A 56,747-nucleotide genomic window follows, 5' to 3' on the forward strand; every position below is an offset into this window, starting at 1 on the left:
TGAACTTCAGAAGTCCATGCCGCCGCCCGAGCACACCGGTGTTCCGGTGTGCGTTTCGCGAAGGTTCGCCGGGCGGCGTCACAGGCCGTGGCTGAACTTCAGAAGTCCATGCCGCCGCCCGAGCACACCGGTGTTCCGGTGTGCGTTTCGCGAAGGTTCGCCGGGCGGCGTCACAGGCCGTGGCTGAACTTTAGAAGTCCATGCCGCCGCCCGAGCACACCGGTATTCTGGTGTGCGTTTCGCGAAGGTTCGCCGGGCGGCGTCACAGGCCGTGGCTGAACTTTAGAAGTCCATGCCGCCGCCCGGCATGGCCGGGGCCGCGGGGGCATTCTTCTTCGGCAGCTCGGCGATGAGCGCCTCGGTGGTGATGAGCAGCGCGGCGATGGAGGCCGCATCCTGGAGCGCGGTGCGCACCACCTTGGTGGGGTCGATGATGCCGTCCTTCACCATGTCCACATAGGCGCCGGTCTGGGCGTTGTAGCCGAAGGCGTAGTCGGACGACTCGAGGATCTTGCCGACGACCACGGAGCCATCGTCACCCGCATTCTGGACGATCTGGCGCGCGGGAGCCTGGATGGCGCGGCGGACGATCTCGATGCCGGTCTTCTGGTCGGGATTGTCAACCGTCAGGCCCTCGAGGGCCTTGATGGAGCGCAGCAGGGCGACGCCACCACCGGGAACGATGCCTTCTTCCACCGCGGCGCGGGTGGCGTGCAGGGCGTCGTCCACGCGATCCTTCTTCTCCTTGACTTCCACCTCGGTGGAGCCGCCCACGCGGATCACCGCCACGCCACCGGCGAGCTTGGCCAGGCGCTCCTGAGCCTTCTCGCGGTCGTAGTCGGAGGTCGTGCTCTCGATCTGGGCGCGGATCTGGGAGATGCGGGCCTCGATGTCGGCCTTCTCGCCGGAGCCGTCGACGATGGTGGTGTTCTCCTTCTCGATCACCACCTTCTTGGCGCGGCCGAGCATGGAGAGGTTCACGCTCTCAAGCTTGATGCCGAGATCGTCGGAAATCACGGTGCCGCCGGTGAGAATGGCGATATCCTGGAGCATGGCCTTGCGGCGATCGCCGAAGCCGGGTGCCTTCACCGCCGCGACCTTGAGGCCACCGCGCAGCTTGTTCACCACCAGGGTGGCGAGCGCTTCGCCCTCGACGTCCTCGGCGATGATGAGCAGCGGACGGGACGACTGCACCACGGCTTCGAGCACGGGCAGCAGTTCCTGCAGGCCGGTCAGCTTCTTCTCGTTGATGAGGATGTAGGGCTCCTCGAACTCAACGCGCATCTTTTCGGCATTGGTGACGAAATAGGGCGAGAGGTAGCCGCGGTCGAACTGCATGCCCTCCACCACGTCGAGCTCGGTCTCGAAGGACTTGGCTTCCTCGATGGTGATGACGCCCTCGTTGCCGACCTTCTTCATGGCTTCCGCCAGGAACTTGCCGACTTCGGAATCGCCATTGGCGGAGATGGTGCCGACCTGGGCAATCTCGTCGTTGGAGGTCACCGGCTTGGAGTTGGCGGCCAGATCCTTGATGATGGCGTCCACGGCGAGGTCGATGCCGCGCTTGAGGTCCATCGGGTTCATGCCGGCGGCCACCGCCTTGGCGCCTTCCTTCACGATCGCCTGGGCGAGCACGGTGGCGGTGGTGGTGCCATCGCCGGCCAGGTCGTTGGTCTTGGAGGCAACTTCACGCACCAGCTGGGCGCCGAGGTTCTCGAACCGATCCTCGAGCTCGATCTCCTTGGCGACAGAGACGCCGTCCTTGGTGATGCGCGGAGCGCCGAACGACTTCTCGATCACCACGTTGCGGCCCTTCGGGCCCAGCGTCACCTTCACCGCATTGGCGAGGATATCGACGCCGCGCAGCAGCTTCTCGCGCGCGTCGGCGGAGAATTTCACGTCCTTGGCAGCCATGTGCCGTGCTCCTTCAGCTTGGGACGAATGTTCCGGAAATCTTCAAAGGGGCAGGGCCCGCGAAAGCGGGCCGCCGCAGGGCGATTTAAGGCGGTTCAGGCGGCCTTCTGGGCGCCAGCGGCGCCTTCGAGCACGCCGAGAATGTCGCTCTCCTTCATGATGAGGAGATCCTGGCCGTCGATCTTGACCTCGGTGCCGGACCACTTGCCGAACAGCACCACGTCACCGGCCTTGACGTCGAGGGCGACCAGCTCGCCCTTCTCGTTGCGGGCGCCGGGGCCGACAGCGATCACTTCACCTTGCTGGGGCTTTTCCTTCGCGGTGTCGGGAATGATGATCCCGCCAGCAGACTTCTGCTCGGCGTCGATGCGCTTCACAACAACGCGGTCGTGCAGAGGACGGAAACCCATAGGGGAAACCTCCAGTTGGTTGCTTCTTTTGCAGACACCGGGCGCTCATGAGCCCGGCCCACGGCCCATCTAGGGGGGGGGCAAGGAGCCCGCAAGGGGGGCGGGTCACTTTTTTGGCACTCGGACCCCAGGAGTGCCAGTGTCGAGCAAAATGCTGCGCTGCAAGGGCAATCGATCGAGGGGCCGCCCGCAGCGGTTGAATCCGCGCCGGTCGCGCAGTTTGTCAGCAGTCTTGCCGTGTCGCTGCTAGTCTATTGTTTTTGCAGCACGAAATGAATTTTTGGACTTGGCGGCGGCGCGGTCTTGAGCCGACAATCAGAGCTGTGGTTCCCGGCGGGTCGAGCCGGTTGGCTCGACGATCCGCCGCCGGTCACCGGTTCTCGATGTGGCATGAGGAGGTCTTGCTAATGGCGTCCCGGGATGCATCCGAAGTGTCGGTCAGCGGTGTTTCAAACGATTTCAAGCTGCAGCTGGAGGGCTACGGCCTCGCCACCGCGGAGATTCTCTACCGTATGCCCGATCACCCGTCATTGCTCCAGAGCTACCTGTGGCAGGAGTATGATCTTTGTCCGAATTTCCCGGAGCTGAACCGTTTCCTGGAGTTCTGGCAGCGCGAGATCGAAGGGCGGCTGCACTCGGTCCGGGTGGCCCATTGCAGCCTCATCAAGCCTGCGGAACTGCGCACGGTGGACGGGCTGTTCGTGCTGCACTGATGGCGCGTGCACCGCGCTGGCGGGATGCCACAGCGGGCTAACACCCACGGCGCCCGCCACGCGCCTAGCATCCCTCGCGGCTCCATGGCGGGCCGCGAGGGAGGACGCAATGGGTGCGAAAAAGATTCTGATGATCGTCGGCGACTTCGGCGAGGATTACGAGATCATGGTGCCGTTCCAAGCGCTGTTGGCGGTGGGGCACCAGGTGCATGCGGTGTGTCCGGGCAAGGTGGCGGGCGATCAGGTCGCCACCGCCATTCACGACTTCATCGGCTTTCAGACCTATGCCGAGCTGAAGGGTCATAATTTCACCCTCAACGCCACCTTCGCCGACATCGCGGTGGAGAGTTACGACGCCTTGGTGGTCCCAGGTGGCCGGGCGCCGGAATATCTGCGTCTCGATCCGGCGGTCATCGCGGCGGTGCGCCACTTCTTCGAGGCCGGCAAGCCGGTGGCCGCCATCTGCCACGGCGCGCAAATGCTCGCCGCCGCCCAGGTGCTGGAGGGGCGAACCTGCTCGGCCTATCCGGCCTGCCAGCCGGAGGTGGAGCTGGCCGGCGGCACCTATCCGCGGATCGCGGTGGACGAGGCCATCACCGAGGGCAATCTGGTTTCGGCTCCAGCTTGGCCGGCCCATCCCGCCTTCATCGCGCAATTCCTCGCGCTGCTCGGCACGCGGATTTCCCTTTGAGCGTGGACGTGGGATAAACTCGCCGAAGCGGCGAGAGGCGTGCATGCTCGGCGGGGGTTGAGCATGCACGCCGATCGGCCGCACCCGCCGCGGGCGCATGCCGGGGCGTGGGATACGGACAACAACGGGCCCGCCATTCGGACACCGAAGACCATGTGCAGCTTGTTCACCACCGCCGATCCTGACCTGTGGCAGATGCAGACCCGCTCCCTGCGGCTTGGTGGCATGAGCACCAGCGTGCGGCTGGAGGCCTTTTTCTGGACCGTCCTGGAAGAGATCGGCGCGCGCGACGGGCTCACCGTGTCGCAGCTCCTGGTGCGGTTGCAGGATGAATTGACCGCCGCCGATCGGGCCATCGACAATTTCGCCTCGTTCCTGCGCGTGTGCTGCGGGCGCTATCTGGCGCTCCGGGCGGAAGGCGCCATCGCCGGCGAGGGATCGCTGCGCGCCTATGCTTCCTCCGCCTTCGAGCCGCGGCGCCACGCCCGCCCGGCGCTGCGCCACGCCGCGCGCTAGAGCAATTTCAGCAAAAGTGTGCAGCGGTTTTTTGCGTCTGAAATTGCGATAAAATAAGGAACTAGAGCGTTTTGCGCTGGCTTGGGCGCGCGTCGTTCACACCCCGTTTTGGGTTTTCGCATTTTCGTTAGGTGAGCCGCTGGCCCTTTCGCTTGAAAATGCCCTGACAGTGCCGCTTTCTGGATGTTATTAGGGGCGCTTCCGCGGCAGCCACCGCCGTCGGGGAGACGTCGTGGAAGAGGCCGCATTGGACCACCGTACGCCGAGAACGTCCGAATTGCTCGCCGCCGTCCTCTCCGCCCAGGAGGGGGAGAAGGTGGCCATTGGCGATCTCGTCAATGCGCTGCGCAACCGCGCGTTCGGCATCTTGTTCCTGATCTTCGGGATTCCCAACTGCATCCCCATGCCGCCCGGCATTCCGGTCATCTGCGGCATCATCCTCGGCCTGATCGGCCTGCAGATGGCCATGGGCCGACAGGAATTGTGGCTGCCCGAGACTATCGCCAAGCGCACCTTCTCCCGCTCCCTGCTCGACACCATCGTGACGAAGTCGCGGCCCTTTATCGTGAAGTTCGAGAGCATTTCTCGGCCCCGCTACGAGCAGTTCGCCGGCCCGGTGGCGCGTCGGGTGGTGGGTGCCACGGTGGTGCTTCTGGGGCTTGTACTGCTCCTGCCCATTCCGCTCTTCGGCAATCTGCCGCCGGGATTTGCGGTGTGCGTGTTTGGGTTGGGGCTGGTGGAACGGGATGGGCTCGTCATCCTCGCCGGTTTCGGCGCAACGGCGCTGGGCCTGCTGGTCGTGGCGCTGATGAGCTGGGCGATCTGGCAAGGGGCCATCGCCATCTTCTGAGGGCTGGAGCTTTCCCTCTGGCCTCTCCCTATGGTCTTTTCCTTCCCCCTTGCGTTCCCGCGTCGCCGCTGTAGGAACGCCGCTTCCCTTTTGGTTCAAGCCTCCACATGCGTGTCGACGCCTTTGATTTTGAGCTTCCGCCCGAACGGATCGCCCTGCGGCCCGCCGAACCGCGCGAATCCGCGCGGCTGCTGGTGGTGCGCCCCGGCCGCACGCCGGAGCTGACGGACGCCCGCGTGGGTGATCTACCAAGTTACCTCAACCCCGGCGACGCCCTGGTGGTGAACGACACCCGTGTCATCCCCGCCGCCCTCGAAGGCACGCGCACCCGCGAGGGGGCGGGCACGGTGCATGTGGAGGCGACGCTGGTGAAGCGGCTGGACGGCCACCGCTGGACCGCTTTCGCCAAGCCGGCCAAGCGGCTCAGGGACGGCGATGTCATCCGCTTCGGCCGGGAGGGCGACACCTGCCTTCTGGGCACCCTTGATGCGCGGGTGGAGGCCCGGCGCGAGGGCGAGGTGGATCTCGCCTTCGATCTGTCGGGGCCGGTGCTGGACGAGGCGTTGGCGCAGGTGGGCCACATGCCTATTCCCCCCTACATCGCCGCCCGCCGGGCCGAGGACGCGCGCGACCGGACCGATTATCAGACCGTGTTCGCCCGCGTGGATGGGTCGGTCGCCGCTCCCACCGCCAGCCTGCATTTCACCCCGAACCTGATGGCGGCGGTGCGGGCGCGGGGGGTCGAGGTCGCGACCGTGACCCTGCATGTGGGTCCCGGCACCTTCCTGCCGGTGAAGGCCGACGACACCGCCGCCCACCGCATGCATGCCGAATGGGGCGAGGTGTCGCCGGAGACCGCCGCGCGGCTCAACGCCGTGAAGGCGCGGGGCGGGCGCATCGTGACCGTGGGCTCCACGCCGACCCGCCTCATCGAAAGCGCGGCGGGCGCGGATGGCCTCATTCGCCCCTTCATGGGCGAGACCGACATTTTCATCACCCCCGGCTACCGCTTCAGGGCGGTGGACGCGATGATGACGAACTTTCATCTGCCCCGCTCCACCCTGGTGATGCTGGTGGCGGCGTTCGTGGGGCATGATGTGCAGAAGCGCGCCTATGCCCACGCCATCGCGGATGGCTATCGCTTTTATTCCTATGGCGATGCCTGCCTGCTTCTGCCGCAAGCAACCCCAGACCAAGATCAGCCATGACCTTCGCCCCCACCGACTCCTTTTCCTTCGTGCTGTCCGCCACCAGCGGAGCGGCGCGCACCGGGTTCATCCTGACCCCGCGCGGAACCATTCGCACGCCGGCCTTCATGCCGGTGGGTACGGTGGCGACGGTCAAAGGTCTGTATTTCGACCAGGTGCGGGCGGCGGGCGCCGACATCGTGCTCGCCAACACCTACCATCTGATGCTGCGCCCCGGTGCCGAGCGGGTGGCGAAGCTGGGCGGGCTGCACCGCTTCATGGGCTGGGGCGGACCCATCCTCACCGATTCCGGCGGCTTCCAGGTGATGTCCCTGTCGTCGCTGCGGAAGATGAGCGAGAACGGCGTCACCTTCCGCTCCCATGTGGACGGCACCCATTATGAATTGACCCCGGAGCGGGCCGTGGAAATCCAGGGGCTGCTCGGCTCCGACATCCAGATGCAGCTTGACGAGTGCGTGCGCCTGCCGTGCACGGACGAGGAGGCGGCGCGGGCCATGCGCCTTTCCGTGCGCTGGGCGGAGCGCTCCAAGCGTGCGTTCGAGGCGCAGCCGAAGGGCCGGGCGCTGTTCGGCATCGTGCAGGGCGGGGCGGTGCCGGCGCTGCGGGTGGAATCGGCCTGCGCCCTCGCCGACATGGACTTCCCCGGCTACTCCATCGGCGGCCTCGCGGTGGGCGAGCCGCAGGAGGTCATGCTGGCCATGATCGAGACGGTAGAGCCCCACCTGCCCATCACCAAGCCGCGCTATCTCATGGGCGTGGGCACGCCGGATGATCTGCTGGAAGCCGTGGCGCGGGGCATCGACATGTTCGACTGCGTCATGCCCACCCGGTCCGGCCGCCACGCGCTCGCCTTCACCCGCCTCGGCCGAATCAATCTGAAGAATGCCCGCCACGCCGAGGACCCGCGCCCGCTGGATGAGGAGAGCGATTGCCCGGCCCTGCGCGACTATTCGCGCGCCTATCTCCACCATCTGGTGCGGTGCGAGGAGATGCTGGGGGCGATGCTGATCTCCTGGGCCAACATCCATTATTATCAGCAGCTCATGGCCGGCGCCCGCGATGCCATCGCCGCCGGCCGCTATGCCGATTATGTGGGCGAGGTGAAGGACGGCTGGGCGCGCGGCGACATCCCGGTGTGGGAAGGGTAGGGCGCCGTCAGAAGAAGCTTTGCGGGTCCACGTCGATCACCACCTTCACATTGCCGGTGGGCTTGGGCGCCACCTCCCGCCAGTGCCGCAGGTAGGCCGAGAGGTCCAGTTGCCGTGGTGAACGCGCGAGCAGCCGCCAGCGGTGCCGTCCGCGCAGCACCGCGAGGGGGGCTTCGGCCGGACCCAGGATGCGCACGTCCGGGACGATGGGCGCGCAGGCGGCCAGCCGCCGGGCATAGGCTTCCGCCGCATGGGCCTCGCTGGCCGAGACGATGAGCCCCGCCATGTGGCCGAACGGGGGCAGCAGGGTTTCCTCGCGGGCGGCGATCTCGGTGTCGTAGAAGGCATCCCGGTCGCCAGTGACGAGGGCGCGCATGACCGGATGCTCGGGGCTCCGGGTCTGGATGAAGCCGCGCCCCTCGGTCTTGCCGCGCCCGGCCCGCCCGGCCACCTGATGCACGAGCTGGAAGGTGCGCTCGGCCGCGCGCGGGTCGCCCTGGCCGAGGCCGACATCCGCATCCACCACGCCAACCAAAGCGAGGCCGGGGAAGTTGTGGCCCTTGGCGACGAGCTGAGTGCCCACGATCACGTCCACCTCGCCCTTCGCCACCGCATCCAGCTCCGCCCGCATGCGCTCCAGGCCGCCGAGCAGATCGGAGGAGAGCACCAGGGTGCGGGCGGCGGGGAACAGGGTCTGCACCTCCTCTTGCAGGCGCTCGACGCCGGGGCCGACGGCCACAAGGCTGTCCTTGGCGCCGCAGCGCGGGCATTCCTCCGGCACCGGCGCCTGATAGCCGCAGTGATGGCAGGTGAGGCGGCGGCGGAAGCGGTGCTCCACCAGCCACGACGTGCAGGAGGGACACTGCATGCGGTGGCCGCAGGCGTTGCACAAGGTCAACGGGGCGTAGCCGCGCCGGTTGAGGAACAAGAGCGCCTGTCCGCCGGCGGCGAGGGTGTCGTTGATCTCGGCTTCCAGGCGTGGCGCGATCCAGCGTCCGCGTGGCGGGCCTTCGCGCCTCAGGTCGATGGGGGTGAGGCCGGGCACCTTGGCGCCGCCGAAGCGCACCGGCAGCGCGAGGCGCTTGTAGCGGCCCCGCCGGGTGTTCACTTCGGTTTCGAGGGAGGGCGTGGCGGAGGCGAGCACGATGGGGGTGGAGCAGAAGCGTGCCCGCACCACCGCCATGTCGCGGGCGTGGTAGCACACGCCATCCTCCTGCTTGTAGGCGGGGTCGTGCTCCTCATCCACCACCATCAGGCCCAGATTTTGGAACGGCAGGAACAAAGCCGATCGCGCGCCGGCCACCACCTTGACCTCACCGGAGGCCACGCCGTTGAGGATGCGGGCGCGGCGACGGGCGGAGACACCCGAATGCCATTCCGCCGGCTTCACTCCGAAACGCTGGGTGAATCGATCGAGGAAGGCTTGGGTGAGCGCGATTTCCGGCAGCAGGATCAGCGCCTGCCGACCATCGCGGATGGCCTGCGCCACCGCCTCGAAATACACTTCCGTCTTGCCGGAGCCGGTGACGCCATCCAGCAGGAAGACCGCGAAGGCATGGGCCGCCACGGCGGCCTTCAACACCTCGGCTGCCGCGCCTTGCACGTCCGAAAGCGGCAGGGCGGAATGGTCCGGGTCGGGCGGATAGGCCCCCGGCTCGGGCGGCAGCACCACCGCTTCGAGGGCGCCGTCGTCTACCAGCCCATCCACCACCGAGGGCGAAACGCCGGCCTCCCGCGCCGCCTCCGATTTGCCGCGCGTGAAGCCATCGGCGAGGAATTCCAACAGTCGGGCGCGGGCGGCGGTCATGCGCTCGGGGGGGCGGCCGGTGGCGCGCACGCCCACCCGCTCGCGCGCCTCGCCGGGCGCCTCCCCATGGCGCAACGCCATGCGCAGCACCATGCCGCGGGGGGCGAGGGTGTAGTCGGCCATCCAGTCGATGAGCTTCAGGAGATCGCCCGGCAGAGGCGGATAGGCCAGCTTGGTTTTCACCGCCTTCAGCTTCTTGGCGTCCACCACGGCGCCAGCGCCGGCCGCGCGGGGCCACACGCAGCCCATCATGAGCCGCGATCCCAGCGGCACCTGCACGAGGTCCCCCGGCGACAGGCGCATGCCCTCGGGCAGGAGGTAGGAATATGGCGTGTCGAGGCCGAGCGGCAGGAGGATATCGACCGTGGGCGTGCTCATGGGGCTGTAATGGTCGCGCTCGATCCAAAGGTCAAAGGGAAGCCATCGGACGGGGCTTGCGGTCGCAGCGGCACCGCGGCATCTGCAAAAGAGGGTCGCGCAGGTCTAACCTTGAGGAAAGGAGTGCTGTCATGCGCAATGCTGATGCCCGTCTTCTCGCCTCCCGCCGTATCGATCCGGCCGACCCGCGACCGCCCTTGGCCCAGGCGCTGAGGATCGGCCTTTACGACGAATGGCACGCGCTGGCCGTTTATGAGGCCGTGATCCATAGATTCGGTCCGGTGCGCCCATTCTCGAACATCGTGCATTCGGAGGCCGCCCATGCGGGCGCGCTGTCGCGGCTGTGCCGCCGCTACGGCGTGCCAGAACCGGTGAACGACTGGCCCGGAAAGGTGCGCCTGCCCACAACCCTCGCCGAATGCTGTGCCGCCGGCGTCGCCGACGAGATCGAGAATGTGGCAATGTATGACAACTTCTTGTCATACCCCATGCCCGCCGATGCGGTGGCGGTCTTCCGGGAGCTGAAGACCGCCTCCGGCGAACGGCACCTGCCCGCGTTTCAGCGCTGTCTCGCACGGCAGGGGAGCAGACAAGGCGGCGCGGGCGGGCGGTCCGGACGCGCGGGCGGTTTGGCCGGAGGCGGATCGCATGTGCCGGTGATGCTTGCGCTTGCCGGTGCGGTGGTGCTCGGGCTCGGGGCGCTCAGGGCTCTGACGGGTCAGCGCCGCCGGGCGTGACCTCGGCCGCTGGTTGCCGGCGTCATCGGGCGCCAGCGGGACAATCGCACCCTCCTGCGCGCAGAAGGAGGAACGCGGCCGACGCCCTCGATACGCTGTCATCCCCGACCGGCCGATGCTCGGAAGGTCGAGGGCAGCCGTTCAGGGAGCCGCAAAATGCCGTTGATTGCCAGGTCGCTTCTGATTGTCGCCGCGGTGACGTTGGCCGGCACTGCCGCCCGCGCCCAGCAGACCGCCGACGATATCAAGTGGATCACCCAGTGCGTGGACGACAACAAGGACGAGGGGCAGGCGGCGCCGGTCGTCTTGGCCTATTGCACCTGCATGAACAACAAGATGTCCTCCGACGAGACGCGGTCCATCACCCAATGGGAGAAGGCCAACCCGCGCGCCATGGAAGCGTGCAGCACCAAAGCCGGCTGGAAGGGAAAATAGGTTCGCCCTGTTTCGTCGCCCCGGCAATCCCCGCTGTCGGGTCGCGAAAAAGGGGGCCGCTGCCCTCCCAGCGGCCCCCTATTCACCTCAAGGAAAGTCTTGTATTCGTGGCAGGCCCATTTTCGGCTGCTGCGACCATGCTCCGATTCAGCACCGACGACCTGAGACCCGAGGACCGGTTCGACCATTGGTGCGAAGTCCGGGGCAAGGGGCTGTTCGGCGTCACCATCGAGCTGGAGCGGGAACGCCGTCGGGATTTCGCCGGCCGCTTCGCCGCGCGGCAGGTGGGCGGGGCGGTGATGTCGCAGATGCAGGCTTCGTCCTACCGCATCAGCCGGACCGCCCCGGATATCGCCCGCATGTCCGGCGATAGTCTGTGCCTTTCTCTTCAGGTGCGCGGGGCGGGCTGGCTCGATGCAGGGCAGCAGCCGCGCCAGCACATTGGCGACGGCGACATCGTCATCAGCCATTCGGATCTGCCATACCGCGGAACCCCGCAAGGCCAAGGTGGCTTCGACTACCGCATGCTGAAGATCCCGCTGAACGCCGAGCTTCTGCTGGGCGCGCGGGCGGAGGATCTGTGCGCCGCGCGGCTTCCGCGCAGCGCGTCCGTGGCGCGGCCCCTGGCGGCCCTGTTCGACGCCTTCGCGCGCGCCTCGGACCTCCTGAACCCCGTCACCGACGTGATCCATGCGGCCCGGCTCGCCCTTATTGCCCGCGGACGCTTGCCGGCGGGCGCGCCCGAGGCGCGGGCGGCATTGCGGGCCGGCTTCTTTCACGCCGCGCGGGAGATCATGGCGCGCGACCTGTGCCGGCCGGCCCTGTCACCGGAGGTGGTGGCGCGGCGGCTGGGCATCTCGGTGCGCCAGGTGCATGTCTTGTTCGAGCCGACGGGCCTGTCTTTCATGCGCACGTTGACGGTGATGCGGGTGCGGGCGGCGGCCGAGCTGTTGCGGGCCAAGCAGCGCATGCCGGTGGCGGATGTGGCCTTTGCGTGTGGATTTGAAAGCCTGTCCGTCTTCTACCGCGCGTTCCAGAACGTCCACGGCATGCCGCCGCGCGAACTGCGCCGCGGCGATCGGGAAACCACCGGCGTGCGCGTTTAGAGCGGGTTCTCGGCGATCCGCTTCCTTCCGCCAGCGCAGGCGCGCGCGGCAACGCCTGATGTCGTGATGGCATGATGTCGCGGTGCCCCTTGCGTTCCCCTTGCGGCCCGTCTACCTCCAAGCCATGAAATTTCTCGATCAAGCCAAGATCTATGTGCGCTCGGGCGACGGCGGTGCCGGCTGCGTCTCGTTTCGCCGCGAAAAGTTCATTGAGTTCGGCGGCCCCGATGGCGGGGACGGCGGGCGCGGCGGCGACGTGTGGATCGAATGCGTGGATGGCCTGAACACGCTCATCGACTACCGCTACCAGCAGCACTTTAAGGCGAAGAAGGGTGACCACGGCAAGGGCGCCAACCGCACCGGCGCCAAGGGCGACGACGTGGTGCTCAAGGTGCCGGCCGGCACACAGATCCTCGACGAGGACGAAGAGATCGTGTTGGCCGACCTCACCGAGGTGGGCCAGCGCATCAAGTTCCTGGAAGGCGGCAACGGCGGCTTCGGCAACACCCAGTTCAAGACCTCCACCAACCAGGCTCCGCGCCGTGCCAATGCCGGACTGGAAGGGCAGGAACGGTGGATCTGGCTGCGCCTGAAGCTCATCGCCGATGCCGGCCTCGTGGGATTGCCGAACTCTGGCAAGTCCACCTTCCTCGCGGCCACCACGGCGGCGAAGCCCAAGATCGCCGATTATCCCTTCACCACGCTCCATCCCGGCCTCGGGGTGGTGCGGGTGGATGGCCGCGAGTTCGTGCTCGCGGACATTCCCGGCCTGATCGAGGGCGCGCACGAGGGCGTGGGCATCGGTGACCGCTTCCTCGGCCATGTGGAGCGCTGCGGCGCCCTTCTGCATCTGGTGGATGGCACCAGCGAGCACGCCGGCAAGGCCTACAAGACCGTGCGCGCGGAGCTGGCGGCCTATGGCAACGGGCTCGACGAGAAGCCGGAGATCGTCGCCCTGTCCAAGATCGACGCGCTCTCCCCCGAACTGCTCAAGCAGCAGAAGGAGCGCCTGAAGCGCGCCGCCAAGAAGACTCCGCTCCTGCTCTCCGCCCAGTCGGGCCACGGGGTGCAGGAGGCGCTGCGGTTGCTGCTGTCCATCGTGGAAGAGGCCCGCGGCGAGGAAAAGGAAGCCGAGCCCCGCGAGGCGTGGCAGCCCTGACCCTCCAGGCGGCGGCCGTGCGGAAACGCGCCCGCCTGCGCTTCCCCCATTGAATAAACGGACAACCGTTTTATTCTGTCGGCGGCTCCCCGGTCGCGCCGGTTCGGCGCGTGAGAAACAAGGGGGGCGTGGGAGGAAGACCATGCTGCCGAACAGTGCCGCCGGATTCGATTTCGACCTCGGCGAAACCGCCGACATGCTGCGCAACACCGTGCGCCAGTTCTCGGATGTCGAGATCGCGCCCCGCGCCGCCGAGATCGACCGGACCAATCAGTTCCCGCGCGACCTGTGGCCCAAGCTCGGCGCGCTCGGCCTGCATGGCATCACGGTGGAAGAGGAATATGGCGGCTCCGGCCTGGGCTACCTGGAGCATGTGATCGCGGTGGAGGAGATTTCCCGCGCCTCCGCCTCGGTGGGCCTGTCCTATGGCGCCCATTCCAACCTCTGCATCAACCAGATCCGCCGCAACGGCACCGATGCGCAAAAGCGCTCCTACCTGCCCAAGCTCATGTCCGGGGAGCATGTGGGCGCGCTCGCCATGTCGGAGCCGGGGGCCGGCTCGGACGTGGTCTCCATGCGCACCCGCGCCGAGAAGAAGGGCGACCGCTACATTCTCAACGGCACCAAGATGTGGATCACCAACGGCCCCATCGCCGAAACGCTGGTGGTCTACGCCAAGACCGACCCCGCCGCCGGCCCGCGCGGCATGACCGCCTTCCTGGTGGAAAAGGGGTTCAAGGGCTTCTCCACGGCGCAGAAGCTGGACAAGCTGGGCATGCGCGGTTCCGACACCGGCGAGCTGGTGTTCGAGGATTGCGAGGTGCCGGAAGAAAATGTGCTGGGCCAGGTGGGCAAGGGCGTAAACGTGCTCATGTCGGGCCTCGACTACGAACGCGCGGTGCTGGCCGCCGGCCCGGTGGGCATCATGCAGGCCTGCATGGACGTGGTGCTGCCCTATGTGCATGAGCGCAAGCAGTTCGGCCAGCCCATCGGCGGCTTCCAGCTCATGCAGGGCAAGCTTGCCGACATGTATGTGACCATGAATGCCACCCGCGCCTATGTCTATGCGGTGGCGAAGGCCTGCGACCGCGGCGCCACCACCCGCGAGGATGCGGCCGGCGCCATCCTCTATGCGGCGGAAAAGGCCACCTGGATGGCGCTGGAGGCGATCCAGACCCTCGGCGGCAACGGCTATATCAACGACTATCCCACCGGCCGCCTGCTGCGCGACGCCAAGCTCTATGAGATCGGCGCCGGAACCAGCGAAATCCGCCGCATGCTCATCGGCCGCCAATTGTTCGACAAGACGGCCTGAGCCGCGTCCGCCGGGCCTTGGTGGGCCTTGCGGTGAGCGCACCGCAGGGCCGCCGAAGCCCGGTCGGGGGCGTCCGCGCCTGCGCGATGGCCGCCTTTGCCCTTCGCAAGGTCGGGAGCGTCGGCTATGCCTGAGGCGATCGGGGGCATGGGAGCGCCGCGCATGGATTCGTTCTTCACGGTCTCGAAGGTGGCGTGGTTCGTGGCGGCGCCCTCGAACGCCCTGGTGATCGTGCTGGTGCTGGCGGCCCTTCTCCTGCTGGTGGGGGCGCGTCGCATCGGCGGGCTGTTGCTGGGGCTGAGCGTCCTGGGGGTGCTGGTGCTCGGTTTCTCTCCGGCCGCCAACTACATCATGTCGCCCCTTGAAGAGCGCTTCCCCCAGTTCCACGACGACGGCAAGCCAGTGACCGGAATTTTGCTGCTGGGCGGCGCCGAGCTGCCGGATATCGGCCTTGCCCGCGGACAGCCGGCGTTTTCCGAGGCCGGGGAGCGGGTACTGGCCTTCGCGGACCTCTCCCGCCGCTATCCGCAGGCGCGGCTCGCCTTCATCGGCGGCAGCGGGGCGCTGCTGCCGGCAGGCCATGGCCGGGAAGCGGAGATGATGCGCCAGAGCCTCGGCCCGCTGGGCATCGATCCCGCCCGGATGGAATTCGAGGACAAGTCCCGCAACACGGCGGAAAATGCAGAATTCGCCAAGGCGCTGCTGAAGCCCCAGCCGGGTGAGCGTTGGCTGCTGGTGACCAGCGCATTCCATATGCCGCGCGCCATGGGCTGTTTCCGGGCCGTGGATTTTCCGGTGGTGGCCTATCCCGTGGATTTCCGGACCGTCGGACCCAAAGGTCTGGACGGTACCTTCTCACGCGCGGCCAGCGGGCTCGACTTCACCGACGTCGGCGTGAAGGAGTGGGTGGGCCTGGTCGCCTATTATCTGGGCGGCAAGACCCTCACGCTGTTCCCCGGCCCCTGATCCTCAATCGTCGCGCGGCAGGCCGACACGATAGACGCCGCGCAGCTCCGCCGGGTCGATCACCTTGCCCTTGCGGTAGATGAGGAGCCGCCCGGCTTCCGCCAGCGCCACCGCGCTGCGGCGCACCTGGGGCAAGGCGCGCTGCCAGCTCTCCGGTGGAGCCACCGCCTGCGCCACATCGGCGGGCGCGAGGGTCCGGTCGGCACCGCAGGCGGCGGCCAGTTGAAGAATGGTTCGCTCCACCACCTCCGGGTCAAAGCCGCGTGGGGCAGGGGAGTCTTCGGCAGGCGCAGGGAGCGAGTCGCGGATCATGTCCCCTTCGTAGGGGAAAAATGAAAAAAATGAAGGGGCGCCTCGGGGATGGGCGCGGTGCCGCGCTGCAACTAAATTGTCATATGAAACAAAATGTTACCTTCGCGGATGGGGCAATATGGCGATTTTGGGGCAAATGCGGAAGCAATAGGGCGACGATCAACATGTCTTGTCACCCCTTGTTTCAAGGTTGAGAAAATCCTAAAGGCAGGCTTGTCGCAGCGCAACGCCCTGGCGGAAGCGCGCGGAAACAGGGATGCCATCAGTCTCATCATGCACCTGACCGGAACTCGCTCCTGCTGGGGCACGGCGCGCTACGCGCTCACCGCGTTTTTCCTGGGTGTTGCCATCATCTACCTCTTCGGCGGGTTCGAGCCTGCCGTGACGCTCGTGAACTGAGCGCCCACGCGCGGCCGGCGATCGGCGGCGCAGCGTTTTACCACTTGGCTTCCGGCGCGTCGGCGCCCGGTTTCTCATTGCCCTGCAATTAGTTGCGGAGCATGATGACGACACGTGCTCCGGTGCGGAGCGCGTGGAGACCCAAGCCGGAGGTCGACGCGATGAACTCCTTCGCCCTTGCGATGGGCGGCGCCGAACCGGTGCCGGGCTGGCTGGTGGTGGCCGTGGCGGCCACATTCGCGGTGGCGGTGTTCGTGCTGTTGCAGCGTGCGCAGAGCTACCGCTTGCCGGCGCTGCTGCTGGTGGTCATCGGCGTCCTGGTGCTCGGCTATGCGATCGTGGTGCTGTCGCGGCGTGCCGCCGAGGAGCAGGCGTTGAAGGCCGAGGCGCAAGCCCTGTCCATCCGGGCCACGGCTCTTGACGGGTCGTTGGCGGCGAGCGGCCTTGCCTGTGTGGACGCCCTCGACGACATGGCGGCCCATTGCGAAGACATTGTGTTTGCGCGCCCGCAGACGGTGGCGGCCACGCGCGCGTTGGTGCGCGCGCGGCTGATGCTGCTTCGCGATGCGGACACCTTGTTGCGCCGCGCCCCGGCGGCCGATGTGGCGGCGCTGGTGGAGGTGTGGCGCCAGCCGCTGGCGCGGGATCCGTTTGGCCTGGTGGCCGTGGTGTTGCGGGAGGATTTTTCCTGCGCCGATGGCACCTGTACCGCCGCCCGGCTGCTGGGCGAGGGCTCTCGCGCGGCCGAAAACGAGAGCAAGCGGACCTTCGAGACGCTTTATGCCGCGCATGCGGCGCGTTGGAGCCCGCCCGCGACCGGCGCGCCGTCCACAATCAGCGGCCGGGACGCGACACCCGCCACGCCTGAGGCGCCAGCGCCGAGGCCACCGGAATCATCGGCACCGCCCGAACCCGAGATCGGCGCGGCCCCGGCGGTCGGCGAAACGGCGCCCGCAATTCCTTCAGCCGCTCCCGCGGAGGCTCCGGCCGGCGGTTCGCTCCCGCCCTTTGCCCCATCCCTTGCCCCGCCCCTTCCCGCACCGCGTCCGACGATTCCAAGCGATGTCCGCCCCCAGGGGGGAACTGCCCCCGCGGCCCGGCGGCCGGCGCCGGTCGATGTGCCGGCGGGCGCGCTGCAATAGCTGCAATCTGCTCCGGGGAGCCTTGCGCGCGCGGGGCACCCTTCGGCCTCCGCTTGGGCTATAGAAGGCCCATGTCTCTCCATCTCATCAAACTGTGCGTGGGCGCCACCTCCATCGAGGACCTGCGGAACTGGATCGCGGACCGGCGGGACGACGCGCGCCGCGCCGGTGTCCCGTTCGAGCAGACCCATGTCACGCGCATGGTGCCCACCCGCATGGATGAATTGCGCGACGGGGGCTCGCTCTATTGGGTCATTCGCGGTGACGTGGCGGCGCGTCAGCGGCTCCTGGATGTGCGACCGTTCGTGGATGTGGACGGCGTGCGCCGTTGCGCGCTGGTGCTCGACCCCGAGGTCATCGGCGTTCGCCCGCGCCCGGCGCGGCCGTTTCAGGGCTGGCGCTATCTGAAGCCCGCCGAGGCGCCCGCGGACCTGGCGGCGGTCGATGGCGACGCGGCGGCGGCGATGCCGGAGGAGATGCGCCGGGAGCTGGAAATGCTCGGGTTGTTGTAAGCGCCGCCTTCGGCCTCAGTCCAGCACGGCCGCCTTCAGCAGGCACACCATGAAGGCATGGACCGGCACAGAGCCGCGATTGCGGATGATGTGGCGGCGGTCGCAGCGATAACGCACGGTCTCGCCTTCCTTCACTGTCTCTACGGTGCCGGCCACATCCACCTCCAGCGCACCCGAAATCACGGTGAGGCACTCCACCGAGCCGCGCTGATGCCCATCGGAATCGAGCTCGCCCCCCGGCTCGGCGTGGAAGTCGTAATATTGCAGCCACTCCACCGTCTTGATCCAACCGATGATGGACAGGCGGCACAGGCCGTCCTCCGACACCAGCATGGGGGTGTCGGCGCGGGTGAGCTTCTCCACGAAAGGGGCGTCGTCGCTGGAAGCGAGCACCCGCTCCACTGTCATGTCGAGGGCCTGGGACAGGCGCCACACGGTGGCCAAAGTCGGATTGGTCTCGTTGCGCTCGATCTGGCTGATGATGGATTTGGCCACGCCCGACTGTTCCGCCAGATCGGACAGGGAGAGGTTGTAGGCCTTGCGCAGCCGCTGGATCGTCTTGCCCAACTGACCGGTAATGGCCTGCGCGCCCGATTCGAGGGGACTGCCCCCGCGGTCCTTCACTGCCATGGGTGGTATCCTTTCATCCGAACGGGCGTTCGCTGTTCCGGACGATAGCGCGGATTTCGCGGGGCACAAGGCGCCAGGGTGCGACGGGCAGTTTTCCGCCGGCTGTTTCGGTGGACTTGTTCGGTGGACTTGGGGTCAAGCCGGCCAGAGGGCAAAAAAATGGTGCACAGGCCCGTGCCCGGAGCCGACATCAAGCGCGTCGGCGGCGGCGATGGCGCCGGTGATGTAGGCCTTCGCGGCGCCGACCGCCGACACCAGGTCGTCGCCCAGGGCGAGCCGCGCGGCGATGGCCGACGACAGCGTGCAGCCGGTGCCGTGGGTGTTGCGCGTGGGGTGGCGGGGCGCCGCGAAGCTGGTCACGGCCTGCGGCGTGACCAGCAGGTCCACGCTCTGCGCGCCACTGCCGTGCCCGCCCTTCATCAGCACCGCTTTCGCGCCGCACGCCATCAGGCGCTCTGCCTGGGCGCGCATCTCCCCTTCATCGGCGGCGGGCGTGGTGCCGAGGAGCGCGGCGGCTTCGGGCAGATTGGGGGTGATGATTTCCGCTCGGGGCAGCAGCCGCGCGATCAACGTGGACACCGCATCGTCGGTGAGCAGCTTGGCACCCGATGCCGCCACCATCACCGGATCAAGCACCACCGGATGGGCCTGATGCCGGTCGAGGCCAGCCGCGACGGTGTCAATGGCGCCGGGCCGCGACAGCATGCCGATCTTCACCGCCTTCACCGCAAGATCGGAAAAGACGGCATCCATCTGCGCCGCGATGAACGCGTCGGGAACGTCGTGGATGGCGGTGACGCCGCGCGTGTTCTGCGCGGTCAGGGCGGTGATGACGCTGGCGCCGTAGACGCCGAGCGCCGAGAACGTCTTCAGGTCGGCCTGGATGCCGGCGCCGCCACTGGAATCGGAGCCGGCGATGGTGAGGGCGATGGGCGGCGCGCGATGGGACACGGGACGAACCTCGTCTGGAGAGCGGAAGGGCGACCGGTGCGGGAGGCTTAGACCATTTTCGCGCCACGCTGAATCGGGAAAATGAAGACCCCTCCCCATGGGGCGCTCGGCTCCACCGGCCTTGCGTCGCGCGGCGGTTTTGGTCACCCTGGCGGCGCCGGAAGGGCGGCGCTGCCGCCGCCCTGCGGCCAACAGGAGAGGGCCGGGGCCATGCGGTCCGGTTCTCCAGCGGAGTGCGCCGTGATCCCGTTTTTTGTTCAGATCAAGTGTCAGCTCGGCAAGTCCTACGAGGTGGCCGACGCCATCGCGGATGCCGAGATCGCGTCCGAGATTTATTCCACCGCGGGCGACTTCGACCTGCTGGTAAAATTCTACGTGGAGCCGGGCACGGATATCGGCCAGTTCGTCAACCAGAAGGTGCAGAGCATCCCCGGCATCCAGGACACGCGCACCATCATCACCTACAAGGCGTTCTAAGCGGCCAGCTTTTCCGTGTGGCGGGCGGGGTTTGCGGTTGCCGCGCGCACGGGCTATTGCTTCTTCGGCGAGAGTGCGCGCCCGCAAGGGGGCGCATCATCAGGGGAAGAGGAATGAGTCTGGCCTACCGGCCCGACATCGATGGGCTGCGTGCCGTCGCTGTCGGCAGCGTTGTATTGTTCCACGGCGGATTTTCGCTGTTCGGTGGCGGGTTCGTCGGCGTGGACGTGTTCTTCGTCATTTCCGGCTTCCTCATCACCTCCATCATCGCCGACGACCTGGAGCGGGGGCGCTTCTCCCTGGTGGATTTCTACGACCGCCGTATCCGCCGCATCCTGCCCGCTTTGTTCCTGGTGCTGTTCACCACCGTTGCCATCGGCGCCTTCATCCTGCTGCCGACGCAGATGGAGAACCTCGCCGGCTCCCTCATCCCCGCGACCCTGTTCTACGCCAACATCCATTTCATGGGGCTCGAATCCTATTTCGCCCCGGCGGCGGAAGAGCTGCCCCTGCTGCATTTGTGGTCGCTGGCGGTGGAGGAACAATTCTACATCGTGTTTCCGCTGCTGCTGTTCGTGCTGATGCGCGTGGGCGGGCGGCGGCTGGCGGTGATCGGGCTCTTTGCCGTGGCCCTTGTTTCCCTGGTGATCGCTCAGGTCGAGCTTCAGGAGGCGCCGCGCCGGGCCTTCTTCCTGCTGTCGTCGCGGGCCTGGGAATTGCTGGTGGGTGCCCTCATCGCCCTCGCGCCGCTGCCGAAGGTGCCCCCCAAGGTGGCGGCCGGCCTCGGTGCGCTCGGTCTCGGCGCGCTGCTGATCCCGGTGTTCCTCTACAACCGCAACACCAGCTTCCCCGGCGTGGCGGCGCTGCCGCCGGTGCTGGGCGCGGCGCTCCTCATCTATTCCGGCCGGCATGCGGCGCGCGGGCCGGCGGCGCGCCTGCTTGCCCTGCCGGGACTGGTCTATGTGGGGCGCATCTCCTATTCGCTTTATCTGTGGCATTGGCCGTTGCTGGCCTTTGCCTTCATCTATCGCGGCCGGGCGCTGACACCGTTGCTCGCGGCGGGGATCATCCTGCTGGCGGTGGCGCTTTCGGCGCTCTCGCTGCGTTACGTGGAGGCGCCGCTGCGGCGCGCCGCAGCGGGCGGCGGGCGGCGGGCGGTGCGGTTTGCCGCGGCCGCGGCGGTGATGCTGGTGGCCGTATTCGGCGCCCGCGGGATCGACGCGCGCGACGGGCGGATCTGGCCCCTGTCGGCCCGAGGCCTCAAGGCAGAGGCGGCCATGCGTGAGGGCCATGGCCTTGCCATCTGCAAGACCGGCACCGACTTCATGCGCGGCACCGCAAGCTGCACGGTCACGCCGCCCGGGGCTCAGGGCAAGGGCTATGATGTGCTGGTGTGGGGGGATTCCCATGCCCATGCCAGCTTCCAGGGCCTGGCCGAGCTGTTCGCTGAACAGGGGATTGGCAGCCGTCTGCTGACCCTTTCGGGCTGTCCGCCGCTGGCGGGCGTCGTCACGCCGCGCTTTGGCGACGAGGCAGCGGAGTGCACGGCCTTCAACACGGCCGTGATGGAAGAAATCGCGAAGGCCCGCCCCAAGCTCGTGGTGCTGGTGGGCCGCTGGGCCCTTTGGACCACCCATGCCCGGCAGAACGTGGCCCTCACCATGCCCGATCTTCCCGCCGCGCGCGCGCCGAGTGCCGAAGGCAGCCGCGCCGCCTTTCCGGTGGCGCTGCGGCGGACGGTGGACGAGATCCGCACCATGGGAGCGAACGTCCTGGTGATGGGGCAGGCGCCGGAATATCTCCATCCGCCGGCCGCCTGCGTTGTGCGGGCGGACTATTTCGGGGGCGATGCCAGCGGCTGCATGACACAGAGCCTTGCGGAGATGGAGCGCGTGGTGGGCCCCACCAACGCGGTCATCGAGCAGGTGGCCCGCGCCGTACCCGGCACCGGAGCCGTGCTGCTTTCAAACCTCTTCTGCGATGGAAACGTGTGCCACGCGGGCGATGACGCGGCATTCTTCTACAGCGACGGCAATCATTTGAGCCCCGCCGGGGCACGCCGGCTGCGGGACGATCCCTCGGTCAGGTCCGCCATCGCGAGCCTGCTGAGCGCCGCGCCGGAGCATGTGCAAGCACGCGCGGCGGAGAGCGCCGTGGACAAGGTCGAGCCCACGCGCGGCATCAGCCCCGGCAACTGAAGAAGCCTCCCGAGACGATCTCGCCCGCCGCAGGTGAAAGTCGGCCCATTTCAGCGATCGTGAACGCGGGTATTTCGATCCACGGTTGCATGCTCCAGCGCGAGGCTTGTGGCAGCTGAGGGCTGCTCAGGAGCATTGACGCAAACAGCAACGGTGGAACGGCGAACGATCGCTTCGTCTATGTCGGTTCCGCGATTTTTTCGGGTGGGGCCAGGGAGCTTCGTTTCAACAACGGCATGTTGCAGGGTGATGTGAACGGCGACAAGGTGGCCGACCTCGTCGTGAAGCTGGACGGCGTAACCGCGCTCGCGTCCGGCTCGCTCCTTCTTTAAGGCGCACTCACGCAATGGGGCTTCCGGCTCGCGTGAAAAAATGGCGCAAACGCAATTCAAGACAGCCGTCCTTCGCTCAGGCCGGCTGTCTTGCGCGGCGATATCTTGCGCGTCGATGTCCGGGCGCCTGAAGATGGACTATTCGTCGCCCAAAAGGCTTGCCAGCTTCAGCGCCACGCCCCGCGACCCCTCGACCTTCAGGCGACCGGTGGAAAACGCCAGCATGGCGCCGAGGCGACCGGAAACGAGCTTGTCCAGGGTGTCGGAGGAGAGTTTCAGCACGGCATCGGCATCACCGGTGCTCTGCTCCAGGCAGACCTTGCCATCGGCGGCGTCGAGCAGCAGCGAAATGTTCTGGTCGGTCAGGTCGAACCGAACCTTGTAGCCGAGCGCCGACAGGGTGTCGGAGCGTTCGCGCATGGCCTCGATCAGAGCGGAAACATCGGCCATCTGGGCCACCTCTCAAAAAATGGGCCGCCCCGGCGGGGGCGGGGCGGGAAGGTTTCGAACCGCGGCCGCCCGGCGTGCGGGTCGGCCGCGCAGATCAGAACAGGGTTTCGTCCAGGCCCATGGTGGCCGCCTTGCCGGCCTTGATGGCGCCCCACAGGGCCGCCACCTCCGGCAGCAGCTTGTCCATGTAGAAGCGTGCGGTGGCGATCTTAGCCTCATAGAAAGCCGCGTCGTCGCCCGCGCCGGCCCGCTTTTCATAGGCCACGTCCGCCATGCGCACCCACATGTAGCCCAGGGCCACCAGGCCGAACAGGCGCAGATATTCGGTGGCGGCGGCGCCGGCCTCGTCCGGGTCCCTCAGCCCCTTTTCCGCGATGTGGGCGGTGGCAAGCTGCAACGCGCCGAACGCCTTGCCGAGCGGCGCGATCAGTGGCGACAGGTTCTCGTCATCCATCTTGGCGTCGATATAGGCGAGCACCGGATGGAAGAAGGACCGCAAATAGCGCCCCATGTGCGCGGGCAGCTTGCGGCCCACGAGGTCGAGCGCCTGCACCCCGTTGGTGCCCTCGTAGATCATGGCGATGCGGGCATCGCGCACATATTGCTCCATGCCGTGGTCGCGGATGTAGCCATGGCCGCCATAGACCTGCATGCCCATGGAGGCGGAGGCAAAGCCCAGGTCGGTGAACAGCGCCTTCACGATCGGCGTCATGAGGGAGGTGAAATCCTCCGCCTGCCGGCGCGTCTGCGGGTCGCTCGCATGCTCCATCAGGTCGAGGGCGCGGGCCACCCAGCCGCCGAGCGCGCGGCAGCCCTCATTGTAGGCCCGCATGGTCATCAGCATGCGTCGCACGTCCGGATGCACGATGATCGGATCCGCCGGCTTGTCGGGATGCTTGGCGCCGGTGAGCGCGCGGCCCTGCAGGCGCTCCCTGGCATAGGCCACCGCCGCCTGATAGGCGGCTTCTCCCAGGCCCAGGCCCTGGGTGCCCACGGACAGGCGCTCCGAGTTCATCATGGCGAACATGGCGCGCATGCCCCGGTTCGGCTCTCCCACCAGCCAGCCGGTGGCCTCCTCGAACGACATCTGGCAGGTGGACGAGCCATGGATGCCCATCTTGTGCTCGATGCCGGTGCACAGCACGCCATTGCGCGGGCCGAGCGCGCCATCGTCCTTCGGCAGGAACTTGGGTACCAGGAACAGGGAGATGCCCTTGATGCCGCTGGGTGCGTCCGGCAGGCGGGCCAACACGAGATGGATGATGTTCTCGGTCAGGTCCTGCTCGCCGGCGGAAATGAAGATCTTGTTGCCGGTGATCTTGTAGGAGCCGTCCGCTTGCGGCACGGCGCGGGTGCGCACCAGCCCGAGGTCGGTGCCGCACTGGGGCTCGGTGAGGCACATGGCGCCCGACCACACGCCTTCGACCATCTTCGGCAGGAAGCGGTTCTTGAGGTCGTCGGAGGCATAGGCCTTGAGCGCCTCATAGGCGCCGTGGGTGAGGCCGGGGCAGATGCCGAAGGCGAGATTGCCCGAGCACAGCATCTCCTCCACCAGCTTGTTCACTGAGGCCGGCAGGCCCTGGCCGCCATATTGCGGATCGCAGGCGATGCCATTCCAGCCGCCTTCGATGAAGGTCTTGTAGGCCTCCTTGAAGCCCTTGGGCGTGCGCACCACGCCGTTTTCATAGGTGCAGCCTTCCTGGTCGGCACTCTGGTTGAGCGGCGCCAGCACCTCGGTGACGAGCTTCCCGGCCTCATCCAGCACGGCGTCGATGAGGTCGGGGGTGACCTCCTCCAGTCCTTCAAGGGTGCGCAGCACGTCGCTGCCGTGCAATTCGTGCAGCACGAAGCGCATGTCGCGCAGCGGCGGGGAATAGACCTGCATGGCGTTTGGCTCCCGTATTGGTTCCGTCATGCCGGGCTGACCCTCGGCACCCGCGCCGGACGCGGGGGCCGGCGCAGCCGGCCATGACGTTGTATTGGTGGTTCGTCCCCCGCCGGGGCTGGCGGGGGCAAGATCCTTAGTTCCGCAGCGGCTTGCCGGTTTCGAGAATGTGCTCGATGCGGTCGAGGGTGGCATTGGTCCGGATCAACGTCATGAAGCCCTCGCGCTCCAGCTCCAGCAGCCGCGCCTGGCTCACCGGCTCGGTGTGGTCGGCGTCCCCCCCGGTGAGCACCAGCGCCAGCGCGCCGGACACTACGCGGTCGTGTGGGGTGGCCAGCCCGCGCTTGGCGAAGCCATCCACCGCCATGTCCATGGCCACCTTGCCGGTGGGGCCGGGCAGGGTGAGGTCGATGGGCTTGGGCGGCGCATAGCCTTCCACCAAGGCGAGGGCGCGGGCCTTGGCGTCGGCCAGCAGCCGGTCGCGGTTCATGGTGATGCCGTCGCCCTCGCGCAGGAACTTCAGCTCCTTGGCCTCGGCGGCGGACTTGGCGACGGTGGCGGTGGACACCGTCTCGAACACCTTGGAGGGGGCCGGCATGGGACCCTTGGGGAACTTCGGGTCGGTCTGCCAGCGCTCCAGCATGGCTGTGCAGCCGCCCCAGGCCGGCAGCACGCCGACGCCGCATTCCACGAGGCCGATATAGCTTTCCGCATGGGCCTGCACCGCATCCGCGTGCAGCAGGATCTCGCAGCCGCCGCCCAGCGCCAGGCCGGACGGCGCGGCCACCACCGGGAAGGGGGCATATTTCATGTCCTGGTAGGCCTTCTGGCCGCTGGCCACCAGCTTCTCCACCTCGCCGAAGGCGCCGATGTTGCAGGCGAACAGGGCCAGGCCCAGATTGGCGCCCACGGAGAAGTTCGAACCCTCGTTATAGATCACGAGCGCCTTGTATTTTTCCTTGGTGAGCTTCAGCGCCTTGGCGAGCAGGCTGATGATGCCCTCATCGAGCGCATTGCTCTTGGACGTGAACTCCAGGCACACCACGCCCTCGCCGATGTCCCACAGGGCAGCCGAGCCGTTCTTGAGCAGCGGCTGCGACTTCAGCTTGATGTCGGCGAGGAGCAGGACGCCAGCCGGGCGCACGATGTCGCGATAGGTGCCATCCGTGCCCAGATATTGCCGCGCGCCGGCCTCGACCCGATAGAAGGGCCGCTCCGCCGCCAGCGCCAACAGGGCAGGGACTTCGACGCCGTCGGCCTTCAGCATGTCAATGAGCCGGGCCGCGCCGATCTTGTCGATCAGCTCGAAGGGGCCGAATTTCCAATTGTAGCCCAGGCGCATGGCATCATCGACGGCGACGATGTCGTCGGCGGCCTCCGGCACCAGCCGCGCGGCATAGGCGAGGGTGCGGGCCATGACCGCGCGGGCATAGCGCCCCGCCGGGCCGGGGGCCGACATGAGCGCGGCCAGATCCTTGCCGCCGCCCTCTTCCAACTCCGGCACAACCGCCTTCGCCTGGGGGCGGTAGTCGCCGGTGGCAAGGTCGATGGCTTCCTTCAGCTTCTGACCGTTTTCGCGGTTGAGGCGATAGAAGCCGCCCTTGCCCTTGCGGCCGGTGAAGCCGGTTTCGATCATGCGCGCGATCAGCGGCTCGTCGCGCAGGGTGGCGTGGAACGGATCGGCGGCCGGCAGCGCCCGCTTCAGGGAGCCCTGGACATGGGGCATCAGGTCGAGCCCCACGAGATCAATAAGGCCGAACACACCGGTCTTGGGAAAGCCGAACGGCCGCCCCATCACCGTGTCCGCCTCCTCCACCTTGAGGTTGAGAGCGAACGCTTCGCCGACCGCGAGCTGGAGCCAATAGGTGCCGAGCCGGTTGGCGATGAAGCCGGGCGTGTCCTTGCAGGCGACGACCGTCTTGCCGAGCTTTACATCGGCAAAGTGGGACACGGCGGCCACGGTGTCCGGGTTCGTCTCGGCTCCGGCCACGATCTCCAATAGGCGCATGTAGCGCGGCGGGTTGAAGAAATGGGTGATGAGGAAATCGCGCTTGAAGCTCTCCGGCAGGCCCGCCGTGAGGTCGCTCAGCGGAATGGTTGAGGTGTTGGATGACACCACGCTGCCCGGCCGGCGCGCCTCTTCGATCCGCGTATAGAGCGCCTGCTTGATGTCGAGGCGTTCGATCACGGCCTCAACAATCCAGTCGCACGACGACAGGTCCGCGAGGTTGTCCTCGATATTGCCGGTGCTGACCAGCTTCGCCGCCCGCTTGGACATGAAGGCGGCGGGATCCGCCTTCAGGAGCTTCTCCACCGCCGTCTCGGCGATGATGTTGCGGTTGCTCGCGCCCGCGGGGACGATATCGAGCAGCAGCACCGCGATGCCCGCATTGGCGACATGGGCGGCGATGCCGGCCCCCATGACACCGGCGCCGATGACGGCGACTTTCTTGATCTCGGTCATGCGTGCCCCCTCAGACCCGTTCGAGCACGGTGGCAATGCCCTGACCGCCGCCGATGCATTGGGTGGCGAGCGCATATCGGCCGCCCTCGCGCTTCAGGAGCGATGCCGCCTTGCCGACGATGCGGGCGCCGGTGGCGCCGAGCGGATGACCGAGCGCGATGGCCCCGCCGTCCAGGTTCAGCGTCTCGTCGGAAATGCCAAGTTCGCGCTGGCAGGCAAGAGCCTGGGAGGCGAAGGCCTCGTTCAGCTCCACCACATTGATGTCGGATATGGACAGGCCGGCGCGGGCCAGCGCCTTCTTGGTGGCCGCGACGGGGCCGATGCCCATGATTTCGGGCGCGCAGCCGGCCACCGCCACGCTTTTGAGGCGCGCCAGCGGCTCCAGGCCATGCTTGTCCGCATAGGCTTCCGAGCACACCAGCACGGCCGAGGCGCCATCGGTCAGGGGGGATGAGGTGCCAGCGGTCACCGTACCGTTCTCGGCAAAGGCCGGCTTCAGCCCGGCCAGGCCTTCGAGGGTGGCATCGCGGCGGATGCAGCCATCGGCATCCACGCTCTTGTCGACCTTGCCGTTCACTTGAACCGGAACGATCTCCGCGTTGAAGCGGCCGTCAGCGGCGGCGCGGGCCGCCTTCTGGTGGCTGTTCAGGGCGAAGGCGTCCTGGTCGGCGCGGGTGATCTGCCATTTGCCGGCGACATTCTCTGCAGTCTCGCCCATGCCCATGTAGGCGGCGGGGAGCTTGGCGTAGAGGGCCGGGTTCGGCATGGGGTTGAAGCCGGTCATGGGCACCCGGCTCATGCTTTCGATGCCGGCGCAGATGAAGACCTCGCCGGCACCGAGCTGGATCTGCCCGGCGGCCATGTGCACCGCCTGCATGGAGGAGCCGCAGAAGCGGTTCACCGTGGTCCCGGCCACCGACTGCGGCAGGCCGGCGATCATGCCGATAAGACGGGCGACGTTGAAGCCCTGCTCGGCCTCCGGGAAGGCACAGCCGACGATGAGGTCCTCGATGTCCTCGACCGTCACCTTGGTGCGCGCGACCAGCGCGGCCACCACCTGGGCGGCGAGATCATCGGGGCGAAGGCGCGCGAGGTCGCCTTTCTTGGCCAGCGTGAAGGGCGAGCGGGCATAGCCCGCAATCACGACGTTCTGCATGAGCGCTCCTGCCTGTGCTTGATTCCGCTTCGAGGACGCGAGCCCGTTTCCACGCGCCGGCCCCTTGCGTATGTTGGGCCCACGCGCCTGTACGCGTGCGCCGGGATCAGCGTCCTGAGTTGAGGGCCGCTCAGCCGGCGACCTTGGTGTCGCCGCCGGCGGTGGCAAGGCCGGCGAGGGTCTGGTCCTGGATGTCCTTGAGCTCGGCGATGGTTTCCTCCAGCGCCAGGCGCTGGTCTTCCAGCATCTCCAGACGGCTCTCGACCTTCTTCAGCAGCAACCGCATCTGCTCCGACTGGGTGGGGTCCATGTCGTAGAGGTCGAGATAGTCCTTGATGTCGCGTAGCGAGAAGCCGAGCCTCTTGCCGCGCAGGATCAGTACCATGCGGGCACGGTCGCGCTTGGTGTAGACGCGCATGGTGCCGGCCCGGCGCGGCGTGATGAGGCCCTTGTCCTCATAAAAGCGGATGGTGCGCGGCGTGACCGCGAGATCGCGCGCCAGCTCCGTCACTGTAAAGAAGGTGTCGGTCAGCCCGCCATTGCCGCCGCGCTTGTCAGTCGATGCCACAAGTTCACCTATACGTCATCCAACCGCCCCGACGATACATGCTTTGACCTTGGGCGCAAGTCCCCGCCTCGCGATTTTCACCGGCCAACCCAAGGTGGGCGCGAATCGCCGAAAATCCGGCAGGATCGCGGCGGCGCCGGGTTATGGGGGGATGTCGGGCCGTCAGGATCTTCGTGGCCGGAACATATGGCGACGCTCAAGTTGCTGCGTGGTGCTCGTGCAACGGTGGTGGCATATTCACGACATGCAGCGGGGCGGCGCGATGATGGCAGTTGACGGGGTTATCCGTTTAGGCATTCTAGATGACGTATAGGGCATGATAAAAACCTATGGCGCACCGCAGCGTGCCATGCCCGAGGAAACGCCACATCGAAAGCGCCGGCCGGACACGCGCGCCCGGACGCGTTGAGCTAAGGGGGACTCATGTTCAGATCCACCGCCATCGTCAGACGTGCCGGGAGCATCGCTCTGCCCCTCGTCGCCACCCTCGCCGCCGCCGAGGCGCAGGCCGGCGGGTTCGGGTTGCGCGAGCAAAGCTCCTACTACCAAGGCACCTCATTTGCGGGCGCGGCAGCCGGTGGCGAGGGCCTTGCCTCCATGTTTTGGAACCCGGCGGCCATCAGCTTCTCGCCGGGCCTGAACGTCGAGAGCAATTTCACCTACATCATGCCCCACGCCTCGGTGGACGTTTACGACGCGCGCGCCCCTCTCACCGGCGCCAGCCTTGGCACGACCGGGGTCGGCGACATCATCGACGACGCGCTGCTGCCCACCACCTTCGTCACCTATGCCTGGGACAAGCTCGCGATCGGGCTCGGGTTGACGGTGCCGTTCGGCCTCATCTCGGATGCGCCGTGCAATTGGTCCGGGCGCTATTACGGCTGCTATAGCCGCATCTTCGACCTGAACATCCAGGGCTCGGTCGCCTACAAGGTGAACGAATGGCTCACCCTCGGTGGCGGCGTCAGCGTCAATTACATTGATGCCCGGCTCAGCAACGCCACGTTCACCGGCATCGTTCCGCCCGCCAACAATCTCTATGCCCAGGTGGATGGCGACGACCTCGGCGTCGGCTTCAATCTTGGCGTGTTGCTTACGCCCTGGGCCGGCACCACCATCGGTGTCGGCTACAAATCGTCCATCGATCACGATCTCCAAGGCCAGTTGGGCCTGTACTTCGGGCAGACGCAGCTCGCGCAGTATGTCGCCAATGCGGGCCTGACCTTGCCGGGGCAGGTGACTGCATCGTTCCGGTCCCGGGTGGCACCGCAATGGACGTTGCTCGGTACCGTGGAATGGACCGACTGGTCGACGCTCGATCAATTGGTGGTGCGCACGCCGGCCGGCGTCGCCAGCATTCTCGACCTGCAATGGAAGGATGGCTGGTTCTTCTCGGGTGGCGTCGAATACCAATGGGATCCCAAGCTCGCCCTGCGCGCGGGCCTTGCCTATGAGCTGACGCCGGTGCCCGACGAGACCCGCTCGCCGCGCCTGCCGGACACCAATCGCCTGTGGTTGTCCGCCGGCTTCACCTATGCGGTGACCCAGCAGCTTTCCATGGACTTCGCCTATAGCCACATCTTCGGCGAGAACAGCCCCATCGATCAGTACCCCTCTGCGGCGGGTAACACCTATCGCGGTGTGTTGGTCGGAGAGGTCAGCAACGGCTATGTGGACATCGTCTCGCTCGGCGTGCGCTACAAGTTCGGCGAGCTGAACCCGCAGCCCGCGCTCATCACCAAATAGGCGGGCACCGACCCCGCGCGCCGGTCAATTCCGCCGCGCGGATGCCCTTCTTCGCAAGATGCGATGGGGATCAAAGCTCGACGTGGCGCGTTCCCTGGGAACGCGAGCGCGGGCGTGCGCCCGCCCAGGCGCAAAGGGCGAGGGTTGCCCGGGCAACGATCAAGGACAGACGGCAGGGCTTGCTCGAACCCCCGCGAACGGGGGAGACGCCTCTGCCATGCGGGAGAACGCCCATGCTCGAACGGACCGAAAGCGCGTCCATCGTGCCCGTCCCGGTTCCCGATCTGCTCGATGCGAGCGTCGCGGAATACGGTCCGCGGCCGGCGCTGAACTTCTTCGGCCGGCAATGGACCTATGCCGAGCTCGGTGCGCTGGTGAACCAGGTGGCGGCCGGACTCCAGGAAGAAGGGGTCGGTCCCGGCACCAAGGTTGGCCTGTGCCTGCCCAATACGCCTTATTCCGTCGTCTTCTTCTTCGCCGTCTTGAAGGCGGGCGGGACCGTGGTGAACTTCAGCCCGCTCTATGTGGAACGGGAGCTGCGCCACCAGATTCGCGATTCCGGCACCACCATCATGGTGGTGCCGGACGTGAAGGTGATCCACGCCCGGGTCGCGGCGGTGGCCCATGAGGCGGGGCTGAAAACCGTCATCGTCTGCCCCATGACGGGGGTGCTGCCCTGGCTCAAGGGGATGCTCTTCACCTGGTTCAAGCGCAAGGATCAGGCCGAGTACCACCTGCGCGACGGGCTGCACCTGCCATTCGGCGCCCTGCTCGGCCATGGGTCCCGGCCACGACCGGTGAAAATCGATCCGCTGACCGACATCGCGGTGCTGCAATATACCGGCGGCACCACCGGCGTGCCCAAGGGCGCCATGCTCACCCATGCCAACGTCTCCGCCAACGCCCAGCAGGTGATGATCCACGCCGAATGCCGGCGCATCGGCGTGAAGCGCGTGGCGGGGGTGCTGCCCCTGTTCCATGTGTTCGCCATGCAGACGGTGATGGTCATTCCCATCTGCCTCGGTGCCGAGATCCTGCTGGTGCCGCGCTTCACCCTCGCCCAGGTCCTGGACCTGATCGAGCGCGAGAAGCCCACCATGTTTCCGGGCGTGCCCACCATCTACGCCGCCATCAACGGAGTGGACGACATCGAAAAGCGAGACCTTTCCTCACTCACCTTGTGCATTTCCGGCGGCGCGCCGTTGCCTGCTGAGGTGCGCCAGCGGTTCGAAGGGCTCACGGGGTGCAAGCTGGTGGAGGGTTACGGCCTGAGCGAGACCTCGCCGGTGGTCACCGCCAATCCGCCGTTGGGGCTGGTGAAGGATGGCTCGGTCGGCACCGCCTTGCCGCGCACGGTGATCGAGATCCGTGACCTCGCCGATCCCCGGCGCCTGTGCGGCGTGGGAGAGAAGGGCGAGGTGTGCGTGCGGGGGCCGCAGGTCATGCGCGGCTATTACAACCGCCCCCTTGAAACCGCCGACACCTTCATCGACGGGGCGTTGCGTACCGGGGACGTCGGCTATCTGGACGCGGAGGGCTATCTGTTCCTGGTGGACCGCATCAAGGATGTGATCCTGTGCGGCGGCTATAATGTGTATCCCCGAGTGATCGAGGAAGCGCTCTATCTGCACCCGGCTGTGTCGGAGGCGGTGGCCATCGCCGTTCCGGATGCCTATCGCGGGCAGGCGCCCAAGGCCTTCGTCACCCTGCGCGACGGCATGAGCGTTACGCCGGACGAACTGCTGGACTTCCTCTCGGCCCAGATCTCCAAGATCGAGCTGCCCAAGGCCATCGAGATTCGCGACAGCCTGCCGAAAAGCGTCGTGGGCAAGCTCTCCAAGAAGGAGCTGGTCGAGGAGGAGCGCACCCGCGGGGGCGCCTGAGCGCGGGGAGGGGGCATCATCCGCACGCGACACGCGGCTTGCCAGATGGGGGCCCTCTCCTTTAGTCGCATTCGGGGTGCCTGGTGTCGTTCTCGGTCCTCTGGATCGACGGGGCCGGCGCCGTCCCCCTGCCTGCGGCGTTCCGTGCCGGAGCGCCGCCAAGACGCATCAAGAGCCGCCCATGAGCGACCTGTTCGGCCTCGTCTTTCCCTTCTTCGGCCTCATCTTCCTGGGGTATTTCTGCGGCCGGCTGGTCAAGCTGCCGGAGGCGGGGCTCGCCTGGCTCACCTTTTTCATCATCTATGTGGCGTTGCCGGCGCTGTTCTATCGCATCGTGGCGCAAACTCCGTTCGAGGAGCTGGCAAACCCGGCCTTCATCCTCGCCGCCGTCTTGTCCACGGCCACCGCGGCGGCGGTGGCGCTCGGTGTCGGGCTGTGGTTCCGGGGCGGGAACGTGGGCGAGGCGGCCATCGCCACCGCGGTCGGAGCCTATGCGAACGTGGGCTACATGGGGCCGGGCCTGAGCCTTGCGGCGCTGGGGCAGGGGGCGGCGACTCCCGCCGCCCTCATCTTCGCCTGCGACAGCCTGCTGTTCTTCACCCTGGTGCCGTTGCTGATGGCGACGCGTGGGCGCGGCGAGAGCCTGCCCGCCACCTTGCTCCTCATCGCAAGGCGGGTGTTCACCCACCCGTTCAACATCGCGACCCTGTTGGGCGTGCTGGCGGCGGCCTTCCACTTCCATGAGCCGGACGCAGCGGCGCGGATGCTGGATTTCCTGAAGAACGCGGCCGCGCCCTGTGCCCTCTTCACCCTTGGCGTGACGGTGGCGCTGCGGCCGCTGCGGCGCATCCCGATAGAGTTGGTGCCGCTGCTGGCGCTGAAGCTCGTGGGCCAGCCGGCCATTGCGCTGCTGGCGCTGTCGCTGGTGGGCAGCGTGTCGCGGGGATGGTCGCCGGCCTGGGCGCAGACCATGCTGCTGATGGCGGCGCTGCCGCCGGCGCTGAATTGTTTCGTGCTGGCGCGCCAGTATCACACTTATGTGGAAGAGGCGTCCACGGCGGTGCTCATCGGCACCGTGTGTTCGGTGTTCACCGTCACCGCCATGCTGTACCTGCTGCGGGCCGGGCTCATCCCGCTCGACCTGCTCCAGTGATGCCGGGGGTGCTCAGGCCGCCCGGCTGCCGACGCCCAGCTTCATCACCGTGCGGCGCAACGGCCCCACTCGGTCGAGCAGATAAAGGCCGAAGCCGCGCACGCCCTGGATCGGCACGACGTCCGACAGCAGGGACCGGTTCAGCACGTCCACTGCGCGCATCCGGCCCTCGATGTCCGGGCGGCGGGCACGGGCATAGCGCTCCAGAAGGTCGGGCCCGCCGGCGTCGTGGCCACGCGCTGCGGCTTCCTCGACAATGGCAACCAGCTCCGCCACGTCGCGCAGGCCCAGGTTGAGCCCCTGAGCACCGATCGGCGGCATGATGTGGGCCGCTTCCGCGATCAGGGCGATGCGCGGCGCGGTCAGGCGCTCCGCCGTTTCCGCCGTGAGCGGGAACGCGCCACGGCCGGGCAGCACTTCGAAACGGCCAAGGATGGATGCGGCGCGGGTCTCCAGCTCGCGCGATAGCGCCTCATCGGACAGGCCGAGCAGGCGCACGGCCTCCCGCTCGCTCACCACGCAGACGATGCTGGAGCGCTCGCCCGGCAGCGGAACCAGCGTGAACGGACCGCTTTCGGTATGGAATTCGGTGGAAATATCCTCGTGCGGACGGCTGTGGCGCACGGTGGCGGTGAAGGCGACCTGCGGATAGGCGCGGGTCGCCAGGTCGATGCCTGCGGCGGCGCGAACGGTGGAGCCGCGCCCGTCGGCCCCCACCACGAGGCGGGCCCGGAGCTGCCCGCCATCGGCCAGATCGAGACGGGCGGCCTCCTCCCCCACCGTCAGCGCGGTGAGGCTGGTGCGGGCGATGTGGAGCGCCGGCTGCGCCATCGCCGCCGCCATCAGGGTGAGCCGCAGCGGATCGTTCTCGATGTTGTAGCCGAAAGCGTCGAGGCCGATCTCGGCGGACCGGAAGGTGACTTCCGGCGCGCGGAACAGCCGGCGGGTGGCATCCGCAATGCGCATATCGCGCAGGGGCGCGGCCTTGGGCGCGAGCCCTTCCCATAGGCCGAACGCCTCAAGGATGCGCACCGAGCCGTCGAGCAGGGCCGTGGTGCGATGATCGACACCCCGCTCCGGTCCGGTGACGAGGGCGGTGGACACGCCGCGCGCCGCAAGACCCAGCGCCATGACGAGCCCGGCCGGCCCCGCGCCGACCACCACCACGTCGTGCAGATCCTTCAGGTTGCGTGCATCCTCGGTCGCCATGATGTCCTCCACCCGCGCAGGCGTCGTGATCTGTCCTTGCCCCTATACCTAGACCAATGGAGGCCCGCCGGGGGCGCGGTCTGTTGACCCATCATGGCAGACCCCACCCGTGGCCGCCTTGAAGCGCCCGTCGAGCTGGGCGACAACGGCCGCGCAGCTTGGGCCAAGAGTCTTTGATTGGGCCAAGTGTCTTTTGACGAAGGGTCTTTAACGAAGCGTCTTTGGGGGAAGAGGAATGCTCGCGCTCATCACTTCGCCGGAGGCCTGGGCCGCCCTGGTGACGCTGACCGTCATGGAGATCGTGCTCGGCATCGATAATGTCGTGTTCATTTCCCTGCTGGTGCAGCGTCTGCCGCAGCGTCAGGCGCTGCGGGCGCGGCAGATCGGTCTTTCCCTGGCGCTGGTGCTGCGCATCGCGCTCCTGTTCGCCCTGTCATGGCTCATCGGACTTCAGCAATCGCTGTTCGTGGGCTTCGGCATCGACATATCCTGGCGCGATCTCATCCTCATTGCCGGCGGCGCGTTCCTGGTGGCCAAGGCCACCATGGAGATGCATGCCGCCGTCGAGGGCGACGCGGAGGAGGATGGAGATGGAGACGAGCGGCCGTCGGCGGTCGCGGGGCGCGCCTTCACCCTCATCATCGGACAGGTGGCGGTGCTGGATCTGGTTTTCTCCGTCGACTCGATCCTCACCGCCATCGGCATGGCGGAGCATATCGAGGTGATGGTGGCGGCGGTGATCGTGGCCGTGGGCATCATGTTCTGGGCCTCCGGACCGCTCAGCAGCTTCATCGCCCAGCATCCGACGGCGAAGATGCTGGCCCTCGCCTTCCTGCTCATGGTGGGGGTGATGCTGGTCGCCGACGGGTTCGATGTGCATATCCCACGTGGCTATGTCTATGCGGCCATGGCGTTCTCGGTGATGGTGGAGATGCTCAACGTGGCGGCGGCCGGGCGCCGCCAGCGCCGGCGGCGCGCGCCGCCCGGTCCGGGCCTGGACTAGCCGCCGCCGGATTGGAGGGCGCGGAGCCCTTGCGAGCCGCGCGCCGGCCCCTATGATCCGCCGGGAAGACAAAGGCTGGGGCAGGGGGAGGCGTCATGGTCCATGCGGTTCGGGTGCATCATACGGGCGGGCCCGAGGTGCTCACCTACGAAGAGATCACCGTTCCGCCGCCGGGCCGGGGCGAGGTGCAGATCCGCCAGACAGCCATCGGCCTGAACTTCATCGACGTTTATTTCCGCACCGGCCTCTACAAGACCGACGGCCTGCCGTTCGTGCCGGGCAACGAGGGCGCCGGTGTCGTGACCGCCGTGGGGCCGGATGTGAGCGGTTTTCACGAGGGCGACCGGGTGGTCTACGCCATGAGCATCGGCGCCTACGCCGAGGTGCGCAATGTCGCCGCCGCGCTGCTGGTGCATCTGCCGGCCTCCATCGACGATCGCACGGCTGCGGCGATGATGCTGAAGGGCATGACCGCGCAATATCTGGTGCGCCGCACCCATCCGGTGAAGCCGGGGGATGTGATTCTGGTGCAGGCCGCGGCCGGCGGCGTGGGGCTCATCCTCACCCAGTGGGCAAAGCACCTGGGGGCGACCGTGATCGGCACAGTCGGCTCCAAGGAAAAGGCCGAGCTGGCGCTCGCCGCCGGCTGTGACCATGTCATCCTCTACCGGGACGAGGATTTCGTGCACCGGGTGAAGCAGATCACCGCCGGCAAGATGTGCGACGTGGTCTATGACGGGGTCGGGCAGGCGACCTATCCCGCCTCGCTCGACTGCCTGAAGCCGCTCGGGCTATGGGTGAGCTTCGGCAACGCGTCCGGCCCCATCAAGAACTTCGACCTGTTGCAGCTCTCTCAGAAGGGCTCGCTGTTCGCCACCCGGCCCACCCTCAACACTTTCGTATCCAAGCGCGAGGATCTGCTCGCCACCGTGAACGACCTGTTCGAGGTGGTGCTCGACGGGGCGGTTAAGATCCCCATCCACCAGACCTACGCCCTGAAGGATGCGCAAAAGGCCCACAAGGACCTCGAATCGCGCAAGACTACGGGGTCCTCGCTGCTTTTGCCCTGAGGGGCCGCCCTTCCATTGGTGCGCCAACCCTGATGGGGTTCCGCCCTCCCGGCACCGGGAGGACGGAACCGGGATGCGACGCATTGACTTTTCCGAAAAGAAGTAGAACCAACGCCTTGCGCACGCCGTACTTCCATCCGATATCCTCACCTTTCACAAGGATGGGGACGCCCGCTTCACGCGGGACACTGCTCCACCCGTGCTGCGACGGATCGTTCCGGCCATGATGCGCCAATACGAACTCGTCGAGCGCGTTCGACGGTATAATCCCAACACCGACGAGGCGCTGCTCGACCGCGCCTACGTGTACGCCATGCGCGCGCACGGCAATCAGGTGCGCGCCTCCGGCGACCCCTACTTTTCCCATCCGCTGGAAGTGGCGGCGATCCTTACCGACCTGAAGCTGGACGACGCCACCATCGTGGCGGCGCTGCTCCATGACACCATCGAGGACACCGACGCCACCAAAGCCGAGATCGAGCGCCTGTTCGGGCACCAGATCGCGACCCTGGTGGAGGGACTGACCAAGATCAAGAAGCTGGATCTGGTCTCCAAGCAGGCGAAGCAGGCGGAAAATCTGCGCAAGCTCCTCCTCGCCATCGCCGATGACGTGCGGGTGCTGCTGGTGAAGCTCGCCGACCGCCTGCACAACATGCGCACCCTGAAGTGGGTGCCGCCGGAAAAGCGCGACCGCGTCGCCCAGGAGACCTTGGACATCTACGCGCCGCTCGCGGCCCGCATGGGCATGCAGGACATGCGCGAGGAGCTGGAGGACCTGTCCTTCCGCCAATTGTCCCCGGAAGCCTACGAGAGCATCACCACCCGCGTCTCGGAACTTCGGCAACACAACGGCCCGCTGGTGCAGGAGATCGAGCGCGACCTGCGCGAGGCCCTGGTCCAGCGCGGCATCGAGGCCGAGGTGAAGGGCCGCGAAAAGCTGCCCTATTCCATCTGGGGCAAGATGGAGCGCAAGGCCATCGGCTTCGAGCAGCTCTCGGATCTCTATGGCTTCCGCGTCATCGTCGCGAGCATGGAGGACTGCTACCGGGCGCTGGGGGTGGTGCACACCAAGTGGGCCATCGTGCCGGGTCGGTTCAAGGACTACATCTCCACGCCCAAGCCCAACGACTATCGCTCGCTCCACACCACGGTGGTGGGGCCGCGCCGGCAGCGCGTGGAATTGCAGATCCGCACCCGCGACATGGACGAGATCGCCGAATACGGCATCGCCGCCCATGCCCTCTACAAGGAGCCCTCCGGTGCTCCGGGTGTCATGCTTTCCAGCGAGACGCGGGCCTATGCCTGGCTGCGCAAGACCATCGAGAACCTCTCGCAGGGCCTCTCGCCGGAAGAGTTCCTGGAACATACCAAGCTCGAATTGTTCCACGACCAGGTCTTTTGCTTCACCCCGAAGGGGCGGCTCATCGCCCTGCCGCGCAAGGCGACGCCGATCGATTTCGCCTATGCCGTGCACACGGACGTGGGCAACACGGCGGTGGGCTGCAAGATCAACGGCTCGGTGGCGCCGCTGGTTTCCGAACTGAAGAACGGGGACGAGGTGGAGATCATCACCTCCAAGGCCCAGACTCCGCCGGGAGCGTGGGAGACCATTGCCGTCACCGGCAAGGCGCGGGCGGCGGTGCGCCGCGCCACGCGGGCGGCGGTGCGGGCCCAATATTCCGGCCTCGGCCGCACCATGGCCGAGCGCGCCTTCGCCAAGGCGGGCAAGTCGTTTTCCGAGGAGATCATCGGCCGTGCCGTGCCGCGCCTCGCCCGGTCGGTGGCCGAGGACGTGTTCGCGGCGGTGGGGCGGGGCGAGATTAAGACCGAGGATCTCATCCGCGCCGCCTATCCGGAATGGGTGCCGCCCCGTCCCGAAGATCGCATGAACGGCGCCGCCGCCACCGCCGAGGGGTGGTTCGAGCTGAAGCGGGGGCACAACCTCAAGTTCAAGATCCCCGAGGGCGAGCCGCAGGAGCGCCTCGACGCCATCCCCATCCGTGGCATCAACGGCGAGCTGCCGGTGCGTTTTGCGCCCGATGGCGGGGCGGTGCCGGGCGACCGCATCGTCGGCATCCTCACGCCCGGAGAGGGCATCACCATCTATCCGATCCAGTCCCAATCCCTGCAGAGCTTCGAGGATGCGCCCGAGCGCTGGCTCGATGTGCGCTGGGACGTGGACGAGCTGTCGGACGGCCGGTTCCCGGCCCGCATCCTGGTCACCGCCCGCAACGAGCCGGGGTCCCTCGCCCAGGTGGCGAGCGCCGTCGGCGACCGGGGCGGCAACATCGAAGGCCTGCAGATGCGCTCGCGCTCGGCGGACTTCACCGAAATGGTGATCGACATCGAAGTGTTCGATCTGCGCCACCTCAACGGCATCATCGCGGACCTCAAGGCCCGCGACGTGGTATCCAGCGTCGAGCGTGTGAACGACTGACCCATTCCGGGCGACAAGGAGCAGCAGCGATGGAACGCGCATTGCCGGTGCGGCTGGGTGTGAACGTGGACCACGTGGCGACCCTGCGCAATGCCCGCGGCGGGGCGCTGCCGGACCCGGTGCGCGCGGCGCAGCTCGCCAAGGCGGCGGGGGCCGACGGCATCACCGCCCATCTGCGCGAGGATCGCCGCCATATCCGCGACGCCGACATGGAGCGGCTGAAGGCGGAGGTGGATCTGCCGCTCAATTTCGAGATGGCCTGCACCGAAGAGATGGTGGCGATCGCCCGGCGCATCGGACCGCATGCCTGCTGCCTCGTACCCGAGAAGCGCCAGGAACGCACCACCGAGGGCGGGCTTGACGCCGCCGGCCAGGCGCACGAGCTGCGCCCCCGCATCGCCTTGCTCAAGGAAGCTGGTATCCGGGTGTCGTTGTTCATCGCCGCCGAGCCGGCGCAGATCGCGGCCGCGCGGGCACTGGAGGCGGATATCGTGGAGCTGCACACCGGCGCATGGTGTGACGCCATCGCCGAAGGTCGTTTTTCGGAGGCCGAGGCCGAGTTCGCCCGGCTGGTGGCCGGCGCGCGGGAGGCGGAAACCCTGGGCCTCGAAGTCCACGGTGGCCATGGCCTGGACTATGCGACGGCGGAGCGCCTCGCGGCGGTTCCGGAGATCGCGGAGTTGAACATCGGCCACTTCCTGGTCGGCGAGGCGGTGTTCGTGGGCCTCGCCCAGTCCATCCGCGCCATGAAGGAAGCGATCGCCCGCGGCCGGGCGCAAGGAAGCGGGGCGGGGGCGGCGGCATGATGATCCTGGGCATCGGCTCCGATTTCACGGATGCCCGGCGCATCGCCAGGTCCATTGAGCGCTATGGCGACCGCTTCCTGGAGCGGGTATTCACGCCCCTCGAACGCGCCAAGGCGGATACGCGCAAGCTGCGCGCTGAAACCTATGCCAAGCGCTTCGCCGCCAAGGAGGCCTGCTCCAAGGCCCTCGGCACCGGGCTGAGCCAGGGTGTGTTCTGGCGCGACATGGGGGTGGTGAATCTGCCCTCCGGCCAGCCGACCCTTGAACTGACCGGCGGCGCGGCGCTCCGGCTTGCCGCCATGGTGCCCGAGGGTTTCGAGGCGCGCATCCACCTGACCCTCACCGACGAGGGTCCCCTGTCGGCCGCCTATGTCATCTTGTCTGCCGTGCCGCGCGGCTGAGCGGGTTCGGGCGCGTGGCCGCTTGTGCATTGGGGGGATGCCGATGGATCACATGCTGAGCGGGCTGCTGCATTGGACCACGCGCGGCATCGAGGTGGCGGGCACGCTGGTCATCGTGGTCGGCATTCTCATGGCCGGGACCGCGTTCGCGCGCGATCTGAAGCGCGGCCGATCGGCGCGGGATGCATTCCGGGCCTGCCGCGCCGCGCTGGGCATGGCGATCCTGCTCGGGCTGGAACTGCTGGTGGCGGCGGACATCATCTCCACTGTTGCCATCGAGCCGACCCTGGAGAGCCTCGCGGTGCTGGCGGGCATCGTGCTCATCCGTACTTTCCTGTCGTTTTCGCTGGAGGTGGAGATCGAAGGCCGCTGGCCGTGGCAGGCGCCGCGACCGGGAGAGGCTGGCGCGCCCACCAAAGAGTGAGCCGGCGCGGATGGTAAATCGCGGCGTGACGCTGGGGCGTGCGTTGCCGCCGGGGCGGGAAGCCTCTATAGGGGGCAATCCCAATTGGCCGGATAGGCGTCCGGCTGCGCCGTCCTCAGTTTCGGCGTAGTTTGCTGCACGCTGTGTTCCGTTCTCACTTTTTCGGGCTCTCGATGACCGCGACCAGCGATTCGAAGAAGGACGGCGGATTCCTTGAAACCGTCCAGGTGATCGTGCAGGCGCTGCTGATCGCGCTGCTGATCCGCACCTTCCTGTTCCAGCCCTTCAACATTCCCTCGGGATCGATGAAGGACACGCTGCTGATCGGCGACTACCTGTTCGTTTCGAAGTACAGCTACGGCTATTCGCGGTTCTCCATTCCGTTCTCGCCCAACCTGTTCTCCGGCCGCATCTTCGGGGAGCAGCCGACGCGCGGCGACGTGGTGGTGTTCAAGCTGCCGCGCGACAATGAGACCGATTACATCAAGCGCGTGATCGGCCTGCCGGGCGACAAGATCCAGATGATCGACGGCTGGCTGAACATCAATGGCGTGCCGGTCAAGCGCGAGCGCCTGTCCGACATCACCGAGGACGACGGCACCGGCCGCCCCGTGCCGGTGAAGCGCTGGCGGGAGACCCTGCCCAACGGCGTCTCTTATGAAACGCTGGATCTGGTGGACAACGGCTTCTATGACAACACGCCGGTCTACGAAGTTCCGGCCGGCCATTATTTCATGATGGGTGACAACCGCGACAATTCAGCCGACAGTCGCGTCCTGAGTCAGGTCGGCTACGTGCCGTTCGAGAACCTCATCGGCAAGGCGCAGATGATCTTCTTCTCGGTCGACGAGGGGGCGTCGGCTTGGCAGGTCTGGACCTGGCCGTGGACGGTGCGATGGGACCGGTTGTTCAAGATGGTGAACTGAACAGCGTGCATGAAGATCTCTCCGCCCTCGAAGTGCGGATCGGCTACAGCTTCAAGGATCGGGCCCTGCTCGATCTGGCTCTGTCCCACATCAGTGCCGTGAAGGGCGAGGCGCCGCGCGTGCGCTCGTATCAGCGGCTGGAATTCCTGGGCGACCACGTGCTCGGCTCGGTGGTCTCCCATATGCTTTATGATGCCTTCCCTCAGGCCGAGGAGGGCGAACTGTCCCGTCGGCTGGCCGAACTGGTGCGGGAAGAAGCGTGCGCGGACGTGGCCGCCGACATGAACCTCGGCGCTCATATCCGCCTGGGGCCGGGGGAGACCCAATCCGGCACCCACAAGCGCCGCGCCATTCTCGCCGATGTCACGGAGAGCGTCGTGGCCGCCGTATTCCTTGACGGCGGCTATCCGGCGGCGAATGCTCTGGTGGAGCGTTATTGGCGCCAGCGCCTGGAAGCGCCGCGCCGCCCCTTGCGCGACGCCAAGACCGTTCTTCAGGAGTGGGCGCAGGCGCGCGGCCTCCCGCCGCCGTCCTACCGGGAAGTGGCGCGCTCGGGGCCGGATCACGCGCCGCGCTTCACCGTTGCCGTAGACCTTCCGGGCCTTGAAACGGCGGAAGCGGAAGGAAACTCGAAACAGGCGGCTCAAAAGGCCGCCGCCACCGCTTTCCTGGTGCGGGAAGGCGTGTGGAACTCAAACGCGAGCTGAGCATGACGAACACGCGACGCGGCACGGCCGGGCCCGCAGACACGCCGGCTCCCAAGCACCCGGAGACGGAGGAGGAGATTGCGCCCCCGGGCGCGCCTGGCGCTCCCTCCGAGGTCGAGGATTTCGACGACGATGATGACGATGATTTCGAGGACGACGCGGCGCCCGCGCCGGAGCCCACGCCGGGTGCCGGCCCCGCGACCGGGCCGACCCGTTGCGGCTTCGTCGCCCTCCTGGGCGCGCCCAATGCGGGCAAGTCCACGCTGACCAATGCCCTGGTGGGCACCAAGGTGTCCATCGTCTCCCACAAGGTTCAGACCACGCGCTCCATCGTGCGGGGCATCGCCATCGAGGGCGCGTCCCAGGTGATCCTGGTGGACACCCCCGGCATCTTCGCCCCCAAGCGGCGGCTGGAGCGGGCCATGGTCACGAGCGCCTGGACCCATGCGGCCGATGCGGACGTGATCGCCCTGCTGGTGGATGCCAAGCGCGGGGTGGACGAGGAAATCGAGGCGCTGCTCAAGCCGCTGGCCGATATCCGCAAGCCCAGGGCCCTGATCCTCAACAAGATCGACCTGATCCGCCGCGACAGCCTGCTCGCCCTGGCGGCGCAGATCAACACCCACCTGCCGTTCGACCGTGTGTTCATGGTCTCCGCCCTCACCGGCGACGGGGTGGACGATGTGCGCCATTGGTTCGCCGAGACGGTCCAGCCCGGCCCCTGGCTCTATCCGGAAGACCAGATTTCCGACGCCCCCATGCGCATGCTGGCGGCGGAAATCACCCGCGAAAAGATGTTCATGCGCCTCCATGACGAGCTGCCCTACCGCTCCACGGTGGAAACCGAAAGCTGGAAGGAACTGCGCGACGGCTCGGTGCGCATCGAGCAGACCATCTATGTGGAGCGCGAGAGCCAGAGGAAGATTGCGCTCGGCAAGGGCGGGCAGGCCATCAAGACCATCTCGTCCGAATCGCGGGCCGAGCTCGCCGCGATCCTCGAAGTTCCCGTGCACCTGTTCCTGTTCGTGAAGGTGCGTGAAAATTGGGCCAATGATCCCGAGCGCTATCGCGAGATGGGGCTCGAGTTCCCGAAGGGTGGGTGATCCCCTTCAAGGGCTGGTGCCGTGGAGTGGAACGACGAAGGCATCGTGCTGGGCGTGCGCCGGCATGGCGAGGCCAATGCCATCGTCGAGCTGCTGACGGCCCGGCGCGGGCGGCATCTCGGCATGGTGCGCGGCGGCGCCTCGCGCAAGCAGGCGCCCATACTTCAACCGGGCAACACCGTCAGCGCCACCTGGCGGGCGCGGCTTCATGAGCACATGGGCAATTTCACGGTGGAGCCGCTTGTGATCCGCGCCGAAGTTCTCATGCGCGCGCCCCATGCGGCCTATGGCATCACCCACATGGCGCACGTGCTGCGCCTGTTGCCCGAGCGCGACCCTCAGGACGCCCTTTACGCCACCCTCGGTGCGATCCTCGACGCGTTCGAGCCCGCGCCGACGGCGGGCATGCTGCTCGCGCGGTTCGAGCTAGCGCTGCTGGCGGAACTCGGCTTCGGCCTGGAACTGGAGACCTGCGCCGCCACCGGCCAGCGCCACGACCTTATCTATGTCTCGCCCAGGAGCGGACGCGCCGTCTCGCGGGAGGCGGGCGCGCCCTACAAGGATCGCCTGTTCACCCTGCCGGGCTTTCTGACCGCTGGCGGGGAACCGGGTCGCGAGGATGTGGAGGCGGCGCTGCGGCTCACCGGCCATTTTCTGCTCACCCGAGCCCTGGAGCCACGCGGGCTGGGCTTTGCGGATGCGCGCGGCGCCTTTCTGGCGGCGTGGCGTCGCGCCGCGGCAGGGCCTGGCGGCTAAGCATTTTCCGTTCGCGTGGGCTTAGATCATCCGCTCCAGGTCATTGCAGCTCCAGGTCATGCAGTCACGCATTTTCTTCACGCGAACCGGGAACCACTTCGCTCGAAAATGCTCGATGGCCGCCGGGTGCCTCATTGATACGGAACGCAGCGTGTCTTCCCGCCGACGCTCACTTTGCCGGTGCCCAGGTCGAACGTCGCGCGCACCTGCAGTCCGGCCTCGAAGCCCTGCTGCTTGAATTTTCGCAGATCGCGGCAAGTCTTCTTGGTAGCCGGCTCCTGGCTGGCGGCCCAGAAGACCACGTGGTTCCCGTCGCGCTTCAAGCTCTCGGAATCATAGATATTCTTGTAGACCTGCTGATGGGTCTTCAGGTCATAGATGAGCAGCTCGCGCGTGGGGCCGGTGCCAGAATCGATGAACATGTAGCTCCCCGCAAGCTTCGATAGAAAAAAGGGATCTTCGTCTTTGCCGACGATATAATCCCCCGGGGCGGCGGTGGCGTTGCACTGGGGCGCTTGGCCCGCTGCGCTGCCGCGCACGATATAGCTGTTACCGACTGCGTTCGCATGGGGCAGCTCCACCACGAGAAAGCCGCCGTCGCGCATGCAGACCGGCCCCGGCGCGGCGAGCGCCAGCCCGGTTGGCAGCACAAAGGCGGCCATCCCGGCCAGAAGACGCACCAAAGGACGCACACATCGGCGTATGGGGGCGGCCATCACGTTTCTCCAGCGCTGTCATCCAAACCAAAAATCGGGATCGTTTCAGGCCTTTTCGGCGGCCGGAGCGTACCGGGCAACCATGATGGCGTCCATCCCGCATGGGCGTTGCGACTTGTCGCCCGCGGCCCCCCGCGCTACAGCGGAGGCATGGCCACCCGTACACTTCCGCCCCCAGCTTCCCCCGACGGGAACATTGAGAACGTCGCGCTGAAGGCGGCGCTGGAGGAGCGCTACCTTGCCTATGCGCTCTCCACCATCATGCATCGCGCGCTGCCCGATGCGCGCGATGGCCTGAAGCCGGTGCATCGGCGCATCCTGCATGCCATGCGCCAGTTGCGGCTTGATCCGGGCCAAGCCTTCAAGAAATCCGCCCGCGTGGTGGGCGATGTGATCGGTAAGTTCCATCCCCACGGCGACCAGTCGGTCTATGACGCCCTGGTGCGCCTCGCGCAGGACTTCGCGCAGCGGTATCCGCTGGTGGATGGACAAGGCAATTTCGGCAATGTGGACGGCGATAACGCCGCCGCCATGCGATACACCGAGGCCCGCCTGACCGAGACCGCCCGCCTGCTCCTGGACGGGATCGACGAGGATGCGGTGGATTTCCGCCCCACCTATGACGGCTCGGAAGAGGAGCCGGTGGTGTTGCCGGCGGCGTTCCCCAACCTGTTGGCGAACGGGTCCCAGGGGATCGCGGTCGGCATGGCGACCTCGATCCCGCCCCATAATGCGGCCGAGCTGCTCGACGCGGCCCTGCATCTGGTGGAGCATCCCAACGCGCTGGCCGTGGACCTTCTGAAATACGTTCCAGGACCCGACTTCCCCACCGGCGGCGTCCTGGTGGACGATCCCGTCGGGGTGGCGGAGGCCTATGCCACCGGCCGCGGCTCGTTCCGCGTGCGGGCCCGCTGGCACAAGGAGGAGACCGGTCGCGGCACCTATCTGGTGGTGGTCACCGAGATTCCCTATGGCGTCGCGAAATCCCGCCTGGTGGAAAAGATCGCGGACCTGCTCACGGAAAAGAAGCTGCCGCTGCTGAACGATGTACGGGACGAGAGCGCGGAAGACATCCGGTTGGTTTTGGAGCCGCGCACCCGCACCGTGGACGCGGAAGTGCTCATGGAGAGCCTGTTCAAGCTCACCGAGCTTGAAGCCCGCGTGCCGCTCAACATGAATGTTCTGGTGAAGGGGCAGATCCCGAAGGTTCTGTCCTTGGGCGAAGCCTTGCGCGAGTGGCTGGACCACCGCCGCGACGTGCTGCTGCGCCGCTCCCGCTATCGGCTGGAGCAGATCGCCCACCGGCTGGAGGTGCTGGGCGGCTACCTCATCGCCTACCTCAACCTCGACGAGGTCATCCGCATCATCCGCGAGGAAGACGAGCCCAAGCAGGAGTTGATGCGCACGTTCGAGCTGAGCGATGTGCAGGCGGAAGCCATCCTCAACATGCGCCTGCGGTCCCTGCGCCGGCTGGAGGAGATGGAGATCCGCAAGGAACACGATGCCCTCTCCAAGGAGCAGGACGCGCTCACCAAGCTGGTCGGCTCCGAGGGGGCCCAGTGGAAGTCGATCTCGAAGGAGATCCGCGAGACCCGCAAGACCTATGGCCCGGAAACGGCGATTGGAAAGCGGCGCACCACTTTCGCCGCCGCGCCCGAGCTGGGCGAGGAGGCGTTCACCGAGGCCCTGGTGGAGCGCGAGCCCATCACCGTCGTGGTCTCGCAAAAGGGGTGGATCCGCGCCCTGAAGGGCCATCAGCAGGATCTGTCCAACCTTCAGTTCAAAACCGACGACGCCTTGGGGCATGCCTTTTTCGCGGAGACCACCTCCAAGCTGGTGGTATTCGCCAACAACGGCCGTTTCTTCACCCTCGATGCTTCGAAGCTGCCCGGCGGGCGGGGACATGGGGAGCCGATCCGCCTGCTGTTCGACCTGGAGCAGGAGGCGGAGATCGTCTCGGTGTTCACCCACCAGCCGGGGCGCAAGCTCCTGGTGGCATCGAAGGAGGGGCGGGGCTTCGTGGTGGCGGAAGACGATTGCATCGCCACCACCCGCAAGGGCAAGCAGGTGCTGGTGACCGATCCGCCGGACGTGGCGCTGGCGGTGCGCTTCGTGGAAGGCGACTGGGTGGCGGTGATCGGAGATAATCGCAAGCTGCTGCTGTTTCCGCTCACCCAGATCCCGGAGATGACCCGCGGTCGCGGTGTGCGCCTCCAGCGCTATCGCGAGGGCGGGCTCTCCGACGTCAAGGTGTTCCCCATGGCCGGCGGTCTCACCTGGGAGGATTCGTCCGGCCGCACCTGGACCGTCACGGAGCTGCTCGACTGGCAGAGCGAGCGGGCCACCGCCGGCCGCCTGCCGCCGAAGGGCTTCCCCCGCACCAACACCTTCTCCTGAGAGGGGCCGCCCTTGGCCGCGCAGCCCGAAGGCGCAGCAGGTGAGCCGCATGTGCTGCCCGCCGGCCTGCTCCCCCGCCTGTGGACCTTTGTCCGGGCGCAGGTGCGCGCCCATGAGGTGCTGGTGGTGGCTCTCGCCGCGCTCATCGGCACCTGCGCCGGGGCGGCGGCGACCGCCATGGGGGTCGTCACCCAATTCATGCACGAGCTGCTGTTCGGTCTCGCCTCCGGCGAGCGGCTGAGCGCGTCGCCGGCGCTTCATTCGCCATGGCTGGTGCTGGTGCCAGCGGCGGGCGGGGTCATGATGGGGGGCATCGCCCTGGCGTTGAAGCGCTGGCGGCCCCACGCCATCGTCGATCCGATCGAGGCCAATGCCTTGCACGGCGGGCAGATGTCGCTCACCGACAGCATCATCCTGGCGCTCCAGACCATGGTGTCCAACGGCTTCGGCGCGTCGCTGGGGCTGGAAGCGGGCTATAGCCAGATCGGCGGCGGCATCGCTTCGCGCTTCGGGGCCATCTTCGCGCTCCGGCGCAACGACATGCGCATCCTGGTGGGGGCGGGCGCCGCCGCCGGCCTCGGCGCGGCATTCGACGCGCCGCTGATGGGGGCCTTCTACGGGTTCGAGCTCATCATCGGCACCTATTCCATTCCCGCCGCCATTCCGGTGCTGGCCGCCACCTTGTGCGGCGTGGTCACCGCGCGCACGCTCGGCCTGCACGCCGAGCCGCTCACCATCGCCCATCTGCCGGAGGTCGACGCGTCGCAGTTCGTGCCGTTCCTGCTGCTGGGCCTTGTCGCGGCGGTGGTGGCGATCGGCATCATGCGGCTGGTGACGGCGGTGGAGTGGGTGGTGGGGCACAGCCGTCTGCCGGCGCCCTTGCGCACCGGGCTGGCGGGGCTCGCCGTCGGGTGCCTGGCCCTCTACTCGCCGCAGGTGCTCTCCGATGGCCATGGCGCGCTGCACGCGCAGGTGGGGAGCGCGGTCACCCTTTCGGTGGTGGTCATCTTGGCCTTCAAGGTGTTGGCCTCGGCCCTGTCCGTGGGGTCGGGATTTCGCGGCGGCCTGTTCTTCGCGTCCCTGTTCCTGGGGGCGCTGATGGGCAAGCTCTATGCCGTCGGCGTGGAGCTGCTTTTTCCCGGCATCGGCCTCGGGCTCGCGCCATCGGTGGCGGCGGTGGTGGGCATGGGCGCGCTGGCCGTGGGGGTCATCGGCGGGCCGCTGACCATGAGCTTCCTGGTGCTGGAGATGACCGGCGACCTCACCCTGACGGGGCTGGTGGTGGGCGCGGCCGCGGTCACCTCCCTGACCGTGCGGGAAACGTTCGGCTATTCCTTCTCCACCTGGCGGCTGCACCTGCGCGGCGAGACCATCCGCAGCGCCCAGGATGTGGGCTGGATGCGCAGCCTTACCGTCGCCGCCATGATGCGCACGGACATGCGCATCTTTCCCCGCGACGGCACCCTCGGCGGCCTGCGGCAGGCGTTTCCCCTTGGCTCGGTGCGCCTGGTGGTGCTGGTGGACGACGCGGGTGGGTATGCCGGTCTGGTGCGGGTTTCGGAGGGCTATGCCGACCATCGCGAGCCGGGCACGCCGGTCCAGGAGATCGCCCGCCACGCCGACGCCATGCTGCTGCCGGCCATGAATGTGAAGGAAGCCGCCAGGGCGTTCGAGGCCGCGGGGGCGGAGGAGCTGCCGGTCGTGAGTGATTACGAGTCCCGGCGGCTGGTGGGCCTGCTCAGCGAATCCCATGTCCTGCGCCGATACGCCGAGCGGCTCGACATGGCGCGGCGCGGCCTCGGCGCCGAGGACTGAGGCCTTCGGCATCCGCGCGGCATGGGGCGCCGGTCCGGCCCCATGCAAAAGCCCGGACGCGGCCGGGCTTTCACACTGCGGGATCGGTGCGCGGCGCGAGACCGGACCTCAGGCGCCCTTGGTCCAGCGCACGGCGGCTTCGGCCACGCGCTTGCCGAGGTGGGCGGCGGTCTTGCGGTCGGCCTCGGGGGGCACCACGTCCGCGCCCTGATCGACGTTCGACTGGGCGAAGGCGCCGCCGAAACCGCCCAGGCGGTTCAGATCGTTGACGGAGGCGGTGGAGGCATTGTTGCCGGGGTGCAGGCCGAGGCCAACCCAGATCATGCCGTGCTGCTGCGACAGCGTGATGAGGGCGTTGAGGCCCTGCAGCTTGTCGCCGCTCTGGCTGCCGGAATTGACGAAGCCGGCCGCGAGCTTGTCCTTCCAGGCCAACGACATCCAGCGTTTGGAGCTCTTTTCGGCAAATCCCTGGAAGCCGGCGGACACGTTGCCCATGTAGATCGGCGAGCCGAAGATGATGGCGGCGGCGCCGTCCAGCACATCCCACTTGGAATCCACCTCATCCACCGAGATCAGGACGCCCTCAACCGCATCCACTTCCTTGATGCCGGCGAGCACGGCCTCGGCCTGCACCTTCGTGTGGCCGTAACCGGAATGATAGACGATGGCGACAACGGGCTTGGACATGTGAGTCTCCCTTGGGGTTCGTGCCAAGAATGCGTCGCCGCTGGTTTTGCCGTGCAAATCTGACGCTTTCCAGACAAGAATGCGCAAGCGCTCTATGCAGGAATGCAATCAAGCGGCGTGGTGTTCGATGCCCGAGCGCCCTTAAGGCGCTGGAAACCAGCGACGGCGATACTTCCGCCCATGCAAAGCCGCTCCCGCCTTCAATCCGCCCTCGCGACCCTGGCCCTGCATGTCGGCGCCGCCGCGCTCATCGCCTATTTCGCGTACAACGCCTACACGGGCGACCACGGGATCGTGGCCCAGCGCAATTATGAGCTGGAAACCCAGCACCTTGAGAGCGAGCTGGCGACCCTCAAGGCACAGCGCGTGGCTCTTGAAAACAAGGTGTCGTTGCTCGCCGCCACCCGGCTCGATCCGGACATGCTGGACGAGGAGGGGCGCCGCCAGCTCAACTTCATTCATTCCAAGGATCTCGTGCTGCTTCGCAGCAATTGAACTGATATTCAGTTCATTCCACAGATGAACCATAAATTAGTTCATCTGTTTGAAATCAAGAGTTTGCAAGGTTTTGCGCTGCAATATGTGCAATTCGCGCTTTCCGTGTAGGGGAAGGTGCGCTAGAGAGTCCGGCGATTTCAGCGCATCCAGAGGTCGCCGATGGCTCCCAGGAAATCCGCCGCACGCGCCGCCACAGCCGCGGGCGGGTCTGCAACCTTCACGAAAAATGAGGAGCTTTTCGCGTATCGCGAGATGCTGCTGATCCGCCGCTTCGAGGAGAAGGCGGGACAGATGTACGGCATGGGCCTCATCGGCGGCTTCTGCCACCTCTACATCGGCCAGGAGGCCGTCGTGGTGGGCATGCAGATGGCCATGAAGGACGGCGACCAGGTCATCACCGGCTATCGTGACCACGGCCACATGCTGGCCGCCGGCATGAACCCCGACGGCGTGATGGCCGAGCTCACCGGCCGCCGCGGCGGCTATTCCAAGGGCAAGGGCGGCTCGATGCATATGTTCAGCATCGAGAAGCAATTCTTCGGCGGCCACGGCATCGTCGGCGCGCAGGTGTCGTTGGGCACCGGACTGGCCTTCGCCGATCGCTACCGCGGCAATGGCGCGGTCAGCGTCACCTATTTCGGCGACGGCGCGGCCAACCAGGGGCAGGTCTACGAGAGCTTCAACATGGCGGAGCTGTGGAAGCTGCCCGTCGTGTACGTGATCGAGAACAACAAATACGCCATGGGCACCTCGGTGACCCGCTCCTCGGCCCAGACCGACTTCTCGAAGCGGGGCGTCTCCTTCAATATCCCCGGCGAGCAGGTGGACGGCATGGACGTGCGTGCCGTGCGCGCGGCCGGCGAGCGGGCCCTGGCCTTCGCCCGCGAGGGCAACGGTCCCTACATTCTGGAAATGCAGACCTACCGCTATCGCGGCCACTCCATGTCCGATCCGGCCAAGTACCGGTCGAAGGAGGAGGTGCAGAAGATGCGGACCGAGCATGATCCCATCGAGCAGGTCCGCGCCCGTCTCCTCGCCGATCACGCCGCGACGGAGGAGGAGTTGAAGAAGATGGACGCCGAGGTGCGCGACATCGTCGCCGCCGCCGCCGACTTCGCCTCCCACGATCCGGAGCCGGACCCGGCCGAGCTCTACACCGACGTGATGCGCTGAGGCCGCCCCGTGGCCGCCGCCCTTTTCGCTCCCCCGCATTGGACCGTTCCGGCCCGCGCGGGGCAAGCCGGGAAGGTCGCCGGCGGCCGTGAGGCGTGCGGCGGGGGCGGGGGGATGATCCGCCTATATCCCCGCCGCTCGGCCCCCTTGTGCGCGCACCGGCGCGCTGGCGCCCTTTTCATCGTCGTGCTGGCGCCCGGCGGCGCGGCGATCCCCGCTTTCCCTCCGAACCATCCGCGTGCGTCCGCCGGGGCCCTGGCTCCCGTGCCCGGAGCGCCGCCGAGCAAGAGCTGACTGCCATGGCCATCGACGTCCTCATGCCGGCCCTGTCTCCCACCATGGAGAAGGGCAACCTGACCAAATGGGTGAAGAAGGAAGGTGACACGGTAAAATCCGGCGACGTGCTCGCCGAGATCGAGACCGACAAGGCCACCATGGAGGTGGAGGCCGTGGACGAAGGCATTCTGGCGAAGATCCTGGTGCCTGAAGGCACCCAGGACGTGGCGGTCAACACCCCCATCGCCATCATCGCCGCCGAGGGCGAGGACGTGAGCGCCGCTGCCGCCGCGCCCGCGCCGGTCGCCGAGGTGCCCGCGCCGGCGGCGGCAACGCCGGCCGCGCCCGCCATTGTGGCCGCATTGCCCACCGTGGCGAGCGATCCGGAGGTGCCGGCCGGCACCGAATATGTGAGCATGACCGTGCGCGAGGCCCTGCGCGACGCCATGGCGGAAGAGATGCGCCGCGACGGCGACGTGTTCGTGATGGGCGAAGAGGTGGCTGAATACCAAGGCGCCTACAAGATCACGCAAGGACTGCTGCAGGAGTTCGGCGACAGGCGCGTCATCGATACCCCCATCACCGAGCACGGCTTTGCTGGTGTCGGTGTCGGCGCGGCGTTCGCGGGTCTGAAGCCCATCGTGGAATTCATGACCTTCAACTTCGCCATGCAGGCCATCGACCAGATCATCAATTCTGCGGCCAAGACCCATTACATGTCGGGCGGGCAGGTGACCTCGTCCATCGTGTTCCGCGGCCCCAACGGCGCGGCCGCCCGCGTCGCCGCCCAGCACAGCCAGGACTATACGGCCTGGTACTCCAACGTGCCGGGCCTGAAGGTGATCGCCCCCTATTCCGCCGCCGATGCCAAGGGCCTGCTGAAGGCCGCCATCCGCGACCCGAACCCGGTGATCTTCCTGGAAAACGAGATCCTCTACGGCCACACCTTCGAGGTGCCGAAGCTGGATGACTATGTGCTGCCCATCGGCAAGGCGCGCGTCGCCCGGGCGGGCAAGGACGTGACGATCGTGTCCTTCTCCATCGGCATGACCTATGCGCTGAAGGCGGCCGACGAACTGGCCAAGCAGGGCATCGAGGCCGAGGTGATCGACCTGCGCACCATCCGCCCCATGGATGTGGAGACCATTGTCGCCTCGGTAAAGAAGACCGGCCGCTGCGTGAGCGTGGAAGAGGGCTGGCCGCAGTCCGGCATTGGCGCTGAGATCGTGGCCCAGCTCATGGACAAGGCGTTCGACTATCTCGACGCCCCGGTGCTGCGGGTGACCGGCAAGGATGTGCCCATGCCCTATGCCGCCAATCTCGAAAAGCTCGCCTTGCCGACGGTCGCCGAGGTGATCGAGGCTGTCCGCGCCGTGACCTATCGCTGAGGGGATTTGCGATGCCCGTCGATATCCTGATGCCCGCCCTGTCTCCCACCATGGAGAAGGGCAACCTTGCCAAATGGGTCAAGAAGGAAGGCGACACGGTGAAATCCGGCGATGTGCTCGCCGAGATCGAGACCGACAAGGCCACCATGGAAGTGGAGGCCGTGGATGAGGGTGTGCTCGCCAAGATCCTGGTGCCCGAAGGCACCCAGGATGTGCCGGTGAACCAGCTGATCGCCGTTCTGGCCGGCGAAGGTGAGGACGTGAAGGCCGTTGCCGCCGCCGCGGGGCAGGGCGCTGCGCCCGCCGTGGCCCCGGCTCCCGCCGCCGCCAGTGCTCCAGCCGCGGCGCCCGCTCCCGTGGCGGCGCCCGCACCGGCGGCCCCGGCCGTTGCCGGCGGACGGGTGTTCGCCTCGCCGCTGGCGCGGCGGATTGCCAAGGACAAGGGCGTGGATCTTGCCGCCGTCGCGGGGTCCGGCCCTCACGGTCGTATCATCGCCCGCGATGTCGAGGCCGCCCGGCCCGGCGCGCAGCCGGCCGCCGCGGCACCTGTAGCCGCCACCACCGCTCCCGCGACCGCGCCCAAGGCCGCGCTTGCCACCGCGCCCGGCGTGGATCAGGTCAAGGCCATGTTCGAGCCCGGCTCCTATGAGGAAGTCCAGCTCGACGGCATGCGCAAGACCATCGCCCGCCGGCTGGTGGAGAGCGAGCAGGTGACCCCCACCTTCTTCCTCACGGTGGATTGCGACCTGGACGATCTGTCGGCGCTGCGCGAGCAGGTCAATGCCAATGCCCCCAAGGACAAGGACGGCAAGGCGGCCTACCGCGTCTCGGTCAACGACTTCATCATCAAGGCGCTGGCGCTGGCGCTCCAGAAGGTGCCCGCCTGCAACGCGGTGTGGGCGGAAGATCGCATCCTGCGGATGAAGCATTCGGACGTGGGGGTGGCGGTGGCCATTGACGGCGGCCTTTACGCCCCGGTGGTGAAGAAGGCGGAGCAGAAGACCATTTCGGTCATCTCCAACGAGATGCGCGATCTGGCCGCCCGCGCGCGCACCAAGAAGCTGAAGCCGGAAGAATATTCCGGCGGCTCGTCCTCGGTCTCGAACCTTGGGATGATGGGTATCCGCAACTTCACGGCCATCATCAACGCGCCGCAGGCGTCCATTTTCGCCATCGGCGCGTCCGAGCAGCGGGTGGTGGCGCGCGGCGGCGAGATGAAGATCGTCACGCAGATGACCGTCACCATGACCTGTGACCATCGGGTGATGGATGGGGCCTTGGGCGCCGAGCTGCTCGCCGCCTTCAAGGGCTTCATCGAAAAGCCCATGAGCATGCTGGTCTAGGCACGGCCGCACCCGCGAGGGCCGGTCCCGGTGGCTCGGCTCGAACGGCTGGTGTAAGGCGGACCCGCCGCGCCGCATGTGCGCGGTGCGCCCGTGCGGGTGCATGAGGAGACTGGCGCCGCTGCGGGTGAACCGGCCGGCGGTGCCCAACATCAGGTGAAAAGAAGATGAGCAACACGCCCCACGAACTCGCCGCCGACTTTCCGGAATATGCCGAGAAGATCCAGGCCCTGAAGGCGAGCGACGCCCATTTCGCCAAGCTTTACGACGCCTATCACGAGGTGAACGGCAAGGTGCACCGCGCCGAGACCGACGTGGAGCCCACCGGTGACGACGAGGTGGAAGCCATGCGCCGCGAGCGCGTGCAGCTCAAGGACGAGCTGTTCGCCATCCTGAGCAAGTGAGCGCCAGCCGCGCGCGACGCTGAATCGCGCGGACGGAAACGCCGCGCGTCACCGGGGCGCGGGGTCCGCTCCGCCCCAACGTCCGCCGCCGCTCTCCCCATCACGGGCGAGCGGCGCGGACCGGCGGGCGGCGCAACGACCGCACCGGAGAAGCGCTAATTGTTTGTTTTTTCGTAATTTCGGACGCAACGCCGCTTCACACTTCTGCTGAAATTGCTCTTGAAGGGCGACCGTGATGAAGCTCTATCTCGCCGGCCCCGAAGTGTTCCTCGACGATGCGCGCGAGATCGGCCGGCGCAAGCTGGAGCTGTGCGAGCGGTTCGGGTTCAGCGGCCTGTTTCCCATTGATGGAGAGCCGCTGCTGGTGGACGATGCCGGGACGCTTGCCCGCGCCATTTTCGCCAACAACCTCGCCTTGATGCGCACCGCCGACGCGGTGCTCGCCAATCTCACGCCGTTTCGCGGCGTCAGCGCCGATCCCGGCACCGCCTTCGAGGTGGGTTTCGCCTTCGCTCTGGGCAAGCCGGTGGCCGCCTACAGCAATGTGCCGGGGCAGTTGCTCCACCGCGCCCATGCCGCCATCGGACATGCCGCCATCGGAGCGGCGGGCGCGGGCAGTGCGCACACCTTTCTGGCCGATGGGCTCCATGTGGAGGACTTCGGCCATTTCGATAATCTGATGCTGGCCGAAGCGCTCGAGGCCAGCCGCTTGCCGGTGGTCCAGGCCCAGACCCCCACCGCGGACCCGTTCCGCGACCTTTCCCTGTTTGAACAGACGCTCACGGCGCTGGCCGAGGCCCGCGCCGCGGGGCGGCTGGCACCCTCACCCTAGCCCTGACCCGCCGAGAACCCGCGCAGCGCGGCGGCATCCCGAGGAGGCTCCCATGGCGGACACCTACGACATCATCGTCATCGGCGGCGGGCCGGGCGGCTATGTGGCCGCCATCCGCGCCGCGCAGCTCGGCTTCAAGACGGCCGTGGTGGAAAAGAGCCATCTCGGCGGCATCTGCCTCAACTGGGGCTGCATCCCCACCAAGGCGCTGCTGCGCTCGGCCGAGATCTACCACTATATGGAGCACGCCAAGGATTACGGCCTGTCGGCGGAGAAGGTGTCTTTCGACATCGCGGCCGTGGTGAAGCGCTCGCGCGGGGTCTCGGCCCAGCTCGCCACGGGCGTGGGCTTCCTGCTCAACAAGAACAAGGTGGATGTGATCTGGGGCAAGGCCACCTTCGCCGCTCCGGGCAAGCTGAAGGTCGAAGCCGCCGCCAACCCGCCCAAGGGCGCCAAGGGCGGTGGCGACTATGAGGCCAAGCACATCATCATCGCCACCGGTGCCCGCCCCCGTGCCCTGCCGGGCATCGAGCCCGACAAGAAGCTCATTTGGACCTATTTCGACGCCATGGTGCCGGAAAAGACTCCCAAGAGCCTCCTGGTGATGGGCTCCGGCGCCATCGGCATCGAGTTCGCCTCCTTTTATCGCACCATGGGCGCCGAGGTGACGGTGGTGGAAGTGCTGCCCCAGATCCTGCCGGTGGAGGACGAGGAAATCGCCGCCATCGCCCGCAAGCGGTTCGAGAAGCAGGGCATGAAGATCCT

At 67.2% G+C, this 56,747-nt stretch carries 54 protein-coding genes (1 of these 54 running past the window's edge); 39 read left to right on the top strand and 15 right to left on the bottom strand.

What is annotated here, in order from left to right; translation table 11 throughout:
• Positions 1–282: 282 nt before the first annotated feature.
• Together groL and groES are read right to left on the bottom strand one after the other, a co-directional pair.
• Entirely contained in the window at positions 283–1,914 is a 1,632-nt protein-coding gene (gene groL, locus HUW53_RS16285; protein WP_237346821.1) for a chaperonin GroEL, read from the bottom strand.
• A gap of 95 nt (positions 1,915–2,009) precedes the next feature.
• On the bottom strand, positions 2,010–2,324 hold the full coding sequence (gene groES / locus HUW53_RS16290) for a co-chaperone GroES (protein ID WP_237346822.1): 315 nt from the start codon (positions 2,322–2,324) through the stop codon (positions 2,010–2,012).
• 407 nt (positions 2,325–2,731) lie between these two features.
• Between groES and HUW53_RS16295 the strand changes: the two genes are divergently transcribed.
• From HUW53_RS16295 to tgt, 6 genes are all read left to right on the top strand, one after another.
• Positions 2,732–3,037 (top strand): usg protein, encoded by a 306-nt coding sequence (locus tag HUW53_RS16295; RefSeq protein WP_237346823.1) that lies wholly within the window; start codon positions 2,732–2,734, stop codon positions 3,035–3,037.
• Between the two features lie 109 nt (positions 3,038–3,146).
• On the top strand, positions 3,147–3,728 hold the full coding sequence (locus tag HUW53_RS16300; RefSeq protein WP_237346824.1) for a DJ-1/PfpI family protein: 582 nt from the start codon (positions 3,147–3,149) through the stop codon (positions 3,726–3,728).
• Positions 3,729–3,881: 153 nt separating this feature from the next.
• Positions 3,882–4,244 (top strand): ribbon-helix-helix domain-containing protein, encoded by a 363-nt coding sequence (locus tag HUW53_RS16305; protein ID WP_237346825.1) that lies wholly within the window; start codon positions 3,882–3,884, stop codon positions 4,242–4,244.
• A 247-nt stretch (positions 4,245–4,491) separates the two neighbouring features.
• A complete protein-coding gene (locus tag HUW53_RS16310; protein WP_237346826.1) occupies positions 4,492–5,094 on the top strand; it encodes an exopolysaccharide biosynthesis protein in 603 nt (200 codons plus the stop codon).
• A 107-nt stretch (positions 5,095–5,201) separates the two neighbouring features.
• Positions 5,202–6,302 carry a tRNA preQ1(34) S-adenosylmethionine ribosyltransferase-isomerase QueA gene (gene queA, locus HUW53_RS16315; RefSeq protein WP_237346827.1) on the top strand — a complete coding sequence of 367 codons (1,101 nt, stop codon included), beginning with the start codon at positions 5,202–5,204 and terminating at the stop codon, positions 6,300–6,302.
• A complete protein-coding gene (tgt, locus tag HUW53_RS16320) occupies positions 6,299–7,450 on the top strand; it encodes a tRNA guanosine(34) transglycosylase Tgt (RefSeq protein WP_237346828.1) in 1,152 nt (383 codons plus the stop codon). Before queA ends, tgt begins: the two co-directional genes overlap by 4 nt.
• Positions 7,451–7,457: 7 nt before the next feature.
• Here tgt and HUW53_RS16325 read toward each other — a convergent pair whose 3' ends face one another.
• Positions 7,458–9,635, bottom strand: coding sequence for a primosomal protein N' (locus HUW53_RS16325; RefSeq protein WP_237346829.1), 2,178 nt, complete (start codon positions 9,633–9,635; stop codon positions 7,458–7,460).
• A gap of 197 nt (positions 9,636–9,832) precedes the next feature.
• Between HUW53_RS16325 and HUW53_RS16330 the strand changes: the two genes are divergently transcribed.
• The 6 genes from HUW53_RS16330 (at position 9,833) to HUW53_RS16355 (ending at position 15,353) form a co-directional block, all read left to right on the top strand.
• A complete protein-coding gene (locus tag HUW53_RS16330; RefSeq protein WP_237346830.1) occupies positions 9,833–10,372 on the top strand; it encodes a ferritin-like domain-containing protein in 540 nt (179 codons plus the stop codon).
• A 156-nt stretch (positions 10,373–10,528) separates the two neighbouring features.
• The gene (locus tag HUW53_RS16335; RefSeq protein ID WP_237346831.1) at positions 10,529–10,807 is read left to right on the top strand and encodes a hypothetical protein; all 279 of its coding nucleotides are present in this window, start codon (positions 10,529–10,531) and stop codon (positions 10,805–10,807) included.
• Between the two features lie 137 nt (positions 10,808–10,944).
• Positions 10,945–11,913, top strand: coding sequence for a helix-turn-helix transcriptional regulator (locus tag HUW53_RS16340; protein ID WP_237346832.1), 969 nt, complete (start codon positions 10,945–10,947; stop codon positions 11,911–11,913).
• 124 nt (positions 11,914–12,037) lie between these two features.
• On the top strand, positions 12,038–13,072 hold the full coding sequence (gene obgE / locus HUW53_RS16345) for a GTPase ObgE (RefSeq protein WP_237346890.1): 1,035 nt from the start codon (positions 12,038–12,040) through the stop codon (positions 13,070–13,072).
• Between the two features lie 142 nt (positions 13,073–13,214).
• A complete protein-coding gene (locus HUW53_RS16350; protein WP_237346833.1) occupies positions 13,215–14,387 on the top strand; it encodes an isovaleryl-CoA dehydrogenase in 1,173 nt (390 codons plus the stop codon).
• Between the two features lie 162 nt (positions 14,388–14,549).
• Positions 14,550–15,353: a YdcF family protein gene (locus HUW53_RS16355; RefSeq protein ID WP_237346834.1), complete on the top strand. Its 804-nt coding sequence runs from the start codon at positions 14,550–14,552 to the stop codon at positions 15,351–15,353.
• A 3-nt stretch (positions 15,354–15,356) separates the two neighbouring features.
• Here HUW53_RS16355 and HUW53_RS16360 read toward each other — a convergent pair whose 3' ends face one another.
• Complete coding sequence (locus tag HUW53_RS16360; RefSeq protein WP_307499866.1) at positions 15,357–15,596, bottom strand: DUF3253 domain-containing protein; 240 nt, start codon at positions 15,594–15,596, stop codon at positions 15,357–15,359.
• A gap of 282 nt (positions 15,597–15,878) precedes the next feature.
• On the opposite strand from HUW53_RS16360, the gene HUW53_RS16365 reads away from it, so the two are divergent.
• The 3 genes from HUW53_RS16365 (at position 15,879) to HUW53_RS16375 (ending at position 17,718) form a co-directional block, all read left to right on the top strand.
• Positions 15,879–16,064, top strand: coding sequence for a hypothetical protein (locus HUW53_RS16365; protein ID WP_237346835.1), 186 nt, complete (start codon positions 15,879–15,881; stop codon positions 16,062–16,064).
• A 161-nt stretch (positions 16,065–16,225) separates the two neighbouring features.
• On the top strand, positions 16,226–17,206 hold the full coding sequence (locus HUW53_RS16370; RefSeq protein ID WP_237346836.1) for a hypothetical protein: 981 nt from the start codon (positions 16,226–16,228) through the stop codon (positions 17,204–17,206).
• 71 nt (positions 17,207–17,277) lie between these two features.
• The gene (locus HUW53_RS16375; protein ID WP_237346837.1) at positions 17,278–17,718 is read left to right on the top strand and encodes a DUF1489 family protein; all 441 of its coding nucleotides are present in this window, start codon (positions 17,278–17,280) and stop codon (positions 17,716–17,718) included.
• Between the two features lie 15 nt (positions 17,719–17,733).
• Here HUW53_RS16375 and HUW53_RS16380 read toward each other — a convergent pair whose 3' ends face one another.
• On the bottom strand, positions 17,734–18,348 hold the full coding sequence (locus HUW53_RS16380) for a helix-turn-helix domain-containing protein (RefSeq protein ID WP_237346838.1): 615 nt from the start codon (positions 18,346–18,348) through the stop codon (positions 17,734–17,736).
• A gap of 135 nt (positions 18,349–18,483) precedes the next feature.
• On the bottom strand, positions 18,484–19,299 hold the full coding sequence (gene thiD, locus HUW53_RS16385; RefSeq protein ID WP_237346839.1) for a bifunctional hydroxymethylpyrimidine kinase/phosphomethylpyrimidine kinase: 816 nt from the start codon (positions 19,297–19,299) through the stop codon (positions 18,484–18,486).
• 240 nt (positions 19,300–19,539) lie between these two features.
• Between thiD and HUW53_RS16390 the strand changes: the two genes are divergently transcribed.
• Both HUW53_RS16390 and HUW53_RS16395 read left to right on the top strand, forming a co-directional pair.
• Positions 19,540–19,776 (top strand): Lrp/AsnC ligand binding domain-containing protein, encoded by a 237-nt coding sequence (locus tag HUW53_RS16390; protein WP_237346840.1) that lies wholly within the window; start codon positions 19,540–19,542, stop codon positions 19,774–19,776.
• 113 nt (positions 19,777–19,889) lie between these two features.
• Positions 19,890–21,974, top strand: coding sequence for an acyltransferase family protein (locus HUW53_RS16395; protein ID WP_237346841.1), 2,085 nt, complete (start codon positions 19,890–19,892; stop codon positions 21,972–21,974).
• 50 nt (positions 21,975–22,024) lie between these two features.
• Here HUW53_RS16395 and HUW53_RS16400 read toward each other — a convergent pair whose 3' ends face one another.
• The 6 genes from HUW53_RS16400 to HUW53_RS16425 form a co-directional block, all read right to left on the bottom strand.
• Positions 22,025–22,366, bottom strand: a complete 342-nt coding sequence (locus HUW53_RS16400) for a hypothetical protein (RefSeq protein ID WP_237346842.1) — start codon at positions 22,364–22,366, stop codon at positions 22,025–22,027.
• A 78-nt stretch (positions 22,367–22,444) separates the two neighbouring features.
• On the bottom strand, positions 22,445–22,756 hold the full coding sequence (locus tag HUW53_RS16405; RefSeq protein WP_237346843.1) for an SCP2 sterol-binding domain-containing protein: 312 nt from the start codon (positions 22,754–22,756) through the stop codon (positions 22,445–22,447).
• A 94-nt stretch (positions 22,757–22,850) separates the two neighbouring features.
• The gene (locus tag HUW53_RS16410) at positions 22,851–24,641 is read right to left on the bottom strand and encodes an acyl-CoA dehydrogenase C-terminal domain-containing protein (RefSeq protein WP_237346844.1); all 1,791 of its coding nucleotides are present in this window, start codon (positions 24,639–24,641) and stop codon (positions 22,851–22,853) included.
• Positions 24,642–24,777: 136 nt separating this feature from the next.
• On the bottom strand, positions 24,778–27,105 hold the full coding sequence (locus HUW53_RS16415) for a 3-hydroxyacyl-CoA dehydrogenase/enoyl-CoA hydratase family protein (protein ID WP_237346845.1): 2,328 nt from the start codon (positions 27,103–27,105) through the stop codon (positions 24,778–24,780).
• Between the two features lie 10 nt (positions 27,106–27,115).
• Positions 27,116–28,261, bottom strand: coding sequence for a thiolase family protein (locus HUW53_RS16420; protein ID WP_237346846.1), 1,146 nt, complete (start codon positions 28,259–28,261; stop codon positions 27,116–27,118).
• Positions 28,262–28,391: 130 nt separating this feature from the next.
• Positions 28,392–28,829, bottom strand: coding sequence for a MerR family transcriptional regulator (locus tag HUW53_RS16425; protein WP_237346847.1), 438 nt, complete (start codon positions 28,827–28,829; stop codon positions 28,392–28,394).
• Between the two features lie 423 nt (positions 28,830–29,252).
• Here HUW53_RS16425 and HUW53_RS16430 point away from each other — a divergent pair, with 423 nt between their 5' ends.
• The 3 genes from HUW53_RS16430 to HUW53_RS16440 all read left to right on the top strand — a co-directional run bounded on the left by HUW53_RS16430 (position 29,253) and on the right by HUW53_RS16440 (position 33,611).
• Positions 29,253–30,575: an OmpP1/FadL family transporter gene (locus tag HUW53_RS16430; protein ID WP_237346848.1), complete on the top strand. Its 1,323-nt coding sequence runs from the start codon at positions 29,253–29,255 to the stop codon at positions 30,573–30,575.
• A 233-nt stretch (positions 30,576–30,808) separates the two neighbouring features.
• Complete coding sequence (locus tag HUW53_RS16435) at positions 30,809–32,458, top strand: long-chain-fatty-acid--CoA ligase (protein ID WP_237346849.1); 1,650 nt, start codon at positions 30,809–30,811, stop codon at positions 32,456–32,458.
• A gap of 181 nt (positions 32,459–32,639) precedes the next feature.
• Positions 32,640–33,611 (top strand): AEC family transporter, encoded by a 972-nt coding sequence (locus HUW53_RS16440; RefSeq protein WP_237346850.1) that lies wholly within the window; start codon positions 32,640–32,642, stop codon positions 33,609–33,611.
• A gap of 12 nt (positions 33,612–33,623) precedes the next feature.
• Here the strand turns inward: HUW53_RS16440 and HUW53_RS16445 are convergent, their stop codons facing one another.
• Complete coding sequence (locus HUW53_RS16445) at positions 33,624–34,820, bottom strand: UbiH/UbiF family hydroxylase (protein ID WP_237346851.1); 1,197 nt, start codon at positions 34,818–34,820, stop codon at positions 33,624–33,626.
• 235 nt (positions 34,821–35,055) lie between these two features.
• Between HUW53_RS16445 and HUW53_RS16450 the strand changes: the two genes are divergently transcribed.
• The 10 genes from HUW53_RS16450 (at position 35,056) to recO (ending at position 44,453) form a co-directional block, all read left to right on the top strand.
• On the top strand, positions 35,056–35,823 hold the full coding sequence (locus tag HUW53_RS16450) for a TerC family protein (protein ID WP_237346852.1): 768 nt from the start codon (positions 35,056–35,058) through the stop codon (positions 35,821–35,823).
• Between the two features lie 95 nt (positions 35,824–35,918).
• Positions 35,919–36,893 (top strand): quinone oxidoreductase family protein, encoded by a 975-nt coding sequence (locus HUW53_RS16455; RefSeq protein WP_237346853.1) that lies wholly within the window; start codon positions 35,919–35,921, stop codon positions 36,891–36,893.
• A 223-nt stretch (positions 36,894–37,116) separates the two neighbouring features.
• Positions 37,117–39,330: a RelA/SpoT family protein gene (locus HUW53_RS16460; protein ID WP_237346854.1), complete on the top strand. Its 2,214-nt coding sequence runs from the start codon at positions 37,117–37,119 to the stop codon at positions 39,328–39,330.
• A gap of 29 nt (positions 39,331–39,359) precedes the next feature.
• Positions 39,360–40,136, top strand: a complete 777-nt coding sequence (locus HUW53_RS16465) for a pyridoxine 5'-phosphate synthase (RefSeq protein WP_237346855.1) — start codon at positions 39,360–39,362, stop codon at positions 40,134–40,136.
• Positions 40,136–40,537 carry a holo-ACP synthase gene (gene acpS / locus HUW53_RS16470; protein ID WP_237346892.1) on the top strand — a complete coding sequence of 134 codons (402 nt, stop codon included), beginning with the start codon at positions 40,136–40,138 and terminating at the stop codon, positions 40,535–40,537. The genes HUW53_RS16465 and acpS overlap by 1 nt, the downstream gene beginning before the upstream one ends.
• Positions 40,538–40,580: 43 nt before the next feature.
• Positions 40,581–40,961, top strand: a complete 381-nt coding sequence (locus HUW53_RS16475) for a DUF1622 domain-containing protein (RefSeq protein ID WP_237346856.1) — start codon at positions 40,581–40,583, stop codon at positions 40,959–40,961.
• Positions 40,962–41,134: 173 nt separating this feature from the next.
• Entirely contained in the window at positions 41,135–41,887 is a 753-nt protein-coding gene (gene lepB / locus HUW53_RS16480) for a signal peptidase I (RefSeq protein WP_237346857.1), read from the top strand.
• Positions 41,857–42,594, top strand: coding sequence for a ribonuclease III (rnc, locus tag HUW53_RS16485; protein WP_237346858.1), 738 nt, complete (start codon positions 41,857–41,859; stop codon positions 42,592–42,594). The genes lepB and rnc overlap by 31 nt, the downstream gene beginning before the upstream one ends.
• Positions 42,595–42,596: 2 nt before the next feature.
• Positions 42,597–43,697, top strand: coding sequence for a GTPase Era (era, locus tag HUW53_RS16490; RefSeq protein ID WP_237346859.1), 1,101 nt, complete (start codon positions 42,597–42,599; stop codon positions 43,695–43,697).
• 21 nt (positions 43,698–43,718) lie between these two features.
• A complete protein-coding gene (recO, locus tag HUW53_RS16495; RefSeq protein ID WP_237346860.1) occupies positions 43,719–44,453 on the top strand; it encodes a DNA repair protein RecO in 735 nt (244 codons plus the stop codon).
• A 131-nt stretch (positions 44,454–44,584) separates the two neighbouring features.
• Here the strand turns inward: recO and HUW53_RS16500 are convergent, their stop codons facing one another.
• Positions 44,585–45,169: a hypothetical protein gene (locus tag HUW53_RS16500; RefSeq protein WP_237346861.1), complete on the bottom strand. Its 585-nt coding sequence runs from the start codon at positions 45,167–45,169 to the stop codon at positions 44,585–44,587.
• Positions 45,170–45,319: 150 nt separating this feature from the next.
• Here HUW53_RS16500 and parC point away from each other — a divergent pair, with 150 nt between their 5' ends.
• Positions 45,320–47,566 carry a DNA topoisomerase IV subunit A gene (parC, locus tag HUW53_RS16505; protein WP_237346862.1) on the top strand — a complete coding sequence of 749 codons (2,247 nt, stop codon included), beginning with the start codon at positions 45,320–45,322 and terminating at the stop codon, positions 47,564–47,566.
• A gap of 12 nt (positions 47,567–47,578) precedes the next feature.
• Positions 47,579–49,381, top strand: coding sequence for a chloride channel protein (locus HUW53_RS16510; protein ID WP_237346863.1), 1,803 nt, complete (start codon positions 47,579–47,581; stop codon positions 49,379–49,381).
• A gap of 108 nt (positions 49,382–49,489) precedes the next feature.
• Here the strand turns inward: HUW53_RS16510 and HUW53_RS16515 are convergent, their stop codons facing one another.
• Positions 49,490–50,068 carry a flavodoxin family protein gene (locus HUW53_RS16515; protein WP_237346864.1) on the bottom strand — a complete coding sequence of 193 codons (579 nt, stop codon included), beginning with the start codon at positions 50,066–50,068 and terminating at the stop codon, positions 49,490–49,492.
• Positions 50,069–50,248: 180 nt separating this feature from the next.
• On the opposite strand from HUW53_RS16515, the gene HUW53_RS16520 reads away from it, so the two are divergent.
• The 7 genes from HUW53_RS16520 to lpdA all read left to right on the top strand — a co-directional run.
• Positions 50,249–50,563, top strand: a complete 315-nt coding sequence (locus HUW53_RS16520; RefSeq protein ID WP_237346865.1) for an FtsB family cell division protein — start codon at positions 50,249–50,251, stop codon at positions 50,561–50,563.
• A 162-nt stretch (positions 50,564–50,725) separates the two neighbouring features.
• Positions 50,726–51,739, top strand: coding sequence for a pyruvate dehydrogenase (acetyl-transferring) E1 component subunit alpha (gene pdhA, locus HUW53_RS16525; RefSeq protein ID WP_237346866.1), 1,014 nt, complete (start codon positions 50,726–50,728; stop codon positions 51,737–51,739).
• 299 nt (positions 51,740–52,038) lie between these two features.
• Positions 52,039–53,403 (top strand): pyruvate dehydrogenase complex E1 component subunit beta, encoded by a 1,365-nt coding sequence (locus HUW53_RS16530; RefSeq protein ID WP_237346867.1) that lies wholly within the window; start codon positions 52,039–52,041, stop codon positions 53,401–53,403.
• Positions 53,404–53,414: 11 nt separating this feature from the next.
• The gene (locus tag HUW53_RS16535; protein ID WP_237346868.1) at positions 53,415–54,746 is read left to right on the top strand and encodes a pyruvate dehydrogenase complex dihydrolipoamide acetyltransferase; all 1,332 of its coding nucleotides are present in this window, start codon (positions 53,415–53,417) and stop codon (positions 54,744–54,746) included.
• Positions 54,747–54,913: 167 nt separating this feature from the next.
• Positions 54,914–55,150, top strand: coding sequence for an HP1242/YdcH family protein (locus HUW53_RS16540; RefSeq protein WP_237346869.1), 237 nt, complete (start codon positions 54,914–54,916; stop codon positions 55,148–55,150).
• Between the two features lie 235 nt (positions 55,151–55,385).
• On the top strand, positions 55,386–55,982 hold the full coding sequence (locus HUW53_RS16545; RefSeq protein ID WP_237346870.1) for a nucleoside 2-deoxyribosyltransferase: 597 nt from the start codon (positions 55,386–55,388) through the stop codon (positions 55,980–55,982).
• A gap of 52 nt (positions 55,983–56,034) precedes the next feature.
• Positions 56,035–56,747, top strand: partial view of a dihydrolipoyl dehydrogenase gene (gene lpdA / locus HUW53_RS16550; RefSeq protein WP_237346871.1) — the 5' portion only. 703 nt of this gene lie beyond the right edge of the window; 713 of the gene's 1,416 nt are visible here — the first part of the coding sequence; the start codon lies at positions 56,035–56,037; its stop codon lies off the right edge, out of view.

Source organism: Xanthobacter agilis (assembly GCF_021730435.1).
Taxonomy (GTDB): domain Bacteria; phylum Pseudomonadota; class Alphaproteobacteria; order Rhizobiales; family Xanthobacteraceae; genus Xanthobacter; species Xanthobacter agilis.

Coding starts and splice junctions, on each gene's coding strand:
- groL (WP_237346821.1), bottom strand. CDS start 1,914: ATGGCTGCCAAGGACGTGAAATTCTCCGCCGACGCGCGCGAGAAGCTG.
- groES (WP_237346822.1), bottom strand. CDS start 2,324: ATGGGTTTCCGTCCTCTGCACGACCGCGTTGTTGTGAAGCGCATCGAC.
- HUW53_RS16295 (WP_237346823.1), top strand. CDS start 2,732: ATGGCGTCCCGGGATGCATCCGAAGTGTCGGTCAGCGGTGTTTCAAAC.
- HUW53_RS16300 (WP_237346824.1), top strand. CDS start 3,147: ATGGGTGCGAAAAAGATTCTGATGATCGTCGGCGACTTCGGCGAGGAT.
- HUW53_RS16305 (WP_237346825.1), top strand. CDS start 3,882: ATGTGCAGCTTGTTCACCACCGCCGATCCTGACCTGTGGCAGATGCAG.
- queA (WP_237346827.1), top strand. CDS start 5,202: ATGCGTGTCGACGCCTTTGATTTTGAGCTTCCGCCCGAACGGATCGCC.
- tgt (WP_237346828.1), top strand. CDS start 6,299: ATGACCTTCGCCCCCACCGACTCCTTTTCCTTCGTGCTGTCCGCCACC.
- HUW53_RS16325 (WP_237346829.1), bottom strand. CDS start 9,635: ATGAGCACGCCCACGGTCGATATCCTCCTGCCGCTCGGCCTCGACACG.
- HUW53_RS16335 (WP_237346831.1), top strand. CDS start 10,529: ATGCCGTTGATTGCCAGGTCGCTTCTGATTGTCGCCGCGGTGACGTTG.
- HUW53_RS16340 (WP_237346832.1), top strand. CDS start 10,945: ATGCTCCGATTCAGCACCGACGACCTGAGACCCGAGGACCGGTTCGAC.
- obgE (WP_237346890.1), top strand. CDS start 12,038: ATGAAATTTCTCGATCAAGCCAAGATCTATGTGCGCTCGGGCGACGGC.
- HUW53_RS16350 (WP_237346833.1), top strand. CDS start 13,215: ATGCTGCCGAACAGTGCCGCCGGATTCGATTTCGACCTCGGCGAAACC.
- HUW53_RS16355 (WP_237346834.1), top strand. CDS start 14,550: ATGGATTCGTTCTTCACGGTCTCGAAGGTGGCGTGGTTCGTGGCGGCG.
- HUW53_RS16370 (WP_237346836.1), top strand. CDS start 16,226: ATGAACTCCTTCGCCCTTGCGATGGGCGGCGCCGAACCGGTGCCGGGC.
- HUW53_RS16375 (WP_237346837.1), top strand. CDS start 17,278: ATGTCTCTCCATCTCATCAAACTGTGCGTGGGCGCCACCTCCATCGAG.
- HUW53_RS16380 (WP_237346838.1), bottom strand. CDS start 18,348: ATGGCAGTGAAGGACCGCGGGGGCAGTCCCCTCGAATCGGGCGCGCAG.
- HUW53_RS16395 (WP_237346841.1), top strand. CDS start 19,890: ATGAGTCTGGCCTACCGGCCCGACATCGATGGGCTGCGTGCCGTCGCT.
- HUW53_RS16405 (WP_237346843.1), bottom strand. CDS start 22,756: ATGGCCGATGTTTCCGCTCTGATCGAGGCCATGCGCGAACGCTCCGAC.
- HUW53_RS16410 (WP_237346844.1), bottom strand. CDS start 24,641: ATGCAGGTCTATTCCCCGCCGCTGCGCGACATGCGCTTCGTGCTGCAC.
- HUW53_RS16415 (WP_237346845.1), bottom strand. CDS start 27,105: ATGACCGAGATCAAGAAAGTCGCCGTCATCGGCGCCGGTGTCATGGGG.
- HUW53_RS16420 (WP_237346846.1), bottom strand. CDS start 28,261: ATGCAGAACGTCGTGATTGCGGGCTATGCCCGCTCGCCCTTCACGCTG.
- HUW53_RS16430 (WP_237346848.1), top strand. CDS start 29,253: ATGTTCAGATCCACCGCCATCGTCAGACGTGCCGGGAGCATCGCTCTG.
- HUW53_RS16435 (WP_237346849.1), top strand. CDS start 30,809: ATGCTCGAACGGACCGAAAGCGCGTCCATCGTGCCCGTCCCGGTTCCC.
- HUW53_RS16440 (WP_237346850.1), top strand. CDS start 32,640: ATGAGCGACCTGTTCGGCCTCGTCTTTCCCTTCTTCGGCCTCATCTTC.
- HUW53_RS16445 (WP_237346851.1), bottom strand. CDS start 34,820: ATGGCGACCGAGGATGCACGCAACCTGAAGGATCTGCACGACGTGGTG.
- HUW53_RS16450 (WP_237346852.1), top strand. CDS start 35,056: ATGCTCGCGCTCATCACTTCGCCGGAGGCCTGGGCCGCCCTGGTGACG.
- HUW53_RS16455 (WP_237346853.1), top strand. CDS start 35,919: ATGGTCCATGCGGTTCGGGTGCATCATACGGGCGGGCCCGAGGTGCTC.
- HUW53_RS16460 (WP_237346854.1), top strand. CDS start 37,117: ATGATGCGCCAATACGAACTCGTCGAGCGCGTTCGACGGTATAATCCC.
- HUW53_RS16465 (WP_237346855.1), top strand. CDS start 39,360: ATGGAACGCGCATTGCCGGTGCGGCTGGGTGTGAACGTGGACCACGTG.
- acpS (WP_237346892.1), top strand. CDS start 40,136: ATGATCCTGGGCATCGGCTCCGATTTCACGGATGCCCGGCGCATCGCC.
- HUW53_RS16475 (WP_237346856.1), top strand. CDS start 40,581: ATGGATCACATGCTGAGCGGGCTGCTGCATTGGACCACGCGCGGCATC.
- lepB (WP_237346857.1), top strand. CDS start 41,135: ATGACCGCGACCAGCGATTCGAAGAAGGACGGCGGATTCCTTGAAACC.
- rnc (WP_237346858.1), top strand. CDS start 41,857: ATGGGACCGGTTGTTCAAGATGGTGAACTGAACAGCGTGCATGAAGAT.
- era (WP_237346859.1), top strand. CDS start 42,597: ATGACGAACACGCGACGCGGCACGGCCGGGCCCGCAGACACGCCGGCT.
- HUW53_RS16500 (WP_237346861.1), bottom strand. CDS start 45,169: ATGGCCGCCCCCATACGCCGATGTGTGCGTCCTTTGGTGCGTCTTCTG.
- parC (WP_237346862.1), top strand. CDS start 45,320: ATGGCCACCCGTACACTTCCGCCCCCAGCTTCCCCCGACGGGAACATT.
- HUW53_RS16515 (WP_237346864.1), bottom strand. CDS start 50,068: ATGTCCAAGCCCGTTGTCGCCATCGTCTATCATTCCGGTTACGGCCAC.
- HUW53_RS16520 (WP_237346865.1), top strand. CDS start 50,249: ATGCAAAGCCGCTCCCGCCTTCAATCCGCCCTCGCGACCCTGGCCCTG.
- pdhA (WP_237346866.1), top strand. CDS start 50,726: ATGGCTCCCAGGAAATCCGCCGCACGCGCCGCCACAGCCGCGGGCGGG.
- HUW53_RS16530 (WP_237346867.1), top strand. CDS start 52,039: ATGGCCATCGACGTCCTCATGCCGGCCCTGTCTCCCACCATGGAGAAG.
- HUW53_RS16535 (WP_237346868.1), top strand. CDS start 53,415: ATGCCCGTCGATATCCTGATGCCCGCCCTGTCTCCCACCATGGAGAAG.
- HUW53_RS16540 (WP_237346869.1), top strand. CDS start 54,914: ATGAGCAACACGCCCCACGAACTCGCCGCCGACTTTCCGGAATATGCC.
- HUW53_RS16545 (WP_237346870.1), top strand. CDS start 55,386: ATGAAGCTCTATCTCGCCGGCCCCGAAGTGTTCCTCGACGATGCGCGC.